This window comes from Novosphingobium silvae (assembly GCF_009856825.1).
Taxonomy (GTDB): domain Bacteria; phylum Pseudomonadota; class Alphaproteobacteria; order Sphingomonadales; family Sphingomonadaceae; genus Novosphingobium; species Novosphingobium silvae.
In genome coordinates this window covers 166,567-221,160 of record NZ_WVTD01000002.1, presented here as the reverse complement: position 1 = coordinate 221,160, position 54,594 = coordinate 166,567, and the positions used below count along the sequence as shown (strand labels likewise).

Annotated in this window: 59 protein-coding genes, 1 tRNA gene and 1 pseudogene (1 of these 61 only partly in view); 27 read left to right on the top strand and 34 right to left on the bottom strand. The window is 65.1% G+C overall.

Translation table 11 applies throughout. The features are described from left to right. Nucleotides 1–92: 92 nt before the first annotated feature. The 4 genes from GR702_RS04045 to GR702_RS04030 all read left to right on the top strand — a co-directional run bounded on the left by GR702_RS04045 (nucleotide 93) and on the right by GR702_RS04030 (nucleotide 5,630). Entirely contained in the window at nucleotides 93–962 is an 870-nt protein-coding gene (locus tag GR702_RS04045) for an N-acetylmuramoyl-L-alanine amidase family protein (RefSeq protein ID WP_160984684.1), read from the top strand. A 64-nt stretch (nucleotides 963–1,026) separates the two neighbouring features. Further along, on the top strand, nucleotides 1,027–3,576 hold the full coding sequence (locus tag GR702_RS04040) for a penicillin-binding protein 1A (RefSeq protein WP_160984683.1): 2,550 nt from the start codon (nucleotides 1,027–1,029) through the stop codon (nucleotides 3,574–3,576). 367 nt (nucleotides 3,577–3,943) lie between these two features. Further along, nucleotides 3,944–5,041 carry an alpha/beta hydrolase gene (locus tag GR702_RS04035; protein ID WP_237449541.1) on the top strand — a complete coding sequence of 366 codons (1,098 nt, stop codon included), beginning with the start codon at nucleotides 3,944–3,946 and terminating at the stop codon, nucleotides 5,039–5,041. Between the two features lie 256 nt (nucleotides 5,042–5,297). Beyond that, nucleotides 5,298–5,630 carry a hypothetical protein gene (locus GR702_RS04030; protein ID WP_160984682.1) on the top strand — a complete coding sequence of 111 codons (333 nt, stop codon included), beginning with the start codon at nucleotides 5,298–5,300 and terminating at the stop codon, nucleotides 5,628–5,630. A 108-nt stretch (nucleotides 5,631–5,738) separates the two neighbouring features. Here GR702_RS04030 and GR702_RS04025 read toward each other — a convergent pair whose 3' ends face one another. Then, nucleotides 5,739–6,548 carry an enoyl-CoA hydratase/isomerase family protein gene (locus tag GR702_RS04025; protein ID WP_202408040.1) on the bottom strand — a complete coding sequence of 270 codons (810 nt, stop codon included), beginning with the start codon at nucleotides 6,546–6,548 and terminating at the stop codon, nucleotides 5,739–5,741. Between the two features lie 203 nt (nucleotides 6,549–6,751). On the opposite strand from GR702_RS04025, the gene GR702_RS04020 reads away from it, so the two are divergent. From GR702_RS04020 to GR702_RS04010, 3 genes are all read left to right on the top strand, one after another. Next, nucleotides 6,752–8,443, top strand: coding sequence for an FAD-binding protein (locus tag GR702_RS04020; protein WP_160984681.1), 1,692 nt, complete (start codon nucleotides 6,752–6,754; stop codon nucleotides 8,441–8,443). 186 nt (nucleotides 8,444–8,629) lie between these two features. Next, nucleotides 8,630–9,628, top strand: a complete 999-nt coding sequence (locus GR702_RS04015; RefSeq protein ID WP_160984680.1) for a thiamine pyrophosphate-dependent dehydrogenase E1 component subunit alpha — start codon at nucleotides 8,630–8,632, stop codon at nucleotides 9,626–9,628. Continuing rightward, complete coding sequence (locus GR702_RS04010) at nucleotides 9,625–10,644, top strand: alpha-ketoacid dehydrogenase subunit beta (RefSeq protein ID WP_202408039.1); 1,020 nt, start codon at nucleotides 9,625–9,627, stop codon at nucleotides 10,642–10,644. The genes GR702_RS04015 and GR702_RS04010 overlap by 4 nt, the downstream gene beginning before the upstream one ends. Before the next feature lie 95 nt (nucleotides 10,645–10,739). On the opposite strand, the gene GR702_RS04005 is transcribed toward GR702_RS04010, so the two are convergent. The 4 genes from GR702_RS04005 to GR702_RS03990 form a co-directional block, all read right to left on the bottom strand. Next, nucleotides 10,740–11,690, bottom strand: coding sequence for a cation diffusion facilitator family transporter (locus GR702_RS04005; protein ID WP_160984679.1), 951 nt, complete (start codon nucleotides 11,688–11,690; stop codon nucleotides 10,740–10,742). Nucleotides 11,691–11,767: 77 nt separating this feature from the next. Further along, complete coding sequence (locus GR702_RS04000; RefSeq protein WP_160984678.1) at nucleotides 11,768–12,781, bottom strand: acyl-CoA dehydrogenase family protein; 1,014 nt, start codon at nucleotides 12,779–12,781, stop codon at nucleotides 11,768–11,770. Between the two features lies 1 nt (nucleotide 12,782). Then, nucleotides 12,783–13,964, bottom strand: a complete 1,182-nt coding sequence (locus GR702_RS03995) for an acyl-CoA dehydrogenase family protein (protein ID WP_160984677.1) — start codon at nucleotides 13,962–13,964, stop codon at nucleotides 12,783–12,785. A 98-nt stretch (nucleotides 13,965–14,062) separates the two neighbouring features. Continuing rightward, a complete protein-coding gene (locus GR702_RS03990; protein WP_160984676.1) occupies nucleotides 14,063–14,377 on the bottom strand; it encodes a Rieske (2Fe-2S) protein in 315 nt (104 codons plus the stop codon). A 264-nt stretch (nucleotides 14,378–14,641) separates the two neighbouring features. Here GR702_RS03990 and GR702_RS03985 point away from each other — a divergent pair, with 264 nt between their 5' ends. The 3 genes from GR702_RS03985 to GR702_RS03975 are packed head-to-tail and all read left to right on the top strand — an operon-like array spanning nucleotide 14,642 to nucleotide 17,563. Continuing rightward, nucleotides 14,642–15,787: an acyl-CoA dehydrogenase family protein gene (locus GR702_RS03985; RefSeq protein ID WP_160984675.1), complete on the top strand. Its 1,146-nt coding sequence runs from the start codon at nucleotides 14,642–14,644 to the stop codon at nucleotides 15,785–15,787. Next, entirely contained in the window at nucleotides 15,787–16,707 is a 921-nt protein-coding gene (locus tag GR702_RS03980) for an acyl-CoA dehydrogenase family protein (RefSeq protein ID WP_160984674.1), read from the top strand. The genes GR702_RS03985 and GR702_RS03980 overlap by 1 nt, the downstream gene beginning before the upstream one ends. Before the next feature lie 52 nt (nucleotides 16,708–16,759). Then, entirely contained in the window at nucleotides 16,760–17,563 is an 804-nt protein-coding gene (locus tag GR702_RS03975; protein WP_160984673.1) for an SDR family NAD(P)-dependent oxidoreductase, read from the top strand. 19 nt (nucleotides 17,564–17,582) lie between these two features. Here the strand turns inward: GR702_RS03975 and GR702_RS03970 are convergent, their stop codons facing one another. Both GR702_RS03970 and GR702_RS03965 read right to left on the bottom strand, forming a co-directional pair. After that, complete coding sequence (locus GR702_RS03970; protein ID WP_160984672.1) at nucleotides 17,583–18,665, bottom strand: ABC transporter substrate-binding protein; 1,083 nt, start codon at nucleotides 18,663–18,665, stop codon at nucleotides 17,583–17,585. 252 nt (nucleotides 18,666–18,917) lie between these two features. Beyond that, entirely contained in the window at nucleotides 18,918–19,226 is a 309-nt protein-coding gene (locus tag GR702_RS03965) for a hypothetical protein (RefSeq protein ID WP_337192516.1), read from the bottom strand. Between the two features lie 273 nt (nucleotides 19,227–19,499). Here GR702_RS03965 and efp point away from each other — a divergent pair, with 273 nt between their 5' ends. The 5 genes from efp (at nucleotide 19,500) to GR702_RS03940 (ending at nucleotide 21,983) form a co-directional block, all read left to right on the top strand. Beyond that, nucleotides 19,500–20,063 carry an elongation factor P gene (gene efp / locus GR702_RS03960; RefSeq protein ID WP_008828401.1) on the top strand — a complete coding sequence of 188 codons (564 nt, stop codon included), beginning with the start codon at nucleotides 19,500–19,502 and terminating at the stop codon, nucleotides 20,061–20,063. Further along, entirely contained in the window at nucleotides 20,063–20,473 is a 411-nt protein-coding gene (locus GR702_RS03955; protein WP_160984670.1) for a hypothetical protein, read from the top strand. Before efp ends, GR702_RS03955 begins: the two co-directional genes overlap by 1 nt. A gap of 56 nt (nucleotides 20,474–20,529) precedes the next feature. After that, entirely contained in the window at nucleotides 20,530–21,351 is an 822-nt protein-coding gene (locus tag GR702_RS03950; RefSeq protein ID WP_160984669.1) for an inositol monophosphatase family protein, read from the top strand. Nucleotides 21,352–21,515: 164 nt separating this feature from the next. Further along, entirely contained in the window at nucleotides 21,516–21,833 is a 318-nt protein-coding gene (locus GR702_RS03945; protein ID WP_337192515.1) for a hypothetical protein, read from the top strand. 66 nt (nucleotides 21,834–21,899) lie between these two features. Further along, nucleotides 21,900–21,983, top strand: a tRNA-Leu gene (locus GR702_RS03940). Between the two features lie 51 nt (nucleotides 21,984–22,034). On the opposite strand, the gene GR702_RS03935 is transcribed toward GR702_RS03940, so the two are convergent. The 6 genes from GR702_RS03935 to GR702_RS03910 all read right to left on the bottom strand — a co-directional run bounded on the left by GR702_RS03935 (nucleotide 22,035) and on the right by GR702_RS03910 (nucleotide 28,062). Next, complete coding sequence (locus tag GR702_RS03935) at nucleotides 22,035–24,134, bottom strand: sodium-translocating pyrophosphatase (protein ID WP_160984667.1); 2,100 nt, start codon at nucleotides 24,132–24,134, stop codon at nucleotides 22,035–22,037. A gap of 137 nt (nucleotides 24,135–24,271) precedes the next feature. Next, the gene (gene thiL / locus GR702_RS03930) at nucleotides 24,272–25,231 is read right to left on the bottom strand and encodes a thiamine-phosphate kinase (protein ID WP_160984666.1); all 960 of its coding nucleotides are present in this window, start codon (nucleotides 25,229–25,231) and stop codon (nucleotides 24,272–24,274) included. A 42-nt stretch (nucleotides 25,232–25,273) separates the two neighbouring features. Then, complete coding sequence (gene nusB / locus GR702_RS03925) at nucleotides 25,274–25,717, bottom strand: transcription antitermination factor NusB (protein ID WP_160984665.1); 444 nt, start codon at nucleotides 25,715–25,717, stop codon at nucleotides 25,274–25,276. Next, the gene (gene hisD / locus GR702_RS03920; protein ID WP_160984664.1) at nucleotides 25,717–27,006 is read right to left on the bottom strand and encodes a histidinol dehydrogenase; all 1,290 of its coding nucleotides are present in this window, start codon (nucleotides 27,004–27,006) and stop codon (nucleotides 25,717–25,719) included. Before hisD ends, nusB begins: the two co-directional genes overlap by 1 nt. Next, a complete protein-coding gene (gene hisG, locus GR702_RS03915) occupies nucleotides 27,006–27,674 on the bottom strand; it encodes an ATP phosphoribosyltransferase (RefSeq protein ID WP_160984663.1) in 669 nt (222 codons plus the stop codon). The genes hisD and hisG overlap by 1 nt, the downstream gene beginning before the upstream one ends. 115 nt (nucleotides 27,675–27,789) lie before the next feature. After that, entirely contained in the window at nucleotides 27,790–28,062 is a 273-nt protein-coding gene (locus tag GR702_RS03910) for a BolA family protein (RefSeq protein WP_160984662.1), read from the bottom strand. A gap of 40 nt (nucleotides 28,063–28,102) precedes the next feature. Here GR702_RS03910 and GR702_RS03905 point away from each other — a divergent pair, with 40 nt between their 5' ends. After that, on the top strand, nucleotides 28,103–28,690 hold the full coding sequence (locus GR702_RS03905; protein ID WP_337192514.1) for a DnaJ domain-containing protein: 588 nt from the start codon (nucleotides 28,103–28,105) through the stop codon (nucleotides 28,688–28,690). 57 nt (nucleotides 28,691–28,747) lie between these two features. On the opposite strand, the pseudogene GR702_RS03900 reads toward GR702_RS03905, so the two are convergent. From GR702_RS03900 to GR702_RS03870, 7 genes and pseudogenes are all read right to left on the bottom strand, one after another. Beyond that, nucleotides 28,748–29,211, bottom strand: a pseudogene (locus GR702_RS03900) (SRPBCC family protein). A gap of 65 nt (nucleotides 29,212–29,276) precedes the next feature. Beyond that, on the bottom strand, nucleotides 29,277–29,792 hold the full coding sequence (locus tag GR702_RS03895; RefSeq protein ID WP_160984660.1) for a VOC family protein: 516 nt from the start codon (nucleotides 29,790–29,792) through the stop codon (nucleotides 29,277–29,279). After that, on the bottom strand, nucleotides 29,789–30,415 hold the full coding sequence (locus tag GR702_RS03890) for a glutathione S-transferase family protein (RefSeq protein ID WP_160984659.1): 627 nt from the start codon (nucleotides 30,413–30,415) through the stop codon (nucleotides 29,789–29,791). Before GR702_RS03890 ends, GR702_RS03895 begins: the two co-directional genes overlap by 4 nt. Nucleotides 30,416–30,497: 82 nt before the next feature. Next, complete coding sequence (locus GR702_RS03885; RefSeq protein ID WP_160984658.1) at nucleotides 30,498–31,313, bottom strand: VOC family protein; 816 nt, start codon at nucleotides 31,311–31,313, stop codon at nucleotides 30,498–30,500. Nucleotides 31,314–31,317: 4 nt separating this feature from the next. Beyond that, a complete protein-coding gene (locus tag GR702_RS03880; protein WP_160984657.1) occupies nucleotides 31,318–31,689 on the bottom strand; it encodes a DUF1428 domain-containing protein in 372 nt (123 codons plus the stop codon). A gap of 3 nt (nucleotides 31,690–31,692) precedes the next feature. Next, nucleotides 31,693–32,385, bottom strand: coding sequence for a glutathione S-transferase family protein (locus GR702_RS03875; RefSeq protein ID WP_160984656.1), 693 nt, complete (start codon nucleotides 32,383–32,385; stop codon nucleotides 31,693–31,695). Between the two features lie 15 nt (nucleotides 32,386–32,400). Further along, the gene (locus GR702_RS03870) at nucleotides 32,401–32,829 is read right to left on the bottom strand and encodes a VOC family protein (RefSeq protein ID WP_160984655.1); all 429 of its coding nucleotides are present in this window, start codon (nucleotides 32,827–32,829) and stop codon (nucleotides 32,401–32,403) included. Nucleotides 32,830–32,909: 80 nt separating this feature from the next. Between GR702_RS03870 and GR702_RS03865 the strand changes: the two genes are divergently transcribed. Then, nucleotides 32,910–33,638 (top strand): winged helix-turn-helix transcriptional regulator, encoded by a 729-nt coding sequence (locus GR702_RS03865; RefSeq protein ID WP_160984654.1) that lies wholly within the window; start codon nucleotides 32,910–32,912, stop codon nucleotides 33,636–33,638. Between the two features lie 64 nt (nucleotides 33,639–33,702). Then, entirely contained in the window at nucleotides 33,703–34,695 is a 993-nt protein-coding gene (gene cobS / locus GR702_RS03860) for a cobaltochelatase subunit CobS (RefSeq protein WP_160984653.1), read from the top strand. Nucleotides 34,696–34,808: 113 nt separating this feature from the next. On the opposite strand, the gene GR702_RS03855 is transcribed toward cobS, so the two are convergent. From GR702_RS03855 to fmt, 3 genes are all read right to left on the bottom strand, one after another. Further along, the gene (locus GR702_RS03855) at nucleotides 34,809–35,147 is read right to left on the bottom strand and encodes a hypothetical protein (RefSeq protein WP_160984652.1); all 339 of its coding nucleotides are present in this window, start codon (nucleotides 35,145–35,147) and stop codon (nucleotides 34,809–34,811) included. A gap of 300 nt (nucleotides 35,148–35,447) precedes the next feature. Beyond that, the gene (gene truA, locus GR702_RS03850) at nucleotides 35,448–36,194 is read right to left on the bottom strand and encodes a tRNA pseudouridine(38-40) synthase TruA (RefSeq protein ID WP_160984651.1); all 747 of its coding nucleotides are present in this window, start codon (nucleotides 36,192–36,194) and stop codon (nucleotides 35,448–35,450) included. A gap of 182 nt (nucleotides 36,195–36,376) precedes the next feature. Beyond that, nucleotides 36,377–37,285 (bottom strand): methionyl-tRNA formyltransferase, encoded by a 909-nt coding sequence (gene fmt / locus GR702_RS03845; RefSeq protein WP_160984650.1) that lies wholly within the window; start codon nucleotides 37,283–37,285, stop codon nucleotides 36,377–36,379. 60 nt (nucleotides 37,286–37,345) lie between these two features. On the opposite strand from fmt, the gene recR reads away from it, so the two are divergent. From recR to GR702_RS03830, 3 genes are all read left to right on the top strand, one after another. Beyond that, nucleotides 37,346–37,942 carry a recombination mediator RecR gene (recR, locus tag GR702_RS03840; protein ID WP_160984649.1) on the top strand — a complete coding sequence of 199 codons (597 nt, stop codon included), beginning with the start codon at nucleotides 37,346–37,348 and terminating at the stop codon, nucleotides 37,940–37,942. 64 nt (nucleotides 37,943–38,006) lie between these two features. Next, nucleotides 38,007–38,576 (top strand): peptide deformylase, encoded by a 570-nt coding sequence (gene def / locus GR702_RS03835; RefSeq protein ID WP_160984648.1) that lies wholly within the window; start codon nucleotides 38,007–38,009, stop codon nucleotides 38,574–38,576. A gap of 79 nt (nucleotides 38,577–38,655) precedes the next feature. Beyond that, complete coding sequence (locus tag GR702_RS03830) at nucleotides 38,656–40,194, top strand: DNA recombination protein RmuC (protein WP_160984647.1); 1,539 nt, start codon at nucleotides 38,656–38,658, stop codon at nucleotides 40,192–40,194. A 2-nt stretch (nucleotides 40,195–40,196) separates the two neighbouring features. Here GR702_RS03830 and GR702_RS03825 read toward each other — a convergent pair whose 3' ends face one another. From GR702_RS03825 to GR702_RS03790, 8 genes are all read right to left on the bottom strand, one after another. Further along, entirely contained in the window at nucleotides 40,197–40,598 is a 402-nt protein-coding gene (locus GR702_RS03825) for an META domain-containing protein (RefSeq protein ID WP_160984646.1), read from the bottom strand. A gap of 51 nt (nucleotides 40,599–40,649) precedes the next feature. Beyond that, the gene (locus GR702_RS03820) at nucleotides 40,650–41,483 is read right to left on the bottom strand and encodes a TrmH family RNA methyltransferase (protein WP_160984645.1); all 834 of its coding nucleotides are present in this window, start codon (nucleotides 41,481–41,483) and stop codon (nucleotides 40,650–40,652) included. Between the two features lie 18 nt (nucleotides 41,484–41,501). After that, nucleotides 41,502–41,780, bottom strand: coding sequence for an HPr family phosphocarrier protein (locus GR702_RS03815; RefSeq protein WP_160984644.1), 279 nt, complete (start codon nucleotides 41,778–41,780; stop codon nucleotides 41,502–41,504). Beyond that, the gene (locus GR702_RS03810; protein ID WP_160984643.1) at nucleotides 41,777–42,181 is read right to left on the bottom strand and encodes a PTS sugar transporter subunit IIA; all 405 of its coding nucleotides are present in this window, start codon (nucleotides 42,179–42,181) and stop codon (nucleotides 41,777–41,779) included. The genes GR702_RS03815 and GR702_RS03810 overlap by 4 nt, the downstream gene beginning before the upstream one ends. Before the next feature lie 48 nt (nucleotides 42,182–42,229). Continuing rightward, nucleotides 42,230–43,198 (bottom strand): RNase adapter RapZ, encoded by a 969-nt coding sequence (gene rapZ, locus GR702_RS03805; protein WP_160984642.1) that lies wholly within the window; start codon nucleotides 43,196–43,198, stop codon nucleotides 42,230–42,232. 67 nt (nucleotides 43,199–43,265) lie between these two features. Then, nucleotides 43,266–43,709: an HPr kinase/phosphorylase gene (locus tag GR702_RS03800; protein ID WP_160984641.1), complete on the bottom strand. Its 444-nt coding sequence runs from the start codon at nucleotides 43,707–43,709 to the stop codon at nucleotides 43,266–43,268. After that, nucleotides 43,706–45,316, bottom strand: a complete 1,611-nt coding sequence (locus tag GR702_RS03795; protein ID WP_160984640.1) for a sensor histidine kinase — start codon at nucleotides 45,314–45,316, stop codon at nucleotides 43,706–43,708. Before GR702_RS03795 ends, GR702_RS03800 begins: the two co-directional genes overlap by 4 nt. Next, nucleotides 45,309–46,088, bottom strand: coding sequence for a response regulator transcription factor (locus GR702_RS03790; RefSeq protein WP_237449540.1), 780 nt, complete (start codon nucleotides 46,086–46,088; stop codon nucleotides 45,309–45,311). The genes GR702_RS03795 and GR702_RS03790 overlap by 8 nt, the downstream gene beginning before the upstream one ends. A gap of 278 nt (nucleotides 46,089–46,366) precedes the next feature. Between GR702_RS03790 and GR702_RS03785 the strand changes: the two genes are divergently transcribed. Both GR702_RS03785 and GR702_RS03780 read left to right on the top strand, forming a co-directional pair. Beyond that, on the top strand, nucleotides 46,367–47,968 hold the full coding sequence (locus GR702_RS03785; RefSeq protein ID WP_160984639.1) for a phosphoenolpyruvate carboxykinase: 1,602 nt from the start codon (nucleotides 46,367–46,369) through the stop codon (nucleotides 47,966–47,968). Nucleotides 47,969–48,233: 265 nt separating this feature from the next. After that, the gene (locus tag GR702_RS03780; protein WP_160984638.1) at nucleotides 48,234–48,575 is read left to right on the top strand and encodes a hypothetical protein; all 342 of its coding nucleotides are present in this window, start codon (nucleotides 48,234–48,236) and stop codon (nucleotides 48,573–48,575) included. Nucleotides 48,576–48,668: 93 nt separating this feature from the next. Here the strand turns inward: GR702_RS03780 and GR702_RS03775 are convergent, their stop codons facing one another. Beyond that, nucleotides 48,669–50,543 (bottom strand): DUF885 domain-containing protein, encoded by a 1,875-nt coding sequence (locus GR702_RS03775; protein WP_160984637.1) that lies wholly within the window; start codon nucleotides 50,541–50,543, stop codon nucleotides 48,669–48,671. 86 nt (nucleotides 50,544–50,629) lie between these two features. Between GR702_RS03775 and GR702_RS03770 the strand changes: the two genes are divergently transcribed. Further along, complete coding sequence (locus GR702_RS03770) at nucleotides 50,630–50,842, top strand: hypothetical protein (RefSeq protein ID WP_160984636.1); 213 nt, start codon at nucleotides 50,630–50,632, stop codon at nucleotides 50,840–50,842. 44 nt (nucleotides 50,843–50,886) lie between these two features. Here GR702_RS03770 and GR702_RS03765 read toward each other — a convergent pair whose 3' ends face one another. Further along, a complete protein-coding gene (locus GR702_RS03765) occupies nucleotides 50,887–51,543 on the bottom strand; it encodes an alpha/beta hydrolase (protein ID WP_160984635.1) in 657 nt (218 codons plus the stop codon). Nucleotides 51,544–51,679: 136 nt separating this feature from the next. Here GR702_RS03765 and GR702_RS03760 point away from each other — a divergent pair, with 136 nt between their 5' ends. The 3 genes from GR702_RS03760 to GR702_RS03750 are packed head-to-tail and all read left to right on the top strand — an operon-like array spanning nucleotide 51,680 to nucleotide 54,131. Continuing rightward, a complete protein-coding gene (locus tag GR702_RS03760) occupies nucleotides 51,680–52,720 on the top strand; it encodes a cysteine desulfurase family protein (RefSeq protein WP_337192524.1) in 1,041 nt (346 codons plus the stop codon). Beyond that, a complete protein-coding gene (locus GR702_RS03755) occupies nucleotides 52,717–53,796 on the top strand; it encodes a cysteine desulfurase family protein (RefSeq protein WP_160984633.1) in 1,080 nt (359 codons plus the stop codon). Before GR702_RS03760 ends, GR702_RS03755 begins: the two co-directional genes overlap by 4 nt. Before the next feature lie 2 nt (nucleotides 53,797–53,798). Next, entirely contained in the window at nucleotides 53,799–54,131 is a 333-nt protein-coding gene (locus GR702_RS03750; RefSeq protein ID WP_202408037.1) for a 2Fe-2S iron-sulfur cluster-binding protein, read from the top strand. Between the two features lie 43 nt (nucleotides 54,132–54,174). On the opposite strand, the gene GR702_RS03745 is transcribed toward GR702_RS03750, so the two are convergent. Further along, nucleotides 54,175–54,594, bottom strand: partial view of a type 1 glutamine amidotransferase domain-containing protein gene (locus tag GR702_RS03745; protein ID WP_160984631.1) — the 3' portion only. It continues 129 nt past the right edge of the window; 420 of the gene's 549 nt are visible here — the last part of the coding sequence; its start codon lies off the right edge, out of view; the stop codon is at nucleotides 54,175–54,177.

The window sequence follows — 54,594 nt, the reverse complement described above, 5'->3', positions numbered from 1 at the left end:
GCCGTTTGCCGCGCGGCGATCCGCAGAAATCGGTGGGAAAGCCGGGGCGCAGGCGATTGCGGAGCGGATGATGTAGACCTAGTCAATCGGCCATGTCGCGCGCTCTGCAGATGATCCTGCTTCTTTGCATCCCTGTCGCAATACTGCTCTGCGTGCTTGTGACCAAGGGGGTGATCGCACCGCGAACGGGGGCGTTCGACTATGTGGTGCGCTTCGACCTTCCAAGCATAGACGCACCAGTCGGCCTTCCGCGAGTTGACGGCCCAGCGGACGCCAGCCGGCCGCTGGTGGTCATCGATCCGGGGCATGGCGGCTTCGATCCGGGGGCAGGGCACGGCGGGCTCCAGGAGAAGGCAGTGGCGCTGCACATTGCGCTGTCGCTGCGGCAGCGACTTCTGGAGGGTGGTGGCTTGCGGGTCGCGCTCACCCGCGACACCGACCGCTTCATCGCGCTGGCCGACAGGCCCGACATTGCCAGACGATTGAACGCGGACCTTTTCATTTCCATCCATGCCGACAGTGCTGAAAGCGATTCGGCGCGCGGAGCGAGCGTCTACGTCCTTTCCGAAAGAGGTTCGAGCGACGCGGCGACGCGGCTTGCCCGGCGCGAGAACGGCGCGGACCGGATCAACGGGATCGCTCTTTCCGAGGCGAACGCAAGCGTCGGTGCGATCCTCCTCGACCTTTCGCAGCGCCGGGCACAAGCAGGTTCCACTCAGGCCGCGACCCTGCTCCTGCGTGAACTGTCCGAGAGCGGCAAGGGGCTCCACCGCGAGCAACCCGAAACTGCGGCGCTGGCGGTGCTGAAGGCTCCGGATATTCCCTCGATCCTGTTCGAGACCGGTTACATCAACAATGCGGAAGATGCGCAGGTGCTGGGATCGCGCAAGGGGCAGGAGGCGCTTGCGAATGCAGCTGCCCGCGCGATCCGCGCCTACTTCGCGCGGCGATCCGGTGCCTGATCGCGCGCTTCGCTGCCAAGGCATCTGGCCTTGCGTAAAAGGGCCGTGCTAGAGGGCGAACGCAATGACCGACGCGAACGACCCCGGCGAGCAGCCTCCCGAAGACGCGACCTTCCGCATCCGCCGCGAAGCCAGTGGCGGCATCGCCGGCCTCAGGCGGTCGGTTGGAAAGGCATGGCGTGAGCGCAAGTGGCTGCGACGGTTCAGCTATGTGTGCCTGGCCGGCCTCGTGGGGCTTACCGGTTTTTGGGTCGTCCTGACGCGCGACATGCCGGACGCAGGCAAGCTGCTGGAATACCAGCCGCCCTTGCCAACGATGGTGCGCGGCATGGATGGCGAAATCGTCTATTCCTATGCACGGGAAAGGCGGGTGCAGTTGCGCTACGTCGATTTCCCGCGGCCGCTCGTCAACGCCTTCCTCTCGGCCGAGGATCGCACCTTCTGGTCGCATGGCGGCGTCGACATCGGCGGCCTGGCCGGCGCGGTGGTCGATTATGCCTCGAAGTACGGCACCGGCGTGCGCGCCAAGGGCGGTTCGACGATCACGCAGCAGGTGGCCAAGAACATCCTAATCGGCGACGAGTATTCCGTCACTCGCAAGCTCAAGGAGATGGTGCTGGCCCGCCGTATCGAAGGCGTACTGACCAAGCAGCAGATACTCGAACTCTACCTCAACGAAATCCCGCTCGGCAGACGCTCGTTCGGTGTGCAGGCGGCGTCGCGCGCCTACTTCGACCGGGACGTGGAGGACCTGACGCTAAGCCAGGCCGCATTCCTGGCGATCCTTCCGCGTGCGCCCGAAGTCTACGGGCGCAGGAAGAACGAGGCGCGCGCGATCGAGCGGCGCAACTGGGTGCTCGACCAGATGGTCCGCAATGGCTGGGCCACCGAGCAGGCGGCGGCTGCGGCCAAGGCGGAGCCGCTCGGCCTCGTCACCCAGCGTGGAAATGCATACGAGCCGTCCAATGGCTATTTCGTGGAGGAAGTGCGCCGCCGTCTCATCGACCGTTACGGCGAGAAGGCGGAGGACGGGCCAAACAGCGTCTACGCAGGCGGTCTCTGGGTGCGCACGTCGCTCGACACCGCAATGCAGAAGGCCGTGCGCGACGCGTTGCGCGCAGGGCTGCTGCGCTACCACGGCAACAGGGGCTGGGTGGGGCCGATTGCCCATCTTGACGATCTAGAGAACTGGCAGTCGCAGTTGGTCGTCGCCAACAAGACGGTCGACTACAAGGATTGGCGCGTCGGCGTGATCCTGGAAGCGCCGGCTGCCGGCACCGGAAGCGGACGCATCGGGTTCTCGGACGGCGATATCGGCACCCTGACCAACATACCCGAGCGTGCAAGGGCCGGCGATCTCGTGACGGCCGCTCCTTTGGGAGGCGGGGCGTGGGCTCTGCGGGGCGTGCCCGAAGTCTCGGGTGGCATGGTCATCGAGCAACCGGCTACGGGGCGCATCGTCGCGATGCAGGGTGGCTTCGATTCCGGTCTGGACTCGTTCAACCGCGCCGTCCAGGCCGAGCGCCAGCCCGGTTCCACGATCAAGCCGTTCGTGTACGCAACCGCGCTGCAGAACGGCATGACGCCCGCCACTCAGGTGCTGGACGGCACATTCTGCGTGTTCCAGGGTGCGGGCCTGGGCAACAAGTGCTTCCGCAACTTCGGCGGCGCGGGCGGTTCTGGCAGCCACACCATGCGCTGGGGTCTTGAGCAGTCGCGCAACCTGATGACCGTGCGCGTTGCCAACGATGTCGGCATGAAGAAGGTCACGCGCACTTTCCACAATGTCGGCATCGGCGACTACAAGTCGTATCTGTCCTTCGCCCTGGGCGCGGGAGAGACCACGGTTGCGCGTATGATCAACGCCTACGCCGCGCTCGCCAACAACGGCGTGCAGTTCTCGGGTTCGGTGATTGACTATGTTCAGGACCGCAACGGCAAGGTGATCTGGCGGGCCGATCGCGGCCAGTGCGACGCGTGCAACATGGCGCAGTGGGACGGCAAACCGATGCCGCGCGTCCAGCGCAAGGGCAAGCAGGTGCTTGATGCCGCGACGGCTTATCAGGTGGTCCACATGCTCGAAGGCGTCGTCACCCGTGGCACGGCGGAGCGCCTGCGGGATCTGAAGCTTCCGCTGTTCGGCAAGACCGGGACGACCAACGGCCCCACCGACGTGTGGTTCATGGGCGGCAACCAGGATTACGTAGGCGGTGTCTACATGGGTTACGATTCGCCGCGCTCGCTTGGTGGTTATGCTCAGGGCGGCCGCATCGCCGCGCCGATATTCAAGGATGTAGTCGAGGCAACGCGCGATCGCTGGACCAGCCAGCCTTTCGTTGCTCCGGCAGGAATCCGGATGGTCCGGATCGATCGTGTGACCGGGAAGCGGGTCATGGGTGCGGAGCCGGGCGACGAGCCGAAAGCAGCCGTGATCTGGGAGGCCTTCAAGCCGGATACCGAGCCGCGCCAGTACACCGCCGAAGACGAGTTCACCCGTCGTCGTGACGCTCTCGTGGCGCAGATCCGCAATGCTCGCGAGGTGCGCGAACGGGCTGCTGCCGTTCATCACGGTGACACCGGCAACTTCGCCGAGCAACAAGGCGGTGTGTACTGAAGTCTTTCCCGGCTGACGGCGAGAGCGCCGCTGTCTTCACGGAGACGAATGTACGAAGCACGCCTTGGTGGTCCTTCGCACCGTGCTTGAAGGCATTTGAGGCCCGCGCGATGAGGGCTAATGATTTCGGGTGAACTCACCGGGCGGCGGTGCTGCGCAGCTTGGTCGAGTTCGGGACGATGCGCCGCGAGTATCGCGCTGCGGCTGCCTGGCATCGCGAAATTTCGGCGGCGCTTACCTTCTATTGCCTTGGCGCGCTTTCCTGCGAGATTGTCGATTGAACACGGCGGGAGCCGGTGCGGGACTGTTGATCCGCACAGGGCACTGCAACGTTCAGGGAAAATCTATGTTCGAGAGGGAGTGGACGATGAAAATGCCGAGAAAGCCCGCCTTCCGCCTGCTGCTTGCCATGGGTGCCGCGCTTGTCGCGTCAGCCCCGGTCATTGCCGAGGCAGACAAGGCGTCATCGGCTGCCACTCACGACACGGCGCCGCACTCCCAGACTGCCGAACCCTATGTTCGGGCGGATGTGCAGGCTTATCTGCGCGCTTTCTACGCTAAGCCGCAGCCGGATTTCACGCGCGAGATGCTGGAACAGATCCACAAGCTGCCGCCTGCCGCGCTTGCGGCCATGTCGCAACAGGACCTACCCATGGGCGACGTCATGACGAAGGACCTGACGATGCCCGGCCCGGGAGGCGCCATCGCGCTGCGCCTGTTCGACGTTCGCGCTGAACGGACGCCAGGTCCGGTAGTCGTGTTCTATCACGGCGGCGGTTATGTCCTTGGCAGCATCGACACCCACGCCGGCCTTGCGGCCGAGATCTCCCGCCAACTGGACCTTCCGGTCGTCTCGGTGGAGTATCGGCTGGCGCCTGAAAACCCGTGGCCTGCCGCGCCGGACGACGGGGAGGCGGCCGCACGCTGGGTCGCAGCGAACGGCGAGGCGTTCGGACGCGAGTTCACGGGTCTCGTCCTCAGCGGCGACAGCGCGGGCGGCAATCTCACGCTGGTGACGGCGGCAGCGCTGCGCGACAGGCCCGCGGCAGTCCCAGTCGTCATGCAGATACCGATCTACCCCGCCACCGACTTCATCAAGCAGTACCCGTCCAACTCGGAGCTGGGCGAAGGCTACATGCTCGACGCCAAGAGCATGGCAAGCTTCACCCGGCACTATGCAGCCGATGCAAAGAGCCTGCGGGCCTCTCCGATCCTGGGCAGTCTTGCCGGTCTGCCGCCGACCGTGCTCGTCACCGCGTCGCTCGATCCCCTGCGCGATCAGGGGCGGGCCTATGCGGCGAAGCTGGTGGAAGCAGGCGTTCCGACCGCGTTCTATGAAGGCAAGGGGCTGATCCACGGCTTCGCCACTTTCCGCAAAGCCATTCCTTCAGCCCAGGCAGACACCGTCGCCTTCCTGAACGTCGCCCGGACGATGCTTGGCAAGGGAACCGCTGCTGGAAATTGACAGGCGCCTGTCGGCATGACGCTCCGGTGTGATGAACCCGCAAGCTTTTGAACCGCGTTCTGTCGTCTGACTGGGCCTCAGTATGAGTGCGATGCTGACGTAAAACGCGCTTCAATGGTCGCGCGCCCCCTGGTCCATTCCCTTACTATCCGCCGGCAGAAGCACGGCGGGGCGATGGTTTTGGGGCTTGTAGAGCGGCCCCTTGCATGAATGTCAGGGCGGGAGGATGCTGGCCGCAGCAATCAGGAGAGATGCCATGAAAATGAAGCTTGTCGCACTCACTCGCCCGCAGCCCGGCCGGGAAGCGGAGTACCATGAGTGGTATGATACCAAGCACCTGCCTGAGCTCGTGAACAATTTCGGCATGGCAGGAGCGCAGCGGTACGAGCTTGCCGCCAGGGTGATGGGCAGCGACGAGAACGAGTTCCTCGCCATCTACGACGTGGAGGCGGAAAATCCGGCCGCTTTCCTAGGCGCGCTTGGGGCGGCTTCGCAGGCGGGAGAGCTGACCCATAGCGACGCGCAGGATTTCGGCACCTGCTACACCGCGCTGTTCACCGAACTGGGCGAACGCGTGGTTCCACGATAACGGAGAAATCCACTTTGAACGGGAAACGGGGGGTCGGTGCCCCTGCTTACTGCGGAGGGGCGAGTAGCGGTTCATCCCCGTACCTTCAGCCCCTGTTCGGCGCTCGGCCTATCGTCCGATGAAGCGGGGGAGCCGCTTCTCCTTCAGCGCCTGAATACCTTCAAGGTGGTCCGCGCTTCGGACGCTGAGGCTTTCATAGGCGATGCCCGCGTCCATCAGCGAGGTCGCCAGGCGCTTGAGTTCGAGGTTGGTCAGGATTTTCGTCGCCCGAATGGCGACCGTGGCGCCTTTCAGCAGATTTGCGCAGAAGGCATCGACCCGTGCGTCGAGTTCGTCGGCAGGGACGCAGTGGTTGACGAGGCCGATCTCGGCGGCCTTCGCTGCAGTGAGCAGCTCTCCCGTGAGGAGGTATTCCTTCGCGCGGGTAAGCCCGATCCGCTGTGCCCAGATAACCGCGCCGCCGTCTCCGGCAACCAGTCCAAGGCTGACGTGGGGGTCGCCGATCCGTGCCCCCTCGGCGGCGAAGATCACGTCGCACAGCAGCGCCAACGTGGCACCAAGGCCTACCGCATGGCCGTTCATCCGGCAGATCACAGGCTTGTCGATGTCGAGCATGGTAGACACGATCCGCTTGGCGACACGGGTTTCGTGGTCGAAAAGATGCGGATTGCGAGCGTTCTTTTCGATGTGGTCGAGATCACCTCCGGCGGAGAAGGCGCGCCCCGCCCCCGTAAGAACGATCACGTCAGATCCGGTGTCCACCTGGGCGAACAACATCGCCTCAGCCATATCGTCGTGAAGCTGGAGATTTATGGCGTTGAGCGCGTCCGGGCGATTGAAGGTCATGCGCAGCAACCGGCCTTCGCGGGTTATCTCGATTGTCTTCAAGGCGGGCAGGGCGGGCATGATATCGTTCATCTGGCAGCGCTTCCTCTCTCTGCTCCCCTTCATAGCAGCGGCATCGCCGTGGCCACGGGAAAAGGCATCGGAATGCCAACGTTTCGCCCGGGCGAAACCTGCGGCTGCAAGCCGCCACCTCGTTGCCAAAGGAGCCTAAGTCCGATCTACCGGGCTGAACGCATGCGCAGCAGCGCAGCACGACGGGCAGAGGAGCAGGCACCATGGCGCAGTTCGACGAGGTTTTCGACTGGGTGGTCGTGGGCAGCGGTGCCGGATCGATGGCGTCCGCGCTGCTGATGAAGCAGGCGGGCAAGTCCGTCGTCATCCTCGAGAAGGCACAATGGGTGGGTGGAACCACGTGCAAGTCGGGCGGGGTCATGTGGATTCCCGCCAATCGCTTCATGAACCCTGGGGAAGACAGCCTCGAGCAGGCCTGCCGCTACCTGGATGCCGTGGTTCCCGACGGGCCGGACTCGCCCGGCACCAGTCCCGCGCGGCGTCGGACATATGCCGTCGAGGCGCCCAAGATGCTGGACTTCATTGTCGGTCAGGGCGTGAAGATGGAACGCGGATCCACCTTCTGGCCAGATTACTACGACGAGCTGCCAGGCGGGGTGAAGACGAGCCGCACCGTGACGGCACTGCCTTTCGACAAGAACGAGCTGGGAAAGGACTGGGCGTCCAAGCTGCGCCAGGGCTTCCTCGAAGTGCCCGTCCGGCTCGACGACGGCATGAAACTGCCGTTCATGAAGCACTCGTGGAAGATCAAGAGGATCTTCCTCAAGATCGCCCTGAAGTTCGTGGCGGGGAAGCTGACGGGCAAGCACTGGGTCACCGCAGGCGCAGCGCTGCAGGGCCGCATGCTGAAGGCGGTGCTGGACCGGAAGGCGGCCGAGATACGTACCGGGTCACCCGTCAGCGAGTTGATCATGGACGGGGACCGATCGGTCGGGGTCATCACTGCAAGGGACGGCAGGCCATGGCGGGTGGGCGCGCGGCTGGGGATCCTGATCAACGCCGGGGGCTTCGCGATGAATCAGGCGATGCGCGATCGGTACATGCCTGGCACTCAGGCCAAATGGTCGAACGGGATCGAGACCGACACGGGCGACATGCACATCGAGCTTGCCGCCAAGGGCGCGCAGCTTGCCCAGATGGATCAGATGGTGGGCTTCCAGATGAGCGAGGCACCCGGTTGGGACACCGACTACGTCAAGCCGGGAACCCAGAGCACCACCGGCAAGCCTCACGCCATCCAGGTGGATCAAACGGGCGTACGCTACATGAACGAGGGCGGATCCTACGAGGAGTTCTGCGAGAACATGCTAGTGCGCAACCGAACGGTGCCCGCGATCCCGAGCTGGGCGATCATGGATCAGCAGTACATGGACGAGTATGGCGTTGCCGGAAAAGGCACTGCGAAGAAGAACATGGAGAAGTGGCTGGCGTCCGGGTGGATGCGCCGGGCTGAGACGGTGGAAGCTTTGGCGGCGCTGATCGGCGTTCCGCCTGCGGCCCTTGGTGGTGCCGTTGCGCGGTGGAACGGCTTCGTACGCAGCGGCCGGGACGAGGATTTCCACCGGGGCGAACGTGCCTACGACAACTGGCTGGGCGACCCGTTCTTCAAGAACGGCCCAAACCAGTGCATGGGCACGATCGAGAAGGCGCCGTTCTACGCGATCCCGATCGTGCCTGGAGATGTCGGCACTTACGGCGGCGTGGTGTGCGACTGCGATTCGCGTGTCCTGCGAGAGGATGGGCGCCCGATACCGGGGCTCTATGCTTGTGGCGTCACCACGGCCTCGCCAATGGGCAGGGTATATCCAGGTGCCGGCGCAAGCGTCGGTCCATCGATGACTTTCGGGTGGATCGCTGCAAGGCATGCGGCCGGGCTAGGCAACCAGTTCGGCTGAGGACCGTGCGGCGAGGCGATGACGATCACGCTGCGACACACGCGAGCCCCGGCGGATTGCGGCTCGCGGGAGATACCGCTGAGGCGTTTCGCTCGTCCTTGCATGGATGAACACGACGGGTACTGAACCTATGTTCAGCCCCGCTCATCGGCAGGGCGACAGGCCCCGCCGTTCGAGAGAGGACTCATGAGCCAGACACTGGAAAACCGGGCGAGCCCCGACGCCGCCACGCAGCTCGACATTTTCCGCCGTATGCTACGGATCGAGCGTAACGACGAGTTTACGCGGACGCAGATCCGCCGTGGTCGCATCACCGCTCCCTACTACTCGGCGCGCGGACAGGAAGTCATTCCCGCCACCCTGTCCAACCTCATGACCGACGACGACGTGATCTGCACGATCTACCGCGGCATCCACGACATGGTCGCCAAGGGCATGCCGCTGCGCCCGCTCTGGGCGGAGATCTGCGGCCGGGTGGATGGCACCTGTAAGGGCAAGGGCGGGCCGATGCACCTCACTCACCCCGAGACGGGCGTGATGGTCACCACGGGGATCGTGGGTTCCTCCATGCCGATCGCCAACGGCTTCGCTTGGGCCTCGCTGCTGGATGGCTCGAGGCGTGTGACAGTCGCCTACTTCGGGGACGGCGCCAGCAATATCGGTGCTTTCCACGAGGCGCTGAACTTGGCCTCAGTCTGGAAGCTGCCGGTCGTTTTCGTCTGTTCGAACAACGGCTTCGCGGAGCATACCCGCTACGAGAACGCGACTTCGGTGGATTTCATCGCCAAGCGCGCGATCGGCTATGGCATGCCGGGCTACACCGTCGACGGAAACGATCCATATGACATGTACGCGCATGCCCATGCGGCCATCGAGCGTGCGCGCGCCGGTGAAGGGCCGACGCTGCTGGAGTGCAAGACGTTCCGCTTTATGGGTCATGTGTTCGGAGACAATGATTCGTACATGACCAAGGAAGAGAAGGAAGCGGCCCTCGCGAAGGATCCGCTGGTCCTGTTTCGTCAGCACCTCCTCGAAACCGGTGCGGCGACCGAAGCGCAACTCGAGGAGATGAAGGCGACAATAGAGGCCGAAGTGCAGGACGCGATCGATTTCGCCTTCGAGAGTGGATACGCGTCGGCGGACGAACTGCGCCGCGACGTCTTTGCCGAGGAGATTCCGGCATGAGCACCGATACCGTCGAACCCGTCGCCGAAACTCTGAAGATGACCGGGCAGGCCGCCGTCACCGCGGCGCTGTTCCAGGCCATGGAGGAAGATCCCAAGGTCCTTGTCTTCGGAGAGGATGTAGCCGATCGCGAGGGCGGCGGCGTCATGGGTACGACCCGCGGCTTGTCGAGCAGGTTCGGCGATCTGCGCGTGCGCTCCACTCCCATCGCGGAACAGTCCATCGTCGGCGCGGCCGTGGGCGCTGCCATGGCGGGCTACAAACCCGTGGCCGAGATCATGCTGATGAACTTCATCACAGTGGCCATGGACATGATCGTCAACCACGCTGCGAAGCTGCGTTTCATGTCGGGAGGGCAGAGCCAGGTTCCGCTTGTGATCCGCACCCTCACCGGCGCCGGATGGCAGACGGCGGGGCAGCACTCGGATCATTATGAAGGCTGGTTCGCCCATACCGCCGGCATCAAGGTGGTGGCACCCGCCACTCCGGCGGATTACAAGGGCCTGCTGCTCGCGGCCATCCAGGATCCTGATCCGGTTCTCTTCATCGAGAACAGCCGCACGCTGTTCGTTCCGGGCGAGGTCGCATCCGACCAGGGCCCAATCCCCCTAGGCAAGGCGCGCCTCGCACGCGAAGGAAGCCACATCTCGCTGATTACCTACTCGGGAATGGTCGCCAACTGCATGGCCGCAGCCGTGGAATTGGAAGCGGCCGGCATTTCCGCAGAAGTGATCGATCTGCGCACGGTTTCTCCATGGGACAAGGACGCTGTCCTTGCTTCGGCCGAAAAGACCGGCAGGGCGATCGTGGTTCATGAAGCGGTACGTCACTTCGGGCCCGGCGGCGAGATCGCGGCAACGATCCAGGAGGCCCTTTTCCGCAAAATGAAGGCACCCGTTCGTCGGCTCGGTGCGCCTTACAGCGCCGTACCGTTCGCAAAGCCGCTGGAAGACGCCTTCCTCGTACAGCCTGCCGATATCGCCGAAGCTGCCAAGGCGCTTTGCGCGTACGAGTGAGCCGCTGACCGGAAGTTATCATATCGAAAAGCCTTTTCTCGTTTCGCGAAAGCAGAGCCTTTCGATATTATGGCTGGGTGAACGACACGGTCGATTTACGCGACGAATGCCTGCTCGCGCTTCTCGGGACGGATGTAGATCGAGGTGATCTTGGGCGAGAGAGCCTTCATCCGTGTTTCCAGTTCCTCTATCAGGGTCTCGGCCTCTCCCATCGGCAGGTGGTCGTCGAAATCGGCACTGATGGCGACGAATACCGCGTCCGGGCCGGTGTGAACGGTACGCACGTGATTTACCGAGGTGATGCAGGCATTACCTTCCATGATGGAGCGCAATTGCCGGATCAGGTCAGGATCGGCCGCCTCGCCGATCAGCAGGCCCTTGGACTCGCGCGCCAGAAGCACGGCGACCGCGGCGAGCACCAGTCCGATAAGCACAGACGCGGCGCCATCCAGGCGCGGCTCCTCGAAGTACGCGCTTGCCCATATGCCCAGTGCGGCGACAACGAGGCCGACGAGCGCAGCGCTGTCCTCGAACAGAACGATGAAGCCCGGCGGGTCCTTGGATCGGTGGATCGCCTGCCACCATCCCTGGTCATCACGCGCAGCGTTGAATTCGCGGACAGCGATCGCCCAGGAAGCACCTTCCATGACGAAGGCAATGCCCAGCACGATGTAGCTGAGCATCGGATCCTCAATCGGATGAGGATCGCGAATATGAGCGATGCCCTCATAGATCGAAATGCCGGCGCCGCCTGCAAAGATCAGGATGGCGACCACGAAGGCCCAGAAGTAGAGCTCGCGTCCGTAACCGAAGGGGTGCGCGTTGTCCGGCGCGCGGCGGCCCTGCTTTTGCCCGTAGAGCAGCAGCACCTGGTTGCCGCTGTCGACGAGCGAATGGACGCCTTCCGTCGCCATGGCCGACGAGCCGCCGATCGCGGCCGCCACGAACTTGGCTATCGCGATCCCCAGGTTGGCGGCAAGCGCCCCGTAAAGGACGATGTTTTCGCGGATGTGCCCGGGAGAACGGGGCTGCGATCGAGTGGCCATGTCGTGCACAACGGACGGCGCCGCCCAGGCGTTGCAAGGCATGCTCCGCTGCCGTGGTCCTGGTAGTTCACTGCGGTTCAGCGCAGCATTGCGAGCGCCTCGCGGCCTGCTTTCTCGTTCCAGTGATCGGGCGAGCCGCAGAGCTGCAGGTTGAGCATCGCGCGCTTCATGAAGCGATGGATCGGGTGCTCTTCTGTCAGTCCGATGCCGCCGTGAAGCTGAATGGCTTCTTCGGTGACAGCCGCGAATGCCTCGGCAGAAAGGGTCTTTGCGGCGGCCATCTGGATGTTTGAGGCATCAAGGTTGTGGACCCTCTCCCAAAGCAGGGCTTCGGCCAGGACGATGCGGCTCTTCATGTCTGCGGCCCGGTGCTTGAGCGCCTGGAACATGGCGATGGGTCGGCCGAACTGGCGTCGCATCTTCATGTACTCGATCGTCATGTCGAGCGCGGCAGAGGCAGCGCCAAGACAGTCGGCTGCAAGCGCGAGATGCGCCTCGGCTGCCAGCAGATCGTGCAGGGCAGGGGCAGCCTCCGTGCCGACCAACTTCAACTCCGAATCGGGAGCGTAGCCGTCCAGCACCAGATCGAACAGGCGGCGGCTCCTGTCCCAGATGGGCCGCTCATGGAAAGATACGCCCGGCGCACCGCTGGGGATCAGGGCGTAGCCGCCGGGTAGTCTGGCGATGAACGCGGCTGCCATGTCGGCGTCGAATACGCCGTAGACCGTGCCTGAGACTGTCCCGCCGGAAGATGCCCTCAGGTTCGCGGCCAGGAGGTGGAGCGGCGCATACTCTCCGCCGGCAAGACGCTCGAGCCACTCGGAACGCCTCGCCATGCTGCTTGCCGCCACCGCTCCGAGACCAAGCTGCGCCGGGATCAAGGGGGCTGTCGACAGCACGCGGCCCATCTCGTGGTGGATAGCGGTGGAAGCTTCACGGCCGAGACCCAGACCCCCATCCTCCTCGGGCAATCTAACCATGAGCCAGCCTAACTCTGCGGCAAGGTGCCAGCTTTTCTCTCGCGAAGGGGAGAGCGTGCCGGCTGGGAACGCCTTCTGGGCTGCATCGGTGAGTTCGTTCAGTTCGATCATGTCAGAGAGACCAGTCCTTCGGCTCACGCGGCATGTCGAGCATGCGCTCGGCAATGATGTTGCGCTGGACTTCCTCGCTGCCGCCCGCGATCGTCCAGGCGTAGGAATTCATGAAGTCCGCCATCCAGTTCCCCGTATTGAGGTCGCCGAACGTGATCGGCGCCACATACTGTTCGTCCATCCCGCCAAGCCGGAGGCCGAGTTTGGAGTAGGCACGCAATGCCCGGCTGTAGCTGTTCTTGACGATCGATGCGTCCCCTGCTCGTTCGATGCCCCTGATGCGATTGTCGAGGAACCGGTCGGCAAGCGCGCATACGGCGTCGACTTGCATGGTCAGGGCACCAAAGTCCCGCAGCACCCCGCGGTCCTCTTCACGCCCGTGCTGGCGGATCAGCCGTGCCACTCGGCCTAGGGCTCCGCGCATGCGGTACGACAGTTCCATGAGCGTCAAGCCGCGTTCCGACGCGAGCGTCGCCTGCGCGACGGCCCAGCCTCGGCCTTCCTCGCCGACCCGCTCGGAGACGGGAATTTCGACATTGTCGAGGAAAATCTCGGCGAACTCCTCGTCGCCCTGGATCTGGTGGATTGCCCGAACGGAGACGCCGGGCGCTTTCATGTCCATGAGCAGGTACGTGATGCCCGCCTGCTTCGCGCCTTCCGAAGACGTTCGCACCAGCAGCAGGCACTTGTCGGCGAACTGCGCCATGGTGGACCAGACTTTCTGCCCGCTGACCACGTAGACATTGCCTTTGCGCTCTGCCCTGGTCTTTATCGCGGCAAGGTCGGATCCCGCGCCGGGCTCGGAGAAGCCTTGACACCACGTCTCGCCTTCAAGGATGCGCGGGAGATAACGCTCCTGCTGCTCCCTGCTCCCACATTCGTGCAAGGTGGCGAAAGCGTGATAGGTCGAGACGAAGGAAAGCAGCAGGCGCGGGCAGTCCGCCTTGGCGAGTTCCTCGTATATCACTTTCTGTTCGGCAAGCGAGCGGCCGCCACCCGGGTACTCGGCGGGCCAGTGCGGAATTGCATAACCGGCTTCTACCAGACGGGCGAACCAGGCGCGCTGGGTCGCGACGAAGTCGCTCTGGGCGCGGCTTGCCGCCCGCCAATTGCGCGGCGCATGTGCTGCGAGAAAGGCGCGCACTTCGCTGCGCAAAGCTTCCAGTTCGGGCGTATCGGTCATCGCCTCGTCCAAGCACAGCGATCCGACGCACGTCCAGAACAGGCGTTACGCGCCGGCGATATCGCTTGGATGAGCATCGCAGCGCGGCAAAGCGGCCGTCACAGAGCGACCTCGATCGTGTCTCCGATCGTGCGGACTGCGTAAGTCTCGATCGGCATCGTCGCGGGCGGGTTCAGCGGCTTTCCCGTTTCCAGATCGAAGCGCGCGCCATGCACCGGGCATGAAATCCAGCCCGCACGAACCCTCCCGCACTCCAGCGTCTCGTATGCGTGGCTGCAAAGGTTGCGGACCGCGAAGATGCGATCTTTTGCATGGACAAGGATCACGCTTACCCCGCCGATCTCCACCACTTTCCTGGCGCCTGCAGGAATGTCTTCCAGCTTGGCCACGGCAACGAATGCTTTTTCACTCATCGCGCCGGTTCGACTTTCTGCATCTGTACCTCCCGACCGCCGTGGTCGCCCCGATGGCACAAGCACAGCAGGGCCAAGCAATTGAAGTACCCCGGCGATCATTTCCAGGGCAAGCCGCGGACGCGATAAGATGAGCGAAGGACAACGCCGCAAAGGGCCCTTAGCGCGGGCTTTTTCGTCGGGGCGGTAAACGTGGGAGGCGGCTTGTTCCGGCCTCAGAGTTGGCGTTAACGCAGGTTCTGCAACCGGGAGAGCGCCGCGCCGATGCAATTCGAATGGACAGCCGAGCAGGACGAATTCCGGCGCAAGATCCGCGATTTCCTCCATGCCAATCTTCCTCAGGACTGGGAAGCATTCTCCGAGCATGGACCGGCCTCCCCGGCGTTGACGGCCTTCGCCCGCGAGTTCTGCGTGAAGCTGGCCGAGGCAGGGATACTGTTTCCGCACTGGCCGGTGGAGATGGGCGGCGAAGGGCTGGGGCCATGGGAGCAGCAAATCCTGGCCGAGGAGATGTGGATCGCCGGGGAGCCGCGCGGCGGGCAGTACATGAACGTCAACTGGATCGGCCCCACGCTGCAGAAATACGGGACAGAGGATCAGAAAAGGCGCTACCTCGAGCCGATCACCAGGGGCCAGTCGCTTTGGTGCCAGGGTTTCTCCGAGCCGGATGCGGGGTCCGACCTCGCTTCCCTGCGTACGCGGGCGAGGCTGGTCGACGGGAACTACGTCATTGATGGCCAGAAGATCTGGACCAGCTATGCCGGGCTCGCCGACACCTGCTTCCTGCTGACGCGGACCAGCGACGACCGGAAGAAAGGCATCACCATCATCCTGGTGCCGATGGATACCCCCGGCATCACCGTGCGGCAGATTCCCTCGTTGATCGGCGAGGGCGACATCCACGAAGTCTTCTTCGACGAAGTGACCGTGCCTGAAAGCGCCCGGTTCGGCGAAGAGGGGCAGGCGTGGGAGATCGTCGCCTATTCGCTGCGTAACGAACGACTCGGTATTCCGCGCTTCACTCTCGCACGCGCCGCGCTCGATCGCGCCGTGCAGATGCTGGGGGAGCAGGGCCGGTTTTCACGCGAATACGTAAGGATCGAGGCGGCACGCTGCGCGGCGCTGTGCGAGGCGGCGGCCACGACGAATTACGCAGTCGTCCAAAGGCGGGCGGACGGCCGGACCATCGGCGCCGAATCCAGCTCGGCGCGCTATGCCACGGTCATGGCAGAGCGCGTCGTTTGCGAGTTCGTGGTCGAGTTTCTTCCCGAGGTTCTCGCCGGCGCCTCGCCTTACCTGAAAATGCACCATCAGCGCGGCATCGTGGCGGGCATCGCGGCCGGCTCGGCCGAGATCCAGCTCAACATCATCGCCAGCGAAGTGCTGGAACTTCCCCGGGAGCCGCGCTGATGCAGCTGACCCTCAGCGAGGACCAGACGCAGGTCCTCGATTCGATCGACAGCCTTGCCCGGCCATATGCCGCCGTGCCGCTCCACGATGCATCGTTCGTGCTTGAAAGCGCGGAACTGGACGCGTCCCTCGTGGAGAACGGCTTCCTCGACGTCTTGGCCGTCGATGAGCTCGGGCCGGTCACTGCCGCGCTAGTAGTGGAAAAGCTGGCGCGCCTGCCCTTCGCTGTCGAGGCGGCAGTATCGGCGCTGGTGCGGCCGCTTATCGATCTCGAACTGCCGCGTCCGATCTGCCTTGTGGAGGAAAGCCGCCCCGGCGCGCCGGTGCGTTTCCTGCGCCCGGGCGCCACCGTGGTGGTCGTCGGAAGCTCGGGTGTTTCCAGCTTTACGGCGGTGCAGGACAAGATCGCTCCGGCGTCGCATGACACGCCCTATGCCTACCCGGTGGCGTTCCTGGCCGGTCTACCCGACACACCGACCCGGCATGAGGTAGACCCGGCCGAGGTCTTGAGAGCATGGCGTGTCGCCGTGGCGACGGAAGCCGCGGGCCTTCTCGGCGCTGCCCTTGCCAGCACGGTGAGCCATGTCTCAGAACGCAGGCAGTTCGGCCGCCCGTTGGCGACGTTCCAGGCGTTACGCCACCGGCTTGCCGAAGATCAGGTCGTCACCAACAGCGTCTACTGGCTGGCCCTACGCGCGGCGGCGAGCGGCACCGCAGCCGATGCTGCCTTGGCGCTACTTCATGCGCAGGAAGCGACGAAGCGCGTGTGCTACGACTACCACCAGTTCCTTGGCGGCATGGGCATGACGCTGGAACATCCGCTGCATCTGTGGACCTACCGCCTCAAGCTGCTTTCCGCCGAACTGGGCGGGCGCGCGGATCAGGGGCTTGCTGCCGCCGAGGCCTTGTGGGGCAAGTGAACCTCGATCCGGTCGATCATATAGGCGCTCGAGCGCGAGGGTGAGGGCAAGCATGAGCGGACACGATCTTCTGGACCTTGGCGGGCAGATCGCCATCGTCACCGGCGCCGGCCAGAACGCCGGCCGAGCCATCGCTCTCGAACTCGCGCGGCACAACGCGGGCGGCGTCGCCGTGAACGACTTCGCGGCCGAACGGGCGGAAGCGGTGGCGCAGGAGATTCGCGCGGCCGGTGTCCCGGCGCTGGCGGTTCCCTTCGACGTGGGCGACCTTGAGGCGGTCCGCGCGGCCGAGGAAAGGATCAGGCGGGAACTCGGGCCCGCGACCATCCTCGTCAACAATGCCGGCATGGCGGGGCCGGACGGATCGCTGCGCCCTTCGCTCGACTTCTGGGAGGAGGATCCTTCTGCGTGGGACAGGTACCTGCGCACCAACCTTTATGGCGTCTACAACGCCTGCTTCGCCTTCATCCCGAACATGGTTGTCGCAAGGAAGGGCCGGATCGTGACCATCGTCTCGGACTCGGGCCGCATCGGAGAGCCGCGCCTCGCGGTGTACGCGTCGGCAAAGGCGGGGGCGCAGGGCTTCGTCCGCTCCATCGCCAAGGAGCTGGGGCGCTACAATGTTACCAGCAATGCTGTGTCGTTGTCTTCGCTGCTGCCCGACATGCCGGCCGACAAGGTGGCCGAAGTTACGCAGACCGATCATGCCCGCGCACAGCTGGCCCGCTACACCATACGCCGCTATGGAAAGTCCTCGGACGTTGCGGCCTTGGTCGCTTTCCTTTGCTCGAACGCGGCGGAATGGATCACCGGGCAGACCTATCCGCTGAACGGAGGCTACGCGCCCTCGATGTGAACAGGCGAGGCGTGACGGGTCAGGCTGCCAGCACTTCGCGTGTTTCTCCACCAAGCCACTGACGAACCACCAGATAACGTCCGTGCAGCGCGCCGCGATCCTGGATGCCGAAGCCCAGAAGCGTGCCTTCCAGCCCTTCTGCCGCCGGCAGCCACTTGACCTGCTCCAGACCCACGCGAATTCCCTCGCGGGTGAGGTCGCTGGCCCGCGCCAGCCCTTCGGCTACGAGGCGGCCGAGATCATGGCCTTTGGCAACGGCCAGTGCCTGACTGCGCGGAGCGTTGAGCTGTTTCATCTGCGTCCGCAGCGTGGCGTTCCGGTCGGAATGCATGTCGATGTAGAACCAGCCTTCGCAGTCGCGGGCGAAGTCTTCGTCATAGCCGCGAAGGCCCGCCGTGTTCATGATGTTGGGCCCATCCCAGCCGTCGGCGACGAGTTCGCGCGCGACGGCGGGAGCCGACACCCCAAGGCCAAGGTAGACAAAGCCGTCCGGCCCGCTTTCGAGCAGTGCATCGACCGTTTCGGCAGCATCTTCGGCAAGCGGCGACAGGCCCTGCCTCGATACGATCGCGATCCCCAGCACCCGCGCCTCGTCCTCGAGGTACTTGAGGTGCCGCGTACCCACTGGCGACAGGTCATAAGCAACGGCAAGGCGCCTGCAGCCGATCGCCGCCATGTGCCGGGCGATGACGAGCGATTCGTCCTCATGGCTGCCGACCTGATGCTGGAACATGTATCGCCCGCGCGCACGCTCGGCCCCGGCCCAGTTGATGGTGGGGATGCGCAGCTGCTCGGCGAGCGGCGTCACGGCCAGCGCATTGTCGCCGATGGCGGGGCCCACGATCAGCGAGCATCCCGCCTCGGCAAGCTGCCGGTAGGCACGCTCCACGGCATCGGCAGTGCCCGACGGCAGGCCGAGGCCATAAGCATGGATGAAGTCGATCGAGGCGGTAATCCGACCCGCTTCGCGCACGACGGCAAGTTCGCGCTCGAGCCAGCCGGTCACGTCGCCGGGAACCGCGCCGCAGCCGTCCGGCTCGGAAAAATCGGCCATGTCGTTGAGTATGCCGATCTTCACCGTTCCGAGCACGCTTGCTGGCATCGAGTTCCTCCCGAGGCAGCGGACGTGCACGATTGCCGTCGCCCGCTCCATCGGGCCTAGCAATGAGCCAACGCGAAAAAGGCTGCATGCGTCTGGCGAAACGCGGGCATGAAGCAACGCCGGTTCGCCCTCTGGGGCAAGGCCGGACAGTCCGCCATTTTACAAGGGGAACACGGCTAAGCCCTGTTCGCCCGCGGGCCTCAGGAACCCGCCGCGTAACGAAAGCGAACGTTGATGGACCGAGCCATCAGCTCAGTTGCGCGACGACCTGACGCAGCGCAGGTCGCCGTCGGCGCCGTTGTCCTCGATCTTGCGCAGGAAGCCGGTGGAGATGCGGTGCAGCTTCAGGCCCTTCAGCTTGCCGCCGGTCATCGTCACCCGGTCGCCCACGAAGAGATAGCTGCCGCGGATTCCCCCTGCCTTGTAGCTGGATGCGTTCACTATGCGGAATTCATGATCCGGCACCGGCTTGCCTACGGCGCCGCCCGCATCGCCGGGCATCTCGCATGTATAGGTGCCAAGGGGCAGGGTGGCGATGGCGCCGCCGGGGGGCGGTGGCACTCGCGCCGCCTCATGTGCGCAGCCGCCCGTCGCAGCTGCGAGAGCGGTCACGGCTAGGGCAGTCGCCAGTCCCTGGCGGGCAGGGCACGGGCCGGAGAGTGGAAGGCGAAGGGGTGAAAATCGGTTGATCGCGCGCATCATGTAGATTGGCTAGCATCCGCGCGAAGCAATTGCCATGCCTCGCTGCCTCGTCTAAGGGCGCATGCTTTCGAGGGATTGCGGCACCCGTCCGCTGCTTCCTCGTGAGCTCTTTCCCAGTCTGAGGCAGTGACCATGAAGATCAGCGGCGTCGATATCCGTCCCGGCAACATCCTTGAATACGAAAAGGGCATCTGGAAGGTCGCAAAGACGCAGCACACGCAGCCCGGCAAGGGCGGCGCCTTCATGCAGGTCGAGATGAAGAACCTGATCGACGGCCGCAAGACCAACGTCCGCTTCCGCAGCGCCGACACGGTCGAGCGCGTCCGCCTCGACACCAAGGACTTCCAGTTCCTCTACGCCGAGGGCGACGACCTGGTGTTCATGGACACCGAGAACTACGATCAGATTTCGCTTCCCGCCGACCTTCTGGGCGATGCTGCCGCGTTCCTTCAGGACGGAATGCAGGTGAGCCTCGAGATGTGGGAAGAACGCCCGATTTCGGTGCAACTCCCCGAACAGGTGGAGGCCACCATCGTCGAGGCCGACGCCGTGGTGAAGGGCCAGACCGCATCGTCGAGCTATAAGCCCGCCGTGCTTGACAACGGCGTGCGCGTGATGGTGCCGCCGCACATCGAAAGCGGGACGCGCATCATCGTCGACGTCTACGAGAAGACTTACGTGAAGAAGGCCGACTGATGCGCGCGCTGCTGCCCGCGCTCGTCGCCTTCGGCATGGTGGCCGGTGCCGTTCCCGCGGCCGCCGCACCGAAGAAGGGTGCAGCCAAGGCTGCGCCCAAGTCCGCGCCGGCTGCGCCCGGCGCTGCCGATACGACGAAGTCGGAGCACGCGGTGCTCTACCTCAAGGTGCTGATCAGCGCGCTTCAGTCCGAGCAGATCAAGGACGAGGCCAAGACCGCCCTGGTGGGATGCCTCTACGACAATCCGTTGAGCAAGATCACCGACTCGATGGACAAGGTCTTCGCCGAGAACGCGGACAAGGTTCACCGCGAGAAGCCTTCGGAAGTGCTGGCGGTGCTTACCGCCGTGTGCGGCTACAAGGGCGATCCCACCCAACCGGCGCCGGCAGCCGCCCCCGCCGGTCGATAATTTCGAGTACCGGCGGGTCGCTGCGGCCGTGCCGGACACAGGAGTGTAGTAAAGTCATGGCCGCCATTTCCGGTCTCATCCGCGTAATCGAGAAGGCCGCCCGCAAGGCCGGCAGTCGCCTGCGCCGCGATTTCGGCGAAATCGAGCACCTGCAGGTCAGCCGCAAGGGACCGGCCGACTTCGTGTCGAAGGCGGACCAGGCATCCGAGCGCACGATCTGGGACGAGCTACGCGCAGCGCGCCCGGACTGGGGCTTCCTGTTCGAGGAGGCGGGCGAGATCGAGGGCGATCCGACCAAGCCGCGCTTCATCGTCGACCCGCTCGACGGCACTACCAACTTCCTCCACGGGATCCCGCACTTCGCCATTTCCATCGCGGCGCAGGAGCCGCGCCTCGATGGACGGGGCTGGGGCGAAGTCACTGCCGGGCTGATCTACAATCCGATCACGGACGAGAGCTACTGGGCCGAGAAGGCGCGCGGTGCCTGGTTGCACGATCGTCGCCTTCGCGTGTCCTCGCGCCGTCACCTCGACGAGAGCCTTATCGCGACGGGCATTCCCTTTGCCGGTCATGGCGATCCCGGGCAGTGGACCCGGATCTATCACGCGCTTGCTCCGCAGGTCGCCGGCATCAGGCGCTTCGGCGCGGCCTCGCTGGACCTCGCCTGGGTTGCCTCGGGCCGTTACGAAGGCTTCTGGGAAGCGGACCTGAAGCCGTGGGACACGGCTGCCGGGTGCCTCCTGGTGCGCGAGGCAGGCGGGTTCGTGTCGGACTGGAAGGGGCGCTCGCAGCCGATCTGCGACACCGAAGTGCTTGCGGGCAACGATGTGCTGCACTCGCGCTTGCACAAGCTTCTGGCTACCGCGCTCAAGGACTGATTTCGGGGGCGCGCCCCCGGTCGGGCGTGCCTGGACGATGCAAGCGCTCTTCCTTGCCGGCCACGCGTGCGGAGTTGTGGCACTGTCGGCGTCTTGGAAGTGCCATGCACTTGTCTTCATAGGTTCCATGAGGACGTTCATCGTGCGTCCTCATGGAACGAGGCGTGCTTCCCCTTTGCGCAGCCATGGCGCTTGGCAGTGTCGCCGTGACGCCAGCGTCGGCGCAACCGACCGGAGCCGCCGCAGCGGCTTTCGACCTTCGGGCCGTCACCGCAACGATCGTCGCCGCAAAAGGCCGTTCGGCGTTGCGCTCGCAGGCGATCGGAACGCCTGAAGAGACGGAAAAGCCGGAGAAGACGAAGCTGCGGCTGAGGTACCAGCCAGAAGAAGCCGGTCCCCGCTTCGAGATCGGCACTTACGGTTCGCGCAAGGGCGTGATGAAGTCCCGCCTGCTCCATGTCGCCATGGACTGGAGTTTCTAGAAACAAGCGCTTGATCGCTCTTGAACCCGGCCGGGCGCGCGTCTAAGCGTCGCCCACCAGATCCGTGCCCCTGTGGCGGAATGGTAGACGCGAACGACTCAAAATCGTTTGTCGCAAGGCGTGCCCGTTCGAGTCGGGCCAGGGGCACCACAACCGGCGCCGGGTTTCACCGGCGCCGTTTCTCTCCACAGTTCCGATCGGTCACCCTCCAGCCAGCGCTGCCAGCAGGAGCAAGGCGACGATGTTGGTGATCTTGATCATCGGGTTCACGGCCGGGCCTGCTGTGTCCTTGTAGGGATCGCCCACGGTGTCGCCGGTGACGGCGGCCTTGTGCGCTTCCGATCCCTTGCCGCCGTAATTGCCGTCTTCGATGTACTTCTTTGCGTTGTCCCAGGCGCCGCCGCCCGAAGTCATCGAAAGGGCAACGAAGAGCCCGCTGACGATCACGCCCAACAGCAACGCGCCCAGTGCCGCGAAGCCGTTGGCTCGCCCGCCGACCCATCCGATCACGAAGTAGACCGCGATGGGCGCCAGCACCGGCAGCAGCGAGGGAACGATCATCTCCTTGATGGCCGCCTTCGTCACGAGGTCGACGGTCCGGGCATAGTCGGGCTTCTGCTCGTAAGTCATGATGCCGGGTTTTTCCCGGATCTGCTCGCGCACGTCGACGACAACGTCTCCCGCCGCACGACCGACCGCCGTCATCCCCATGGCCCCGAACAGGTACGGCAGCAGCGCCCCCAGCAGGAGCCCGACGATGACATAGGGGTTTTCAAGGCTGAAATTCACGTCGAGTTCGGGAAAGAACTCGGCAAGGTCGGTGGTGTAGGCGGCGAAGAGCACGAGCGCCGCGAGGCCTGCAGAGCCGATGGCATAGCCCTTGGTGACGGCCTTGGTGGTATTGCCCACAGCGTCAAGAGCGTCCGTCTTTTCGCGCACGGCGTCGTCAAGGCCCGCCATCTCGGCGATGCCGCCCGCGTTGTCCGTGACCGGACCGTAGGCATCAAGCGCGACCACCATGCCGGCAAGCGCAAGCATGGCGGTGGCCGCATAGGCGATGCCTAGGAGCCCTGCGAGCTGGTAGGCGATGATGATCCCGGCGACGATCACTACCGTCGGCAGCGCAGTCGCCTCCAGACTGATGGCAAGGCCCTGGATCACGTTGGTGCCGTGTCCGGTAACGGATGCTTTCGCGATAGAGCGGACCGGGCGGTAGTTCGTGCCGGTGTAGTACTCGGTGATCCAGATGATAAGGCCCGTGATGACAAGGCCGAGCAGCGCGCACCAGAACAGGTCCAGCCCCCGGAAGCCCAGATCGCCGACCGGCGCTGCAAGATCACCCTGCTGGACGAACCAGATGCAGCCGTAGATCGCGGGAACGGACAGAACCGCGGTCACCAGGAAGCCCTTGTACATGGCTCCCATGATGTTGCGCCCGCGGCCGAGCCGGACGAAGTAGGTGCCGATGATGGACGTTACGATGCACACGCCCCCGATAAGCAGCGGCAGCGTCATGAGTGTGAGAAGATAGCCTCCGAGGCCTTTGACGAGCAGGGCGGTGAGCACCATCGTCGCGCCCACGGTGACAACGTAGGTCTCAAACAGGTCGGCGGCCATGCCCGCGCAGTCGCCCACGTTGTCGCCGACATTGTCGGCAATGACGGCCGGGTTGCGCGGATCGTCCTCGGGAATGCCGGCCTCTACCTTGCCGACGAGATCGGCTCCCACGTCCGCCGCCTTGGTGAAGATGCCGCCGCCAAGCCGCGCGAAGATCGAGATGAGCGAGGCTCCGAAGGCAAGCGCCGTCAGGCCCTCCACAACGGTGCGGTCGTCTTCGCCCACGGTGTGGCCAGCAACGGCCGTCAGGTACCAGAAGAAGGTTGCGATCGCGAGGAGGGCAAGGCCCGCGACAAGAAGGCCGGTGATCGCCCCGGCGCGGAAGGCGAGCGTCAACCCGTCCTGCAGGCCCTTCTGGGCGGCGGCCGCGGTGCGCACGTTGGCGCGGACGGAGATGTTCATGCCGATGAAACCGGCCACCCCGGAAAGCACTGCGCCGATGATGAAGCCGGTGGCGGAGATCGGCCCCAGCGTCAGGAAAAGTATGACGGCGACGATCACGCCGACTATCGCGATGGTGGAATACTGCCGCTTGAGGTAGGCTTGCGCACCTTCCTGAATAGCGGCGGCGATCTCCTGCATCTTTTCGGACCCTGACGGAGAACTCAGGACCTGCCGACTGGTGAAGACGCCATAGATGATGGCTACTAGCCCCAGTCCAATTGCGATCGTGATCAAGTTCACTGAACGCCCCCTTCCCAATGGGTTTATGTATTCGACGGGTTTTCCCGCTCGAGGAACAAAGGGCTATAGCGAAGGCGGAGGACTGGCAAGCGCGATGTCCGGCCACTGTCCGCGTGTAGAACGGGGGAGATCCGGGCCTAGTGCTGGTACCCCAGGCGACCCGGCAGGGGGAGGGGGCGGCCATCATGGGTCAGGGAAAGGCCGGAGCCCTGGCTCACCATGCCGCAGCGGGTCACGTGGTGACCAACCGCCTCGGCCGCTTCGCGGATGCCGGCTGCCTGTCCCGCAGGAGCGGTGAACAGCAGTTCGTAGTCGTCGCCCGCCGTCATTGCCTGCATCCGCGAATCCAGCCCCTTTCCCGCGACGGAGATGAGGGCTGGCGAGAGCGGCACCGCGTCCGCCTCTATCGCGATGGACACGCCGCTGGCATCCGCGATCCGGGCGGCATCGACGAGCAGCCCGTCCGACACGTCCATCATCGCGTGAACAAGGGGAGCGAGCGCAGCGCCGAGGCGCGGCTCAGGAGAAGGCCTGCGGTAGGCTGAAAGCAGCGCGGCGGCGGGCCCGGCAGCGGCGGGCAGCTTTCCGGCTGCAACGGCAAGTCCAAGGCCGGCGTCACCAATGGTGCCGCTGACCCACACCTCGTCTCCCGCGCGGGCGGCGCTGCGGCAGGGCACGGGCGCCGCCTTTCCGGCCGTGCCGATCGCGGTAAGGGAGAAGCTGCGCGGCGCTCCATCCGGCATCCGGACTGTGTCGCCGCCGAGCAGCGGTATGGCGAAGTGGCCACACGCCTCTTCCAGGCCCAAAAGGAAGGACTTGTCCCAGGCGTCTTCTCCCAGTGCATGGGAGTAAAGGCACCCGAGAGGCGTCGCGCCCTTGGCGGAAAGATCGGAGACGTTCACCGCCACGAGCTTCCAGGCGACATCGGCCGCCGGGTCGGCGGGCAGGTAATGTACGCTCTCCACCACGGTGTCGAGCGTCAGCACGAGGGTCTCCCCGCCGACCTGAAGCACTGCGGCATCGTCCGCAAGGGCCCGGGCTGCCGGTGTCGTCGCTATCGCGCGAAGGGCTTGGATGAAGGCAGGTTCACCGGGCATGCTGCCCTCGTGCCTTCAACCGCAGGGCAAGTCGAGCCCGGTTCAGCGAACCGACTTCGCGACCGAGTCCAGCACGCCGTTGAGGAACTTCGCCTCGCGCGGGTCGAAGAAGGCATGGCAGACGTCCAGATATTCGCTGATCGCCGCGCCTGTGGGAACGTCGGCACGGGCGAGCAACTCGTACGTTCCCGCACGCAGGATCTGCAGCATGGTCTTGTCGAGGCGGGCGAGCGACCATCCCTCCGACAGCTTGGAAGCGACCAGTTCGTCGATCTCGTCGCGCCGGGCGATGACGCCTTTCACCACGTCGTCAAAGAAGGCCACTTCGGCTTCCGCGAACCTGGCCTCGTCGATCTCCATGCCAAGGCGGTGGCGGTGGAATTCATCGAGAAGGACGGGCAGGCGTGTGCCTTCCATCTCGAACTGGTATAGAGCCTGGACGGCGGCGAGGCGGGCGGCTGCGCGCTTCTGCTTGGAGTTTGACATTACTGGCCGAGCCTTACGGAGATGGAGCGCGCATGCGCGGGAAGCCCTTCCGCATCGGCAAGGGCGACGGCGGCGGGGCCAATGGCCTCCAGCGCCGCTTGGTCGAGCTGGATGAAGCTGGTGCGCTTCATGAAATCGAGGACGGAGAGGCCGGAGGAAAAACGGGCGCGCCGTCCGGTGGGAAGGACGTGATTGGGACCGGCAACATAGTCGCCGACAGCCTCCGGCGTCAGGCGGCCGAGGAACACCGAGCCGGCGTGCCGGATGCGCCGCATCAGGCTTTCCGGATCGTCGGTGGCGATCTCCACGTGTTCGGCGGCGAGCGCATTGGCAAGCGCCGGGGCCTCGTCAAAGTCGGCCACGTCGATGATGACGCCGTTGGCCGCCCAGCTTTCGCGCGCGGTCGGCTGCGTGGCGAGGGCGCGCAGTTCCTCCTCGACCGCTTCGGCCACGGCATCGGCGAAGCCGGCGTCGTCGCAGATGAGGATCGACTGGGAGGTGGGATCATGCTCGGCTTGGCTGAGAAGGTCGGCAGCGATCCGGCGCGGCTCGTTACGCGCGTCGGCGATGACGAGAATCTCGCTGGGCCCCGCAACCATGTCGATGCCGACGACGCCATAGAGCTGGCGCTTGGCCTCGGCGACCCATGCGTTGCCGGGGCCGGTCACCACATCGACCGGGGCGACGCGCTCGGTGCCGTAGGCGAGCGCCGCCACCGCATGTGCGCCGCCCACGCGCCAGACCTCGTCCACGCCGGCAAGATGCGCGGCGGCCAGCACCAGCGGGTTGACCTCACCCCCGGGCGTCGGAGTGACGACGACGAGGCGGGCCACACCTGCGACCTTGGCGGGAATGGCGTTCATCAGGAGCGAAGAGGGATAGGCCGCCCGGCCGCCCGGCACATAGAGGCCGGCCGCATCGACCGCGTTCCAGGTGGCGCCAAGGCGGACGCCGGCCGCATCGGTGTAGTCCCGGTCCTCAGGAAGCTGCGCCACGTGGTAGGCGCGGATACGGGCGGCGGCGAGTTCGAGCGCATCGCGCAAGGTTGGCTCAAGCGCGTCGAACGCGGCCTTGCAGGCGGGCGCATCGATCTGCCACCCGCTGGCGTCGAGATCGTGCCGGTCGAACTTCGCCGTCAATTCTGCCAGCGCCCCGTCGCCGCGGCGACGGACATCGGCGATGATCGCGGCGACATCCGCTGCGACGTCGACCGCGCTTTCCCGACGGTCGGAGACCACGCGGGCGAAGGCCTCCGCGAAGCCGGGATCGGTGCTGGACAGGCGCAACATCAGGCGCTTGCCGCTTCGGGCACGCGGGCCTCGGCCACGAGCGCGCGGAACGCATCGACCAGAGCGGCAACGCGCCGATCGGTCTTCAGCGCGGCGCGGTTCACGATAAGGCGCGCGGAGATGTCGAGGATTCGGCTTGTCTCGACGAGGCCATTTTCCTTGAGCGTGCGGCCGGTCGAGACAAGATCGACAATGCGGCTCGACAGCCCGAGCGAGGGGGCAAGCTCCATCGCGCCGTTCAGCTTCACGACCTCGGCCTGAACGCCCAGCTTCTCGAAGTGGCGACGGGTAAGGTTGGGGTATTTGCTGGCAATTCGAAGGTGCGAGGGCAGGGCGCTGCCCGTCTCCCCGACCGGCTCGGCCACGGAAAGACGGCAGTGCCCGATGTCGAGATCGACCGGGGCATAGAGATCGGGGTAGGCAAACTCCTCCACCACGTCGGAGCCGACGATGCCGACTTGCGCGGCGCCATGCGCCACGAAAGTCGCAACGTCGAAAGCGCGTACGCGGATGAGGCGCATGTCGCTGTTTTCGCAGGCGAAGGAGAGTGCGCGCGACTTCTTGTCATGGAACTCCGCCTCGGGCACCACGCCGGCACGCGCCATCAGCGGCAGCGCTTCGTCGAGGATACGGCCCTTGGGCACGGCGAAAGTCAGGGATGTCGGCATGGTCGGCGCATTTAGGCGCGGATGCTTCAAAGGGCAATGGCGAAGGCGCACAGGCCTCACGCGCCGATCTTGCGGAACGGCGCGTGGCTTTGTGGCCCGACAAAGGAGCGTCAGTTCACTCGCCGGGAGCACGCGCCTTGATCGCGACCGCGTGGACGCGCTCGCCGGGTATGTCGCCGAGCGCTGCATTGACGAGGCGCTGGCGTTGCAGGCGCGAAACGCCTGCGAAGCGCGGGCTTTCGATCACGATGGTGAAGTGCGATTCGCCGCTGCCGTCATCGCCCGTATGGCCGCGGTGAGTGGCGGAATCGTTGATCACGTCAAGCGCGGTCGGGGCGAAGGCGGCGGTCAGCAACTGCCGCATTTCCTGTTCGAGTGGTCCAGACATGGGGTTCCATTTAGGCCATCGATGTCCCATCTGGAAGCCGGTGAGACAGCAGAGATTTCATGGAAGAGTTGAATCCGGGCGCGAATGCAGCTGGCCCGGATGCAGGGAAGCGGGCGAGTTCCGCGCGCCGGGCGGGCGGCCCTCGGGCTTCGATGGGCCCGGCGACTATCGCTGGTTCTGCCTGGAGCACGTACGCGCGTTCAATTCGGGTTACGACTACTTCGAGGGCATGGACACCGAGGAGATCCTGCGGGCGCAGTCGCCGCTGCATGGCTGGGAATCGCAGGCCCGCGCCTTCCGTCCCGACGCGGGCGTCGACGGGGTGCCGCGCTGGGCGGATTTCGCCGACCCGCTCGAGGCGATCCAGGCCCGCGCGCGTGCGCACGTTGCCCGCCGCAGGGCCGAGACGCGCGCAGAGACGCAGCGCTTCACCCCCGGCGAGCAGCGGGCGCTGTTGGCGCTGGGTCTGGAAGCCGATGTTGATCGCAAGACGCTGCGGCTGCGCTACACACGGTTGCTGCGCCAGTATCACCCCGACCACAACGGCGGCGATCACAGCCATGCGGAAAAGCTGCAAGGCGTGGTGGAGGCGTACCAGCTGCTGAGCAAGGCGGCGGCTTTCGCCTGATCCACTCCGGCCCGGGAGCGACGACAGTGCCCGGGTTCGCCTTGCGCCTGAGCCGCATCAGCTTTGAGCGGCGGTCCCGGCTTCCTTTTCGCAGATCGCCGCCAACTGGTCTGCGCAGGCGCTCCACCCCTGTGTGAAGCCCATCTCGGCGTGCTGCCTGCAGGCCTCCTCGGTCCAGTGACGCGCGGTGGCGGTGTAGCGGGTGCCTTTGCCCTCCGCAGCGATCTCCCAGATGCCGATCATGAAAGGCCCGCTTGGCTGGAAGTCATCGACCACGGCATCGGTGCTGACGAAGCGCCGCCCTTCCTCGTAGGCCAGATAGATGCCGTTCTGCGGCATGACCTCCCGTCAGGACCGTACATGGTCATCCGGCAGGCACCGCCCGGGCGCCGATCCTGCTCGTCCACTTTAACGCGCCAGGGGGCAGGGCACCACCACTCCTCCTGCCGCTCTGCCAGCACCTCCCAGACCTTCGAGGGCGGAGCGTCGATGAAGCGGCTGATCGACAGTTCGTTCGACATGGATCCTCTCCTTCCGCATGGCGCTCCCCGGCGAGGAGGAGCGCGGCGGTGTCAATCTCGCGCGGTCATGGCTGGGCGGGGCGTGGTTCTGCCGCGCTCGCCGCGAAAGCGGCCTGGATCGCGGCGATGTCGATCCTGCGCATCGTCATCATCGCCTCCATGGCCCGACCGGCGGCGGCGCGGTCGGCGCTTGCGATGGCGTCAGTCAGGACGCGCGGGGTGATCTGCCAGTTGAGCCCCCACCGGTCCTTGCACCAGCCGCACATGCTTTCCGCGCCGCCGTTCCCGACAATGGCATGCCAGTAGCGATCGGTCTCCTCCTGGCTCTCGGTCGCGATCTGGAACGAGAACGCTTCGGACTGCGGGAACTGCTCGCCGCCGTTGAGGCCGATGCATTCGATGCCCATCAGCGTGAATTCCACAAGGAGCACATCGCCCGCGGACCCGTCGGGATAGTCGGCCGGGGCGTGGCGCACTGCCGCCACACGCGTGTCGGGAAAGACATCGGCATAGAACCTTGCCGCGTCTTCGGCGCCGCGCACATACCACAGGCAGACGCGGGCCTTTGCAGGCACGGTCATTTCTTCATTTCCTCGATCAACTTGCCGTCGATCGCCTTGGCTGCCTTGTAGGCAGGGCGGGACTGGCAGCGTTCCGCATAGGCGACCAGCGCCGGGCGAGGCGGGATGATGCCAAAGGTCATGCCCCAGTCGATCGAGCTGCCGACATAGACGTCAGCCATCGTGAAGCGTTCGCCGCAAATCCACACCGCCCCTTCCAGCTTGGCGTCGATCGCATCGATGGTGCGCTCGAAGCTGCCCCAGCCCGCCAGCATCTCCTGCTCGGGCCTGGGTTCGAACTTCAGCGCGCGCGACGTGATGGACTGCTCGATCGGTCCGGCGGCGAACAAGGTCCAGCGGTAGTAGTCGGCCGTTTCGGCATCGTTGGGAAGCAGGCCGGCCTCGGGGTGCATCTCGGCCAGGTAGAGGCAGATCGCGGCTGCCTCGGTCACCACCCGATCACCTTCTTCGGCGTGATGGACAATCGTGGGCACCTTGCCCATGGGATTGGCGGCGAGGAAGGCCTGCGGCTTGTCCTTCCAGTCGACCAGCACCTGCTCGTAGCCGGCGCCGGCTTCGTGCAGCGCCCAGCGGACGATCTGGCCGCGCGACATCGGGTTGGTGTAGAACGTATAGTCGGCCATCGTCGTTCTCCGTCGAGCAGAATGGTGGAACATTGATGGAACATCGGCGCCGCGTCAATCCGCGTCGTCGCGGCGATTGCGTTCAGGATCGACGCGGACCGACAAGGCCGAACCAGGCACCCTGCGGGTCGAAGGCGTGGACCGTATAGTCGCCGGTGGGGATCTCCTGCGGCTCTCCCTGCAGGCGGCCGCCTCCGCTTTGAACCTCGCCCACGGCGCGGTCGATGTCGTCGACGCCGATGTAGCAGGTCCAGCCCGCCACCGGCATGAAGTCGGCGTAAGGCATCACCGCGCCGATCGTGACGCCGTCGCACTGGATGAAGCGGTATTCGCCGAGTTCGCCCATCGGCATGCCGCCTTCCTGCGTCCAGCCGAAATGGCGCGTGTAGAAGGAGAGCGCGGCTTCGTCGTCGGGGGCGGCAAGTTCGTTCCAGCGGATCGTCTGCGGCTTGTCGACAGTGAAGACATCGCTCGTGGCCGCCGCGTCCTCGGCCGAGACTTCGGGCGTCATCACGTAGAAGGCGCTGCCCTGCGGGTCTGCGACCATGGCGAAGCGGCCCACCCCTTCCATCGTGGTGCCCGGCACGTGGACGGTCCCGCCCGCCGCCACGATCTCCTCCACCTTGGCATCTACGTCGGGAACGTGGATGTATCCCATCCAGCCCGGCTTGGCGCCTTGGCCGATCATCTCGTCGTCGAGTGCGAAGATGCCGCCGCTGAAGCCGCAGGCCGCGCCGCCGCCATCGACGCGTTCGATCATGCGATAGTCCATGCCGGCCTGCGGCATGACGTTGACGCCGACTTTCCAGCCTACGACGCGGCCATAGAACGCGGCGGCCGCGTCCGCATCGCTGGTCATCAGCTCGTACCAGATGAAGCTGCCGAAGGCGGTGGACATGGCCCTATCCTTCCAGCGTGACGACAGGCGAGAAGCCGCCGTAGATCATCCGCGCACCGTCGAACGGCATGGGGTTCCTCTCGGGGTCCATGCGAGGATCGGTCTTCATGAGCTCTTCCATCCTGCCCATCGCCGCGTCGCGAGTGGCCTTGTCGGGCCACTCGATCCAGCTGAAGACCACCGCCTCGTCCTCGGTGCAGGCGACCGCGCCGAAGAAGTCGGTCTGCTTGCCGCGGGGCACGTCGTCCTGCCAGCATTCGAGAACGCGCGTGGCGCCCTGTTCCATGAAGACCGCATCGCCCGTGCGGGCATGCTCGATGAACTTGTCCTTGTTCGCCCTGGGAACGGCGAGCACGAAACCGTCGACGTATGTCATGACCTAGGCTCCTTCCTTCTGCATCCTGGGATCGTGTTCGGCAAAGGGGGCGAGCTGCGCGTCGAGCGCGCGCGCGAAAGCGGGGCGGGCGAGGGCACGCTCGAGGTAGGCGGCGAGGGCGAGGTGGCCGTCCAGCACCTGCGCGCCTGCTCCCGAACCGGGCAGCGCGCGCAGGATCGTCGCCATCGCAATGTCGGCGACCGAGAAGTCGCCTGCCAGCCATTCGCCGTCCAGCGCCGCCTCCAGCCGCGACAGCCGCGTGTCGAGTTCGGCGACGAGCGAGGGCTTGCGCAGCCCCGCCCATACTTCCTTGCGCGAGAAGATCGAGACGTTGGCAAGCTCCATCATCAGTGGCTCTACCGAGTTGAAGGCGGCCAGTAGCCAGCTCAGCACGCGTGCCCGCTCCTGCGAGCCTTGCGGGGGAAGCGCGCCGGCCTTCTCGGCTATGTGGATCAGCGTGGCGCCGCTTTCGAATACACGAACCGCACCGTCCCGCACGAAAGGAACCTGCCCCCAAGGCTGGTCGGCATAATACCACTTCGGCCGCTCGACCGCGCTGATGAGGCGGACGCGGTAGGGCACGCCGTATTCCTCGCAGGCCCAACGCGGGCGCAGGTCGCGGACCTGCCCTTGGGCGAAGGAGGGAACCCACTCGAACGCGGTGATTTCCAGTTCGGCGTCAGGGTCGATCGGCATCGTCTCCTCCTTCGTTCAGGCTGCGACCGACGGCTCCTTTTCTCCGGAAGCGACCGCCGGGTCCATCCACATCGCTTCCCAGACATGGCCGTCCGGATCCGCGAACGCATGGCTCATCATGAAACCATGGTCCTGCGGCGGATTGATGTCAGCGGTGCCGCCCCGGCTTGCGACCCCCGCGTTCATGGCCGCGACCTCGTCCCGGCTCTCGCACGAGAGGCAGAGCATCACTTCGCTGGAGGCGGCGTCGGGGATCGGGCGGTCAGTGAAGGTCCGCCACTTCGCGTGGGTGAGGAGCATGACGAAGATCGTTTCGGACCAGACCACGCAGGCCGCGGTATCGTCGGTGAAGCGCGGCTCGTTCGCGAAGCCGAGGCCGGAATAGAATGCCTTGGCGCGTTCGAGGTCGGTCACGGGAAGGTTCACGAAGATCATGCGGGTCATGCCGTCTCTCCTTCTGAAGGGCGACCTCTCGCGAATCGCCTCTTGCCCGACGGTGCCTCTCGCGGTAACTAAAGGCAACCATGAAGTTGCAAAAAGAAACAAGCGGTGCTCCGGGCACGATCAGGCGAGTGGCAGGCGGGGAGGCGGCCGGTCCGCATGGTCGCTGGTACGGGGATGCCTGCGGCGCGGCCTTCGCGATGGAACTGATCGGGGAGCGCTGGTCGCTGCCGATCATACGGGAGATGATGCTTGGCCCCAGACGTTTCGGGGAAATCCGGGCCGAGTTGCCGGGGCTCAGCGCCAAGACGCTGACGGAGCGCCTCGAGAGCCTGGAGCGCAGCGGGATCGTCCGCCGCGTCCTGCTGCCGCCACCCGCATCGGTGCAGGTCTACCAGCTTACCGAGTGGGGCCTGGCGCTGGAGCCGGTCATGCAGGAACTGGGGCGCTGGGCGGTGCGATCCACGCTGCACGACCCTACGCTGCCGATCACGCCGGTTTCGCTGATGCTGTCAATGCGCACGATGATCGTGGCGGAGCGGATAGGCGACCTGTCGCTCACCGCGCTTTTCAAAGTTGGCTCGGCGCGATTCCTGGCGACGTTCGCGGAAGGCGAGCTGCGCATCCATCCCGCCGGCGATGACGGACCTGAGCCCGACCTGCGCTTTTCGGCCCCCGCCGGCTTCCCTTATCTCGCCGTCTTCTATGGAAAGCACGGGGCGAGCGATGCCGGTCTCGACGTGGAAGGCGATCCCGATCTCGCCCGAAGGTTCATCGATCTGTTCAGCCTGCCTCCCAAATGCGCGAGTTGAGCGCGCCCGGGCGAGCAAAGCTTATTGCGATGCAGCGCCCTGTCCTTTAGGCGATTGCCTTGCAATGACAGACTCCAAGAACATCGCCGCCGAAAACCGCGACGCCACCGTGCTGGCCGCTCCCGACATCGAAGTCGACGTGCGCGAGACTTTCGGGATCGACATCGACTGGAAGGTTCCCGCCTTCTCGGTCGCGGACGAACGCGTGCCCGACCTTGACGAGACCTACGTCTTCGATCCCGACACCACGCTCGCGATCCTGGCGGGCTTTGCCTACAACCGGCGTGTGATGGTGCAGGGCTACCACGGCACCGGCAAGTCCACGCACATCGAGCAGGTGGCCGCGCGGCTGAAGTGGCCGTGCATCCGCATCAACCTCGATGCGCACATCAGCCGCATCGACCTCATTGGCCGCGACGCGATCGTCCTGCGCGGCGGCATGCAGGTGACGGAGTTCCGCGAAGGCCTGCTGCCATGGGCGCTGCAGCATCCGGTGGCGCTGGTCTTCGACGAGTACGACGCCGGTCGTCCCGACGTGATGTTCGTGATCCAGCGTATCCTCGAGACCGAGGGCAAGCTGACCCTGCTCGACCAGAACCGCGTCATCCGTCCGGACCGGAACTTCCGCCTCTTCGCCACGGCCAACACCGTTGGCCTGGGTGACACGTCGGGCCTCTATCATGGCACGCAGCAGATCAACCAGGGCCAGATGGACCGCTGGAACCTGGTGGTTGCGCTGAACTATCTGCCGGGTGAAACCGAGACCGGCATCGTCGCCAAGAAGGTGTCGCAGATCGAGGAAGCCACCATTGCGCAGATGGTCAAGGTTGCGGACTTCACCCGCCAGGGCTTCATGAACGGCGACATCTCCACCGTCATGAGCCCGCGTACCGTCATCACGTGGGCGCAGAACGCGGCGATCTTCAACGACGTGGGTTTCGCCTTCCGCCTCTCGTTCCTCAACAAGTGCGACGAGACCGAGCGGATGCTGGTGGCCGAATATTACCAGCGGGTATTCGGTCAGGACTTGCCCGAAAGCGTCGTCGCCAAGGCCTAAGCCAGCGGGCAACGACGGTCCGGCTGATCAGACCGGCCGTCAGCTCATCGAAACGGGGCGCGATTTCTGCAGGAAGTCGCGCCCTTGTTCATTCCGGCCGCATGAAGGGCGCGTCAGCGGCGTTTCTTGGTGATCGTTGCGGTAAAATCGGGGTCCTTGTTGGCGACCCAGTCCACGAACTTGCGCACGTTCGGGTCGGCCAGCAGGCCTTCCACGTCCATTCCATGACGCTGGAGTTCGGAATTGGTGAAGTTCGCGATCAGCGTCTGCTGGCAGATGGAATGCATCGGCACCACGTCGCGCCCGCCCCGGCTCTTGGGGACGGGATGGTGCCAGACGATGGTCTTGCCCGTGGACCGGCCGCAGAGCCAGCACGGCGGCGGCGGGGTCTCGGGCTCGTCCTCGGCGGGCATGTCATCGTAGGAACCGTGTTTCGAATGCTTTCGGGCCATGCCTTCACCTGGATTGCGCCTGCCGCACGTTGGCGCGGGCGGATGGGACTTCGGCCCGCGGCCTAGCGCGGCGAAGAGGACTTTGCCACTCCCAGCATGGCGCGACGAGCGATGCGGATGCGTCGCGCTCTATCCTGCGGAACGCGGAAAGCAGGCTCGGCGGCTGCCGATTTCCTACTTCGCGGGCTGCTGCTACATTGGCGGCGGTTTTTTCAACCCATCGCTCGAGCGCCCCCTCGCGCCCTAGGACAGGCACAGGCGCAAGCATGCACTTCATCAACTTGCGGCCAAGGAAGAGGCTCAGGCTTCCGGGTAGGAGGCATGCACAAAATATAATCCGTCGGGCGGCGCGTTGAGGCCGAGCGCCTGCCGGTCCTTCGCTTCCAGCGCCTCGGCCACCTGGGCCTCGCTCCACCGACCCATGCCGACGAGCGCAAGGCAGCCCACCATGGAACGGACCTGGTGGTGCAGGAAGCTGCGGGCCGCCGCCTCGACGAGCACCGCCTCTCCCTCGCGGCGAACGACAAGGCGGTCCAGCGTCTTCAGCGGCGATGCAGACTGGCAGTGCGCCGACCGGAAGGTGGTGAAATCATGCCGGCCCACCAGAGCCTGCGCGGCGCGGTGCATGGCCTCGGCGTCGAGCGGCTTGGCGATCTGCCAGGCCTTACCGCGCTCCAGCGTCAGCGGCGCACGGCGGTTGGCGATGCGATAGACATAGGACCTGCCGGTGCAGGAAAAACGGGCATGCCAGTCGTCTGCCACTTCCTCGCAGTCGAGCACGGCCACGGGGGCAGGGCGCAGGAGAGCGTTCAGGGCTTCCATGAGCCGAAACGGGGTGATTGTCTTGGCGATGTCCAGATGGGCCCGCATGCCGAGGGCGTGGACGCCCGCATCGGTTCGCCCGGCGGCATGCATGACCACAGCCTCGCCGGTCACGGCAAAGGCCGCATCTTCCACGGCCTGTTGCACCGACGGTCCGTGGGACTGGCGTTGCAGGCCCATGAAGGGCCCGCCGTCGAATTCGAGAGTGAGCGCGAAACGGGTCATTTCGCCCCGCCGATACAGGACTGGCGCGGCGGCGCAATGGGCTTGGCGCAGCGCCGGCGGGTGGCACCATCCTTCCCAACCCGGGCAGGATGGGAGAAGCTGGCTGGAACCCCGCGCGAGGGGCATGCCACACCGGGCACACGAATCCAGCGCAGCGGACCGGACCGGCGAAGGCGTGATAGTCAGCCGAGCCTCGAACCTGCCTCGATCGGCCGTCCGCGCAGAAGGTCGGCGGCTTCCATCGCCGGCTTGCCGGCTCGCTGGATGCGGGCGATCCGCAACGCGCCGCTGCCGCAGGCGACGGTCAGCGCATCGTCGAGGGTTGTTCCCGGATCTCCGGAGCCTTCCACGGGTTCGGCCGCGAGGACCTTGTATCGCTCGCCGTCGAGTTCGAAGAAGGCGCCCGGAACAGGCATGAAAGCCCGTACCTGGCGCTCCACAACGTCCGCCGCCCGGGTAAAGTCGATCCGGGCCTCGGCCTTGTCGATCTTCCGGGCGTAAGTCACGCCCTCGTCGGGCTGGCGAACAGGGCGGTGAACTGCAAGGTCACGAAGAGTGCCGATCAACAGCTGCGCGCCTCGCTCGGCCAGTTCGGCAGTGAGCTCCCCGGCGGTCTTGCGATCGATTGTGGTGCGCAGCGTCGCCAGCATCGGTCCGGTATCCAGCCCCGCTTCCATCTGCATGATGGTGACGCCGGTAGTGGGATCGCCGGCCAGGATCGCGCGCTGGATCGGCGCCGCTCCACGCCAGCGCGGCAGGATCGAGGCGTGGATGTTCAGGCAGCCGAGCCGCGGCGCGTCCAGCACGGCTTGCGGCAGGATCAGGCCGTAGGCCGCAACCACCGCAATATCCGCATCCAGCGCGGCGAACTCTTTCTGCGCCTCGACGCCTTTCAGCGAAACCGGATGGCGAACCTCGATACCACGTGTCTGGGCCTCGCGGTGAACGGGAGAGGGCGTGAGTTCCTTGCCGCGCCGCCCGCCCGGACGAGGCGGCTGCGTGTAGGCCGCGACGACCTCGTGGCCCGCCTCGACAAGTGCGACAAGCGCTGGCACCGCGAATTCCGGGGTTCCCATGAAGATGATGCGCATGATGTGGGGAATTCTCCGCCGGGCTTCCTAAGAACAGGTGCAGGCCCTATCTCCCAAGCCATGGCATCGCAAGAGATCGAGACTTTGACCGCCGCGCTGTCGCGCCTGCCGGGGCTTGGCCCGCGCTCGGCGCGGCGTGCCGTGCTGTGGCTGATCAAGCGCCGGGAAACCTCGCTGGTCCAGCTCGTCGAAGCGCTGGGCGCCGTTCGCCGGGCGCTGGTGGAATGCGAGGTATGCGGGAACGTCGATACGGCAAATCCCTGCGGCATCTGCGCCGATCCGCGTCGCGACGGCCGCGCGCTGTGCGTCGTGGAGGAAGTGGCGGATCTCTGGGCACTTGACCGCGCCCGCCTGTTTACCGGCAAATACCACGTCCTGGGCGGCAGGCTTTCGGCGCTGGACGGGATCAGGCCGGAAGATATTGCCATCGATACGCTGTTGCGGCGTGTCGGCTCGGGCGGCATCGACGAGGTGCTGCTCGCCATGAACGCCACTCTCGAGGGGCAGACGACGGCTCACTATATAGCCGAACGACTCGAAGGCCTCCCAGTCAGGGTGACCCAGCTCGCCCATGGCCTCCCGGTCGGCGGTGAGCTCGACTACCTGGACGAGGGCACGCTGGCGCAGGCCATACGGGCACGGCGGCCGGTCCCCTGATCCGATCACTATGATCGGCGGTGCATCCTTGCGGATTTCGCCGTTCGCGATTATCTGGCGGAACATGGCTATCCGCGAAATACTTGAAGTTCCAGACCCGCGCCTGAAGCAGGTCTCCGTTCCCGTCGAGAAGTTCGACGATGAACTGCGCGTCCTTGTCGAAGACATGTTCGAGACGATGTACGATGCGCCCGGCATCGGCCTTGCCGCCATTCAGGTTGGCGTGCCGCAGCGTGTGCTGGTGATCGATCTCCAGCCCGAAGACGAGGATGCCGAGCCTGAGGTGTGCCACTCCCACGGCGACCATCACCACACGCATCAGCCCACCCGGAAGGAACCTCGGATCTTCATCAATCCCGAGATCCTCGACCCTTCGGACGACTACATCGTCTACCAGGAGGGCTGTCTCTCGGTTCCCGAGATCTTCGCTGATGTCGAGCGTCCGGCGCGGATCCGTGCCCGCTGGCAGGACCTTGACGGAGCGGTGCACGAGGAAGAGATGGAAGGCCTGCTGGCGATCTGCCTTCAGCACGAGATGGACCACCTCGAGGGCGTGCTCTTCATCGATCACCTTTCCCGCCTGAAGCGTCAGATGGCGCTGAAGAAGCTGGAAAAGCTGCGCAAGGCCGCCTGAGCTATCATCGCCTCCAGCCCGGTGGGGAAAAACTTCGCGCCGGGCTGGCGTTCCTAAAACGTTCCGCTAGATTGCGGTGATGGAATTTGCTGTCGCCTCGATTCTCGCACTTCTGGCCGGTCTCGTCGCCGGCTGGTTTTTCGGCTCTCGGCCCGTCGGTCATTGGCGTGCGCAAGCGGAGACGCGAGAGCGCGAAGCACGCGAGACGGACGCCAGGTACCTTCGGGCATTTGCCGATCTTGAAGCTGCCCGCGAACGGGCAGGCCGGGCTGACGAACTGAGCCTTGCGCTCGATCATGCCCGCGCGGAACATCGTGCGGAGACCGATCGGCTGCGTCAGGAAAGCGCGGCGATCCTTGATCGCACCAGGAACGAAACGACCGCATTGTTGGAGAAGACCCGGGCGGAGCACGCGTTCCAGATAGACGCCCTTCGGCGTGAGCAGCGCGAGCTGGCCTCGGAGCTGGCGACCTTGCGTGAGAAATCCGCCAATTTCGACGAGCAGAAGCGGCTCCTGCTGGAAGCGCAGGAGACGCTTCGCAAGGAGTTCGAGAACGCTGGTGCAAAGGTGCTTGAAGGCGCCCAGGAAGCCTTCCTGCGCCGGGCCGGTGCGCGCTTCGAGGAAAGCGAGAAAGCCAGTGCAGAGCGGATCGCGACGATCCTTGCGCCCGTAGGGCAGCGGCTGCGGAGCTATGAGGAGCAGGTTGCCGCGCTGGAAGAGAAGCGCACCGACGCGTTCGGCAAGCTCCATGGCCAGATAGAGGCATTGCGCGTGGGGCAGGAACTTGTCCGCAACGAAGCCCTTCGGCTGGGCAACTCGCTTCGAAACGCGCCTAAGGCACGCGGGCGGTGGGGCGAACAGCAGCTCAAGAATGTCCTTGAGCAATGCGGCCTTACCGAACACACCGACTTCGCGACCGAGCAGTCGATCGACACCGAGGATGGCCGTCTGCGACCAGACGCGATCGTGCGCATCCCGGGCAACAAGCAACTCGTCATCGACGCCAAGGTATCACTGAACGCCTATCAGGATGCGTTCGAGGCGGAGGACGAGACGCTTCGCATAGCATTCCTCGACCAGCATGCCGCATCGATGCGGGCGCATATCCAGGCTCTCGGCAACAAGAGCTACCAGAGCCAGTTCGAGAACGCGCCGGACTACGTCATCATGTTCGTTCCCGGAGAGCATTTCATCGCTGCAGCCCTCGATCACGATTCCGGGTTGTGGGACTATGCCTTCGATCGTCGGGTCCTTCTCGCCAGCCCGACGAACCTTGTCGCCATTGCGCGCACGATAGCGCAGGTGTGGCAGCAGGAAGGCCTTGCGCGCGAGGCGCGGGAGATCGGCAAGCTCGGCAGCGACCTCTATGACAGCCTCGCGAAGACGCAGGACGACCTCGGCAAGGTCGGGATGCACCTCGGACGGGCCGTAAACAGCTTCAACGATTTTGCGCGCACCTACGAAGGCAACGTGATGAGCCGGGCGCGGCGGCTTGGCGAAAAGCACATCAAGATCGGAAAGCGCGAAATTTCCGACGATGTACCGTCGGTGGATGCGGCGCCGCGCTTCTCCGAGGCGAGCCGGCACTCGCTCCCGGCAGCGGAAGTCGCCGAATAGCGTCAGTCGGCAGTATCGACCCGGACAAGTTCAGCAGTGTGGCCGCGTGACTGCAGGATCATGCGGTTGCCCTCCACGGCGATACGCGGCGTCGCGACGATCAGCGAGTTCACGGCCGTACCCTGATGCCAGGAAGGCGCGGCGCACGCAGTTTCGGTCTGCGCGAGCGGGCCGGCGACGAGACGGTCGGCATCCATGCGCCAGGGTCCGTCGAGGCTCCTGCAGCCGACCTCAATACCGATCTGCCCATCCTCGAAGGTGATCCCCGAAGCCGCAGAAACGGGACGTTCGCCATCGATCCGGTCGAAGCGCCAACTGCTCTCTGAGAGGTGCGAGCGCTCGGTATTCTGTGAACATCCGGCAAGGCAGGCCAGGCTGAGCAGGAGGAAGGCGACTTGTCTCATGGCCTGCCTCTCCTGGCAGGGGTCATGTGAGGGTGGGATGAACGAGGTTGTTCAACCTTCGCGCAAGTGTGCCAGCGCCTCGTAGGCAAGGACCGCGCCTGCTACTGCGGCGTTGAGGCTGTCTGCCCGCCCGAGCATTGGGATGGTTACCCGCAGATCGCACGCTTCCTCGTAGGCCGACGGAAGACCCTGCGATTCGTTCCCGACCATCAGGAAGCAAGGCGCGGCGTAGGGCGCCTGGCGATAATCGGTGGGATCGCGCAGGGAAGCAGCTACCAGTTGCCCGTTGCCGGAACGAAGCCACCCGGTGAATTCATCCCAGCGGGCGATCGCCAGCTTCTGCGTGAAGATCGCGCCCATGCTGGCGCGGACAGCCTCGACGGAGAAGGGGTCGGCACAGTCGTCGATCAGGATCAGACCTCCGGCCCCTACGGCGTCTCCGGTGCGCAGCATCGTGCCGAGGTTCCCAGGATCGCGTAACGCTTGCGCCACCAGCCAGATAGGGGCTGCCGAACGATCGAGATTTGCGAGGCTGGTATCGAACTCGGCGAAGACCCCGGCCACGGCCTGGGGGTTGTCCTTGCCGGTCACCTTTGCGAGGATCTCGACGTCCATCTCGACGACCTCGCCTCCGGCGGCGACGACCGCTGACTCGAGCGCGTCGAGCAGCGGGTGCGGATCGCGCCCGATCGCCATGACAAGCATCTCAGGCACGATGCCGCACTCGCGCGCGTCGGTCAGCAGACGCAATCCCTCGGCCAGGAAGCGACGTTCCCGCTTGCGGTGCTTCTTGTCGCGAAGAGACCGCAGGAACTTGACTAGCGGATTGGAGAAGCCGGTAATGGTGCGGCGCGAAGGTGCGCCGGGCCAGTCTTGCGAAGCCACGATTTTAGCCAGCCCCGTTCACTCTTCGCCGAACCCGTCGCGCACCAGCGCGGCCAGGACGGCGAGCGCGTCTTCGGCGCCTTCGCCGGAGCAGGCGATCTCGATGGTATCGCCTTTTGCGGCGCCCAGCATCATCAGGCCCAGGATCGAGCCGCCTGCTGCACTGGTGCCATCCTTGGAAACCGTGACGGCGACCGTGCCGGGGAGTTCGGCCACGTGATTGACGAACTTCGCGCTCGCCCGTGCATGCAGCCCGCGCTTGTTGACGATAACGATGGTATCCCGACAGGCGATCATGCGTCCTGCCCGAGGTATTCGCTTGCGATCGTGATGTAGTTGCGGCCGGCATCGCGTGCAGCGGCCTCGGCGTCGCGCACCGGCATGCAGCTTCGCGCTTTGGCGAGCCGGATCAGCATCGGCAGGTTGATACCCGCAATGACCTCTACCTTGCCCGCTTGCATCAGCGAAATCGCGAGGTTGGACGGGGTGCCGCCGAACAGGTCGGTCAGGATGATGACGCCTTCGCCGGTATCCACCTTGACGATGGCCTCTGCGATTTCGTTGCGGCGGCGTTCCATGTCGTCGTTTGGCCCGATGCACACGGTCGCAACGTCGGACTGATCACCGACGACGTGCTCCATCGCGTGTACGAATTCCTCGGCAAGATTGCCGTGGGTAACCAGGATCAAGCCGATCATGCTGGGAAGGCGCTCCGAAATACCTGCAGGTGCCCCTGGGACGTGTTCTCATTTCTCACGCTGCAGACCTCCTTCAAGAAGATCGGCTGCACGCGAACCCAGGTTGCGGTGCAGCAATGTGGGGGAAAATCCCGAGTGACGCAAGGTCGCTGCGATCTGCTCGGCCGTGAAGACCGAGCGGTGCCGCCCCCCGGTGCAGCCGAACGCGATATGCACGTAGGCTTTCCCTTGTTGCCGGTACCGCGGCAGCAGCAGCAGGAGCAGGTCGCGAATGCGTTCGAAAGCCTCGGCGTAGGCGGGATCCTTGCGGATGTACTCTCCGACTTCGGGATCCTGCCCGGTCTGCGGACGAAGCCGTGCATCCCAATGGGGATTGTCCAGAAAGCGCATGTCGAAGACCAGATCTGCTACTGGCGGCATCCCGCGCGAGAAGCCGAAGCTGGAGACGGTGACCGTCAGTTCGCCAGGCACGCTGGAGGCGAAGCGTTCGCGAATCACGCGTTGAAGATCGTTCGAGGTGTACTCTGTCGTATCGACAAGGATGTCGGCCCAGCGGCGGAGAGGTGCGAGAAGCTCGCGCTCGGCGCGGATACCGGTGGAAACCGGCGAGTCTCCCGCCAGGACGTGGCGTCGACGGGTCTCGTTGTAGCGACGCTCCAGTTCGTTGCTCGAGCAGTCCAGGAACAGGGTGGTAAGTTCGATCTCGCGCCGTTCGCCCAGGCTTTTCACCTGCGCGATGACCCGTTCCGGGTCGAACCCCCGGGTTCGCGAATCGAAGCCGATCGCCAGCGGTGGCCGATCTGCACCGGGGCCGTCGGGAGCGATGTCGATCATCGCCTCGAGCATGCGGATGGGGAAGTTATCGACGATCTCCCAGCCAAGGTCTTCCAACACGCGCAGTGCCGTGGTCTTGCCCGCGCCGAGCATGCCGGTGACCAGCAGCAGGCGCTGTCGCGCGGGTGCGGCCTGCGACTCTGGCTGCGACGTCGCGTCGCCTTCTACCGCTTCATTCACCATGCGCCCTATCTGCGCGCAGCCGATCCGAAAGGAAAGGGCCCGCTGCCGGGTATTCGCGCGAAGGCCACTATTGGGACAGTCCTGCGCCAAGGCCAAAGCGGCGCAGCGCCAGTTCCGCCTTCAAGGGAAGGACGCTGTCGTGCGGGCACAGGGCGAGCGAGGGTATGGCCGCTCCGCAAAGGTCGAGGCTGCTTGCTTCCTCGATATACCGGGGGGCGGCGGGGTCGAGGACCACCGCAAGCGCTACGGCAACAACTTGGGCGCACGGAAAGGCAAGCAGCCCAAGGTTGCGGATTTCCAGGAGCCCGCGGGTATTCGGGTGTGGGCCGGCAAGCAGCCGTCCATCCCTCTCTTCGACCAGGAGGGAATCGTCGCCGACGAGCCGTGCGCCGCGGTCGATCAGGGAGAGCGCGAGGCTGGACTTTCCGCTGCCTGATGGCCCCAGGATGAGCAGGCCTCGCCCGTCGATTTCGACGCAAGTGGCCTGATATGGGTGCGCAGCTGGCGTCATGGCTCCGAATGCCACGCGGGCAGGTATATCACCAGTCGTGCTCCTGAAGCGCCGTCCGTCCGGTCAGTCGCCACCAGTTTGCCGAAATGCGCTTCGACGATGGTGCGGGCGATCGCGAGGCCGAGGCCGCTGTGCTTGCCGAACTCTTCGCGCGATGGACGAAGCGAGTGAAATCGCTCGAACACGCGTTCGCGCGCGCTGGCGGGGATGCCCGGGCCATGGTCGGCAACTGCGATTCTCACCCGGTTTTCCGCATGGGCCAGCGTGATCTCGATCTGGCTGCCGGAAGGGGAAAAGGAAACGGCGTTGTCGAGAAGGTTCTGCAGGACCCGCTCGAGCCTCGGGGCATCACCCGAAACCATCAGCGGGGCAGGGGCGGCACCCGAGTTGCCCTGCAGTGCCAGTTCCTCGCGCCGGATCGAGACCTGGCAGTCGCCATTTACGCCGCGGTGATCGCGTTCCGCCACGAGCGCGCGAACCAGCGCTTCCATGTCGAACGGCTCGAACGTCGTGCGGCTGAGCTGGGCGTCGATGCGGCTTGCATCAGCAATCTCGGTCACGAGGAAGTCGATCCGGCGCACATCGTCCTGCGCTATCCCGATCAGCTGGCGGCGCAGGTCAGCTGCCTCCACCCGGTCGAGGCTTTCAAGCGCGCTACGCAGCGAGGTGAGCGGGTTCTTCAGTTCGTGCGCGACGTCTGCCGCGAAGCTCTCCACCTCGTCGATACGCTGGCGCAGCGCGCCGCTCATGTCGGAGATCGCGCGTGCCAGAAGGCCGATCTCGTCGCGGCGGTCGGGAAGGCGAGGGACGACCACGCTCCGGTCGCGCCCGAGACGAACGCGCACTGCCGCGCGCACCAGCTTGCGCAAAGGCTCGACGATCGTGCGCGCCAGGTACAGCGACAGAAGGATCGACACGCCCAGCGCGCCGCCGACGATTATGGCAAGGGTCTGTCGTGCCATGCGCACGTTCTCGGTGATGTCGCGCGCATTGCGGGTCACCAGGAGAGCCGAGCCGTCTTGTCCCACGGGTGTCGCGGCAATGATGACGGGCGTGCGGTCCGGAGCTGCCTTGTGGTTGATCGAGGTGCTTCGCGTGGCGAGCGCAGCGGCCACTTCCGGCCATGCAGAAGCATCGTTTCCGGGCGGATCGCGATAGTCCGGTATCGGCGGAGCGCCGAGGATGAAGTCCATCCCGCGATCCAGCATCCGGGCTGCATCCTGATACCAGGGCTCGGTTGCGGGATCGATCAGGGCGTAGGAGGGCCGCGCAAGCTCGAAGCTGTCGGCGACGAGCTTTCCGCCGGGGCCGAACAATCGCAGGCGCAGTTCCTGTTCGGGACCGATCCGGCGGATGAGGTCGAGCCGCCCGGCAAGATCCTCGTCGCTGAGAGCATCTGCGGTGATCTCCGCTTCGGTCTTCGCAAGACGATAGCGCTCGGCAAGCAGCTCACGCCGGTAGCTGTCGATGTAGAAAAGGCTGCCGGCGAGCAGGGCCAGCGCGATGACGTTGACGGCGAGTATGCGCGCGGTGAGCGATACGCTCCACGACAATCCGAGGCGCACCGCAAGGCGAGGCCGTGGCTTGGCCCGCGACTTCTCAGCCATCGGTAAAAGAGTATCCGGCGCCGTAAAGCGTGTCGATCGCGGCGAACTCCGGGTCCGCGGCACGGAACTTGCGGCGCAGGCGCTTGATGTGGCTGTCGATCGTGCGGTCATCGACGTAGATGTCGTCGCTGTAGGCTGCGTCCATCAGCTGGTTGCGGCTTTTGACTACGCCTGGGCGCAAGGCCAGCGCCTCCAGGATGAGGAACTCGGTGACAGTGAGCGAGACCGGTTTGCCGTCCCAGAGCACCTGGTGTCGTGCCGGGTCGAGTGCCAGACGTCCGCGTACCACCGGGTCGGGCAGGTCAGCTGACGGTGCCTCCTCCCGCTCGGCCCGGGCCGCGAGCTCGCTGCGCCGGAGGATCGCCCGAATGCGGGCGACCAGCAGTCGCTGGCTGAACGGCTTTGCGATGTAATCGTCCGCGCCAAGCGCAAGGCCGAGAGCTTCGTCCGGTTCCTCGTCCTTCGAGGTCAGGAATATGACGGGGAGGCTCGAATGGGCGCGCAGGGCCTGCAGAAGACCCAGGCCATCCATGCGCGGCATCTTGACGTCGAAGATGGCAAGGTCCGGCGGGTTCTCCAGCAGAGCCTTTAGCGCGGCCTCGCCATCCGCGTAGACACGGGTCGCAAACCCCTCCGCCTGCAGCCCGATCGACAGGGTTGTCAGGATGTTGCGATCATCGTCGACCAGAGCGATCGTCTGCCGCCGCGCTGGCGCCGAGGCGCTGCCGATGGCGCAGTCCGTCTGCGAGGGGGGGAATGGTGCATCGGCCATGGGCTGCCCCAAGGTCCCTTCTTCTGCATGGAGCCATGCTGACTAGCGCCTGCGCCCCGCGCTGGCAATCGACGCGGCGCGGTCCCGATAGCTCCAGATACGAAGCAAATCCGAGGTGGGTCGGATGAATAATGCGTCGTGTCCGGGTGCTTCGTAGTTCCAATTGTTGCTGATTTGACGGAAAAGAGAGTGTCGCATATTCGCGGCGCGATTCTTGCGCAGGAATCGGCGGCGGCCTCAGGCATACTGCAGGCTGCCAACTTTTGGAGGAGACGACATTGACCACTTCGCTTGGCTACCCGCTCGACAGACAGGGCATTGAGACGAAGGCTCAGATCTTCGCGAACCTCGGCACGGCCCCCCTGGTCGAGCAGGCGGTGAAGAACGGTGAGGGCGTGCTTTCGGCCGACGGTCCGTTCGTCGTCGCTACCGGCAAGCACACCGGGCGTTCGGCGAAGGACAAGTTCATCGTCAAGGACGCCGAGACCGAATCCACGGTTTGGTGGGGCAAGACCAACGTGCCCATGACGCCCGAGCACTTCGCCGCGCTCAAGGAGGACTTCCTTGCTGCCGTTGCGACGAAGGACAAGCTCTACGTCGCCGATCTGTTCGGAGGCTCGCAGCCCGAACATCGCGTCAATGTACGCGTGATCAATGAATTCGCCTGGCACAACCTGTTCATCCGCACGCTGCTGGTGCGCCCGACTGCCGGCGAACTCGCCGACTTCGCGCCCGAATACACCATCATCGACCTGCCCAGCTTCCGCGCCGATCCCGAGCGTCACGGCTCGCGTTCGGAAACGGTGATCGCAGTCAACTTCTCGGAAAAGCTGATCCTCATCGGCGGCACTGCCTACGCTGGCGAGATGAAGAAGTCGGTCTTCGGCATCCTCAACTACCTGCTGCCTGTGAAGGGCGTGATGCCGATGCACTGCTCGGCCAACATCGGGCCGGACGGTGATACCGCCGTGTTCTTCGGCCTTTCGGGCACCGGCAAGACCACGCTTTCGGCCGACGCGTCGCGCACGCTCATCGGTGACGACGAGCATGGCTGGTCGGACACCGCCGTGTTCAACTTCGAGGGTGGCTGCTATGCCAAGATGATCCGCCTTTCGGAAGAAGCCGAGCCGGAAATCTACGCCACCACCCGTCGCTTCGGCACGGTTCTGGAAAACGTGGTGATCGACCCTGAGACCCGGAAGATCGATCTCGACGACAACTCGCTGGCCGAGAACAGCCGCGGGTCCTATCCGATCGACTTCATCCCGAACTGCTCGGAAAAGAACCTAGGGCCGGTTCCGAAGAACATCATCTTTCTGACGGCGGACGCCTACGGCGTGCTCCCCCCGATCGCGCGTCTGACGCCCGACCAGGCAATGTACCACTTCCTCTCCGGCTACACCGCCCGCGTGGCGGGTACGGAAATTGGCGTCACCGAACCTGAAGCAACCTTCTCGACCTGCTTCGGTGCCCCCTTCATGCCGCGCCATCCCTCGGTCTACGGCAATCTCCTCAAGGAGCGCATCGCCAAAGGCGGTGTAAAGTGCTGGCTCGTCAACACTGGCTGGTCGGGCGGCAAGGCGACCATGGAAGGCATCAAGCGCATGCCGATCAAGGCGACCCGCGCCCTGCTGAACGCTGCGCTGGATGGCAGCCTCAACAATGCCGAGTTCAAGGAAGATCCGAACTTCGGCTTCGAGGTTCCGGTGGAAGTTCCCGGCGTGGACACCAAGCTTCTCGATCCGCGCGGCGCCTGGGCGGATCCGGCAGAGTACGACCGCACTGCGCAGACGCTGGTGAAGCAGTTCATCGACAACTTCGAACAGTTCGAAGCCCACGTCGACGAAGGCGTGCGCAAGGCGGCGCCTGTGGCGGTTTGAACTGACGATTGTTTCAACGGGAAGGCTCTGGAACTTCGGTTCCGGAGCCTTCTTCGTTTTCCCCGCACGGATCGAGGGTCGAGAATCGGGGTTCTCACTTGCGGTCCTGGACTCCGCAACGCTCACGGCCTGCCGTTCCCTCCATCAGTTCTGCGGGTGGGCCTGCTGCTGGCGATCCACGGTCGCAACGCCTCGGAGAAATCCCGGCCTTCCGCTTGTCATGCTTTGCCCCCATATTTCCAGCTCCACCATTGGAGTACGAAAGATGGGACTTTTTGACGGTATCCTTGGTCAGGTCAGCGAGCATGCGGACGTGGTCAATCTGGCAGACAAGCTTGGCATCGATCCCGCCGTGGCGGAAAAGGCGATCGTGGCGCTTGGTATCGCGCATCAGCAGGAAGGCGATACCGCGCAACTCGCGGCGGAGCGTTCGGGCCTTGACCTCGGCACGGTTCAGCAGATCATCACGCAGATCGGCGGGGAAGGTTCCCTGACGCAGTTCGCTGGCGCTATCGCGGCCGACCCCGGCCGCGCGGCAAGCTACTTCGACAAGGACGGCGACGGCAGCGTGCTCGACGATCTGAAGGGCATGTTGGGCCGCAGCTGAGACTGACCACGCGTCATCCCCGCTGGTACGGGGATGACGCTTTGAGCTTGCTGCTGAACGGGTAAGCTACCGGGCTGGCGTCGGAGCCGCGTATCAGCCTTTCCTGCCGGCGATGTAGGCGGAAACATTGTCCGCAAGAACGTCAAGCGGAACATTGCCTCCATCGACGACGGCCTGGTCGAAATCGCGCAGGTCATAGGCCGCGCCCAGTTCGTCTTGCGCGCGCTTCCTTTGCGCAACGATCTGGGAATGGCCCATCTTGTAACCGCATGCCTGACCAGGCCAGGAGCAGTAGCGGTCCACCTCGTTGACCACTTCCTCGCGCTTGTTACCGTTCTTCTCCATGAAGAAGCGCACACCTGCTTCGCGCGTCCATCCCTTGGAGTGGAGGCCCGTGTCCACCACCATGCGGCACGCCCGGAAGGCGAGGGACTGGAGATAGCCAAGCCGGCCGACCGGGTCCTCGTCATACGCACCCAGTTCGTCTGCCAGCTGCTCGCCGTAGAGCGCCCAGCCTTCCGAATAGGCATTGAAGGCGAGGATCGACCGGATCAGCGGCAGGCGGTTAGCATATTCGCCCTGCCAGACGTGGCCGGGAATGGCCTCGTGATGGACAAGGGTCGGCAGATCGTACTTGCGGTGGAGGTCCGTGGTGCGCATGTTGATCCACATCTTGCCGGGCACGGTGCCGTCCTTCGAACCCGCACCGCCATAAGCGGTGGGTGCACCCGGTTCCTCGGAAAGCGGGAGACGGCGCACCTCGACGTTCCCGGGCACCACCTGACGGAAGGCGCGGGGCATCTGGTTCCGAACCCACTCGATCCGCTGGCGGATGAAGGCGCGGATCTCGTCGCGGCCAGGATCTCCCTCGGAAAACATGAAGCGCTTGTCGGTGCCGAGCGCAGCCATCCGCTCGCCCACCGTGCCCTTCGTGTACCCGAGGCTTCGCAGGATAGGATCCATGCGCGCGTGCAGGTCTGCCAGTTCCTGCAGGCCGCGTTCGTGAATTTCGGCTGCCGGTACGCGCGTGGTGGTACTGGCGCGCAGGGCCCATGCGTAGAACTCCTCGCCGTGCGGCCGCTCGCGCATGCCCGGGTCGGACTTCGCACGGCCGCGCTGGCGCTGCAGTTCGGCAAGCTGGCGTTCGAGCGCGGGCACCACCTCCGAGGCGACGATGCGCCGCGCGTCGGAAGCCCAGCTACCGTTCATGCCCTTGGTACGAGTCTCGATCGAGGCCACCAGCCCGCCGCCGTCAGCACGTGCGTCGGCGATAGTGCTGGTCATCTGGGCGATGGCGCGGTCGAGGAGGAAGTCCGGCGGCACGAGCCCCATGTCAGTAGCGGCACGGATACGAACGAGTTCGCCATCCAGCTGTCCGTCAAACTGCCCAAGCCGCGCGATGTATGCGTCCGCGTCCTCGGGCGTCTTCACCGGATGATCGGCATCAAGGAAGCGGGGCAGATCAAGATAGGCGCCCACGTTCTGGATGACGACATATGGCGTGTTGCGCCACCCGCCGACAGCGACGTCGCCATAAGGAAGGGCAAAGCCCTCGAGCGCAGTGGCGAACGCGCTGCGCACAACGGCGAAGCTGGTGTTCAGCGATGCCTCGCCCGGGACTGGTTCAATCGACGAAACGGCAAAAAGATCGGCTTTCAGGGTCTCCGCCACCCGCGCGCGGCCGGCTGGCGAGCGATCCTCGAGCCTTGTCCGCAGGTTCGCGTGGATGCCGGTGTCGACGCCAAGGCCGGTCGCACCCTCCGGAGCGAGTTCTAGAAGGCGCCAGGCGATGGCATCGAGACGCTGCTCGCCGGCAAGGGGCAAGGCGTTGGCGGGCGCGGCTGCTGGCGTTCCCGCCTCGGTCGTCGCACAGGCAGGCAGCGCCAGAGTTGCCGTGCCCGCAGCGAGAAGCTGAAGGGCGTTGCGCCGGGAAAGCGGCGTGTCGATTGTCGGGGAAGTGTCTTGCATCGCCAGACGATGGCAACGCGTTTCGACGGTGTCAAACCCGCTTGCCGGGACTTCAAATCGACGAGCCTCGGTTCTACGGAAGGCGTATGAACATCGCGCTCTCGCTTCTCGTGCTTACCGCCATCGCGCTCGTGCTGGGTTCGGCTGCGCTCTTTCGCCGAGGCGGCTATCGCAAACAGGCGATACTGATGCTGGTGCTGGCGGCAGTCATGGTGATGAACATCGTCATCTGGACACTTCCCACGCAGGAAGGCCGATCGCTTTCAAGCGAAGCCGAGCGGGAAGAAGTGCCTCATTGAGGATGCCTGTCGCCCCGCGGAATGCCGAGGCGACAGGCTGCGTATCACTTGATCGGGCAATCCGGCGCGAGCCGCATGTCGAGGTAATTGTCCACCGAGCGCATGAGTTCGGGCATCTCGTTCTCGAAGAAGTGGTTCGCGCGGGGAATTTCGTCGTGGTGGATGGTGATGTGCTTTTGCGTGCGCAGCTTGTCTACGAGCTTCTGCACCGCGTTGGGCGTGACCACCGTGTCTCCCGTTCCCTGAATGATGATCCCGGAGGCCGGGCAGGGGGCAAGGAAGCTGAAGTCGTACATGTTCGCCGGCGGAGCTACCGAGATGAAACCCCGGATTTCGGGTCGGCGCATCAGCAGCTGCATGCCGATAAGCGCTCCGAACGAGACGCCGCCGATCCACGTGGTCGATGCCTCGGGATGGATCGACTGCACCCAGTCGAGCGCGGCGGCGGCGTCCGACAGTTCGCCGATGCCGTTGTCGAAGCTGCCCTGGCTGCGGCCCACGCCACGGAAGTTGAAACGCAGCGTGGCGAATCCGCGCGCAACGAAGGTCTTGTACAGATGCTGCGTGATGCGCTCGTTCATCGTCCCGCCGGCTTGCGGGTGTGGATGCAGGATCATCGCGACGGGCGCGCGGGGACGCAGAGCCGGCTGGAAACGACCTTCGAGACGTCCTTCGGGACCGGGGAAGATGACTGCGGGCATGGGTTGTGGCGGCCTGACCTGTTGAAACTCGCGCCGGCGCGCCTGAAGCGGCGACTGCGGGAGTGGAATTGAGAAACGCTCGCTATATAGAAAGATCGCCTCTGAAAACAACTTCGCAAGCAAGGGCCTGCTTATCATCTATCTCGACCACGCCGCGACTACGCCGATGCTTGACCGCGCGCGGGCGGCCTGGGCGGAAGGCGCGAAGATTTGGGCCAACTCCTCCAGCCCCCATGCCGCCGGTCGAGTCGCAAGGTCTGCGCTCGAGGAAGCACGAGCGCGGGTGAAGGCGGCGCTTGGCTGGGAAGGCGAAGTGATCTTCACTTCCGGTGCGAGCGAGGGGCTGGCGATCGCGCTCGGCCGGGTGAAAGCGGATCGTATCCTCGTCTCGGCTGTCGAACACGATGCCGTCTTCCGCGCTGCGCCGGGTGCCGAGGTGCTGCCCGTGCTTGACGGCGCGGTCGCGCAGGAGCCGCTGATGCGCGCGCTTGAACTGCCGGGACGAGCAATCGTCGCCGTGCAGTCGATCAATTCCGAGACGGGCACGATGATGCTTGGCCAGGGACACAACCCCGTCGTGCAGCAAGTGCGCGAGGCGAACGGCTTGTTCCTGGCGGACTGCTCGCAGTCGGCTGGCAAGCTTCCCCTGCCCGATGCCGACATGATCGTCGTCTCGGCGCACAAGCTGGGCGGGGCCCCGGGCGTCGGAGCGCTGCTGGTGCGCGACTTCGCGATGCTGGAGCCCAGCGGAGGGCAGGAGCGAGGCTACCGCGCGGGAACGGAAAACCTCCCCGGCGCGCTGTCGTTCGCCGCTGCCCTCGAAGCGGGCGGTATGGAAAGCTGGGCTACGTCGGAAGAGCAGAGGCTTGCCTTCCGCCGGCAGCTTGGCGAACGCGCCCACATCGTCGCGCCCGGCGTGCAATGCTCGCACATTCTTGCGCTGGCCGCGCCGCGTATGTCGGCGACGGCGATGCTGATCCGCATGGACGCAATCGGCTTCGCAATCTCAGCGGGCAGCGCATGTTCCTCGGGCACTCTCAAGCAGAGCCGCGTTCTGCAGGGGTTCGGGACAGGCGAAGACATCGGTCGGCGAACGGTACGCGTCTCCATCGGCTGGAACACGAAACCTGAAGAACTCGACGCTTTCGTCGAGGCGTGGGACCGCGTGAACGCATGATCTATCTGGATTATCAGGCGACGACACCTCTCGCACCCGAAGCGCGCGAGGCCATGCTTCCGTGGCTTGGCGGAGCGGGCACCGGCGGCTTTGCCAATCCCCATAGCCCCCACCGCTCCGGCCGAGCCGCAGCGGCCGCCGTCGAACTGGCGCGTGCGCAAGTAGCCGCGCTGATGCCGGAGGGAGGGCGAGTGATCTTCACCTCCGGCGCTACGGAGGCGATCAATCTAGCCTTGGTGGGCAGCGGCGCGCGCCGCATCGCCGCATCGTCGATCGAGCATGCGGCGGTTCTGGACACCGCCGGGGCCTGCGATCCGGCCCTGACCCTACTTCCGGTAAACGGCGAGGGCCTTGTCGGCGAAGATGCAGCGATACCGCCCGGAACCAGCCTTGTCGCCGTCATGCAGGTCAACAATGAGATCGGAACCGTGCAACCCGTGAACGCCCTTGCTGCCCGGGTGCATGAGGCGGGAGCCCTGTTCCTCTGCGACGCCGTTCAGGGTGCAGGCCGGATTGCTCCGCCTGTCGAGGCCGACATGATCGCGATCAGTGCGCACAAGATCTATGGCCCCAAGGGGATAGGTGCGCTCTGGCTGCGCGACGGGCTTGACCTCAACCCGATAATCCGCGGCGGCGGACAGGAACAGGGGCTCCGGTCCGGTACGCTGAGCCCCATGCTGTGCGCCGGGTTCGGAGCCGCCGCGAGTGCGGCGCTCAAGCGGTTGGAGGAGGACGCGGTCCATGTCCGTGAACTTTGGAGCACCGCTCGCAACATTCTGTCGCGCTGGCAGGTGAACGGCTCTGCCGACGCGCGCTGGCATGGGAACCTCAACGTTCGCCTGCCGGGGCTCGACGTGGCCCGCCTGATGTCGGACGTTCGGGATGTGGCGTTCTCCGTCGGATCGGCGTGCGCCAGCGGCTCGGGCCGGCCGAGCCATGTCCTTCGCGCCATCGGTCTTTCGGACGCAGAAGCGAAATCCTCTATCCGTCTGGGATTCGGTCGATATACTCACCCGAGGGAACTTGAGGATGCCTGCGCCAAAATCGAAGCCGCAGCGGCGGCGCAGGGAGTATGACGTTGGTAGACGTGGTGTTTGTTACCGTCGATGGGTCCCGGGTCACGGCACGTGCTGAACCCGGAGCACGCCTGCTGGAAGTTGGCCAGAACGCCGGCATGCCGCTTGAAGGAACGTGCGAGGGGCAGATGGCCTGCTCGACGTGCCACGTCATCGTTTCGCCTGACTGGTTCGACAAGCTGCCCCCCGCCTCTAACGAGGAGGAGGACATGCTTGATCTTGCCGCCGGGGTGGGCCGCACCTCTCGACTCTCGTGCCAGATCGAACTGACGGATGCGCTCGACGGGCTTGCCGTCCGCATTCCCGGTGTCGTCCGGGACATGCAGATCGGCTGATTGCCCTTGTACCGCCCACGGGCCACGGGCGGCAGGAATGAAATCAGGCTGCCTGGGCAGCTGCGGTGCCCTCCTTCACGGCCGCGATGACGGCTTTTGCGAATGCCGGAATGTCATCTGGCTTTCGGCTCGTGATGATGTTGCCGTCCTGTACCACTTCCTGATCCACCACGTTGGCCCCGGCATTGCGCAGGTCCGTCCGGATCGACGGCCAGCTGGTGACGGTCCGGCCTTCGGCGACGCCAGCTTCGACAAGGAGCCAGGGGCCGTGGCAAATGGCCGCGACCGGCTTGCCCGACTGCGCGAAGCTGCGCACGAGTTCCACGGCCTTGTCATTCATGCGCAGAACGTCCGGGTTGATCTGGCCGCCGGGCAGGACGAGGGCTGCGAAAGCGTCGGCATCCACTTCGTCGAGCGTCTGATCCACCTTCACCGTGTCGCCCCAGTCGGTATGCTGCCAGCC

Coding starts and splice junctions, on each gene's coding strand:
- GR702_RS03910 (WP_160984662.1), bottom strand. CDS start 28,062: ATGTCTGGACCACTCGAACAGGAAATGCGGCAGTTGCTGACCGCCGCC.
- GR702_RS03865 (WP_160984654.1), top strand. CDS start 32,910: ATGAAGTTGCAAAAAGAAACAAGCGGTGCTCCGGGCACGATCAGGCGA.
- GR702_RS03800 (WP_160984641.1), bottom strand. CDS start 43,709: ATGACGCCAGCTGCGCACCCATATCAGGCCACTTGCGTCGAAATCGAC.
- GR702_RS03780 (WP_160984638.1), top strand. CDS start 48,234: ATGGGACTTTTTGACGGTATCCTTGGTCAGGTCAGCGAGCATGCGGAC.
- nusB (WP_160984665.1), bottom strand. CDS start 25,717: ATGTCAAACTCCAAGCAGAAGCGCGCAGCCGCCCGCCTCGCCGCCGTC.
- GR702_RS03970 (WP_160984672.1), bottom strand. CDS start 18,665: ATGCCAGCAAGCGTGCTCGGAACGGTGAAGATCGGCATACTCAACGAC.
- thiL (WP_160984666.1), bottom strand. CDS start 25,231: ATGCCCGGTGAACCTGCCTTCATCCAAGCCCTTCGCGCGATAGCGACG.
- GR702_RS04035 (WP_237449541.1), top strand. CDS start 3,944: ATGAAAATGCCGAGAAAGCCCGCCTTCCGCCTGCTGCTTGCCATGGGT.
- GR702_RS03990 (WP_160984676.1), bottom strand. CDS start 14,377: ATGAGTGAAAAAGCATTCGTTGCCGTGGCCAAGCTGGAAGACATTCCT.
- fmt (WP_160984650.1), bottom strand. CDS start 37,285: ATGCGCATCATCTTCATGGGAACCCCGGAATTCGCGGTGCCAGCGCTT.
- GR702_RS03765 (WP_160984635.1), bottom strand. CDS start 51,543: ATGCCCGCAGTCATCTTCCCCGGTCCCGAAGGACGTCTCGAAGGTCGT.
- GR702_RS04040 (WP_160984683.1), top strand. CDS start 1,027: ATGACCGACGCGAACGACCCCGGCGAGCAGCCTCCCGAAGACGCGACC.
- GR702_RS04030 (WP_160984682.1), top strand. CDS start 5,298: ATGAAAATGAAGCTTGTCGCACTCACTCGCCCGCAGCCCGGCCGGGAA.
- GR702_RS03880 (WP_160984657.1), bottom strand. CDS start 31,689: ATGACATACGTCGACGGTTTCGTGCTCGCCGTTCCCAGGGCGAACAAG.
- efp (WP_008828401.1), top strand. CDS start 19,500: ATGAAGATCAGCGGCGTCGATATCCGTCCCGGCAACATCCTTGAATAC.
- GR702_RS03770 (WP_160984636.1), top strand. CDS start 50,630: ATGAACATCGCGCTCTCGCTTCTCGTGCTTACCGCCATCGCGCTCGTG.
- GR702_RS04015 (WP_160984680.1), top strand. CDS start 8,630: ATGAGCCAGACACTGGAAAACCGGGCGAGCCCCGACGCCGCCACGCAG.
- GR702_RS03895 (WP_160984660.1), bottom strand. CDS start 29,792: ATGACCGTGCCTGCAAAGGCCCGCGTCTGCCTGTGGTATGTGCGCGGC.
- GR702_RS03810 (WP_160984643.1), bottom strand. CDS start 42,181: ATGATCGGCTTGATCCTGGTTACCCACGGCAATCTTGCCGAGGAATTC.
- GR702_RS04020 (WP_160984681.1), top strand. CDS start 6,752: ATGGCGCAGTTCGACGAGGTTTTCGACTGGGTGGTCGTGGGCAGCGGT.
- GR702_RS03980 (WP_160984674.1), top strand. CDS start 15,787: ATGCAGCTGACCCTCAGCGAGGACCAGACGCAGGTCCTCGATTCGATC.
- GR702_RS03955 (WP_160984670.1), top strand. CDS start 20,063: ATGCGCGCGCTGCTGCCCGCGCTCGTCGCCTTCGGCATGGTGGCCGGT.
- GR702_RS03975 (WP_160984673.1), top strand. CDS start 16,760: ATGAGCGGACACGATCTTCTGGACCTTGGCGGGCAGATCGCCATCGTC.
- GR702_RS03985 (WP_160984675.1), top strand. CDS start 14,642: ATGCAATTCGAATGGACAGCCGAGCAGGACGAATTCCGGCGCAAGATC.
- GR702_RS03995 (WP_160984677.1), bottom strand. CDS start 13,964: ATGACCGATACGCCCGAACTGGAAGCTTTGCGCAGCGAAGTGCGCGCC.
- GR702_RS04045 (WP_160984684.1), top strand. CDS start 93: ATGTCGCGCGCTCTGCAGATGATCCTGCTTCTTTGCATCCCTGTCGCA.
- GR702_RS03890 (WP_160984659.1), bottom strand. CDS start 30,415: ATGGCCGACTATACGTTCTACACCAACCCGATGTCGCGCGGCCAGATC.
- GR702_RS03855 (WP_160984652.1), bottom strand. CDS start 35,147: ATGGCCCGAAAGCATTCGAAACACGGTTCCTACGATGACATGCCCGCC.
- GR702_RS03870 (WP_160984655.1), bottom strand. CDS start 32,829: ATGACCCGCATGATCTTCGTGAACCTTCCCGTGACCGACCTCGAACGC.
- GR702_RS04000 (WP_160984678.1), bottom strand. CDS start 12,781: ATGATCGAACTGAACGAACTCACCGATGCAGCCCAGAAGGCGTTCCCA.
- GR702_RS04025 (WP_202408040.1), bottom strand. CDS start 6,548: ATGAACGATATCATGCCCGCCCTGCCCGCCTTGAAGACAATCGAGATA.
- GR702_RS03950 (WP_160984669.1), top strand. CDS start 20,530: ATGGCCGCCATTTCCGGTCTCATCCGCGTAATCGAGAAGGCCGCCCGC.
- GR702_RS04005 (WP_160984679.1), bottom strand. CDS start 11,690: ATGGCCACTCGATCGCAGCCCCGTTCTCCCGGGCACATCCGCGAAAAC.
- GR702_RS03830 (WP_160984647.1), top strand. CDS start 38,656: ATGGAATTTGCTGTCGCCTCGATTCTCGCACTTCTGGCCGGTCTCGTC.
- GR702_RS03875 (WP_160984656.1), bottom strand. CDS start 32,385: ATGCCGATCGACCCTGACGCCGAACTGGAAATCACCGCGTTCGAGTGG.
- GR702_RS03795 (WP_160984640.1), bottom strand. CDS start 45,316: ATGGCTGAGAAGTCGCGGGCCAAGCCACGGCCTCGCCTTGCGGTGCGC.
- truA (WP_160984651.1), bottom strand. CDS start 36,194: ATGACCCGTTTCGCGCTCACTCTCGAATTCGACGGCGGGCCCTTCATG.
- hisG (WP_160984663.1), bottom strand. CDS start 27,674: ATGCCGACATCCCTGACTTTCGCCGTGCCCAAGGGCCGTATCCTCGAC.
- GR702_RS04010 (WP_202408039.1), top strand. CDS start 9,625: ATGAGCACCGATACCGTCGAACCCGTCGCCGAAACTCTGAAGATGACC.
- GR702_RS03885 (WP_160984658.1), bottom strand. CDS start 31,313: ATGTCCACCGCCTTCGGCAGCTTCATCTGGTACGAGCTGATGACCAGC.
- rapZ (WP_160984642.1), bottom strand. CDS start 43,198: ATGGTGAATGAAGCGGTAGAAGGCGACGCGACGTCGCAGCCAGAGTCG.
- GR702_RS03755 (WP_160984633.1), top strand. CDS start 52,717: ATGATCTATCTGGATTATCAGGCGACGACACCTCTCGCACCCGAAGCG.
- def (WP_160984648.1), top strand. CDS start 38,007: ATGGCTATCCGCGAAATACTTGAAGTTCCAGACCCGCGCCTGAAGCAG.
- GR702_RS03815 (WP_160984644.1), bottom strand. CDS start 41,780: ATGATCGCCTGTCGGGATACCATCGTTATCGTCAACAAGCGCGGGCTG.
- recR (WP_160984649.1), top strand. CDS start 37,346: ATGGCATCGCAAGAGATCGAGACTTTGACCGCCGCGCTGTCGCGCCTG.
- hisD (WP_160984664.1), bottom strand. CDS start 27,006: ATGTTGCGCCTGTCCAGCACCGATCCCGGCTTCGCGGAGGCCTTCGCC.
- GR702_RS03825 (WP_160984646.1), bottom strand. CDS start 40,598: ATGAGACAAGTCGCCTTCCTCCTGCTCAGCCTGGCCTGCCTTGCCGGA.
- cobS (WP_160984653.1), top strand. CDS start 33,703: ATGACAGACTCCAAGAACATCGCCGCCGAAAACCGCGACGCCACCGTG.
- GR702_RS03790 (WP_237449540.1), bottom strand. CDS start 46,088: ATGGCCGATGCACCATTCCCCCCCTCGCAGACGGACTGCGCCATCGGC.
- GR702_RS03775 (WP_160984637.1), bottom strand. CDS start 50,543: ATGCAAGACACTTCCCCGACAATCGACACGCCGCTTTCCCGGCGCAAC.